Origin of the sequence: Nocardia sp. NBC_00403, assembly GCF_036046055.1 — a bacterium.
In the GTDB taxonomy this organism is placed as follows: domain Bacteria; phylum Actinomycetota; class Actinomycetes; order Mycobacteriales; family Mycobacteriaceae; genus Nocardia.
Window position 1 is genome coordinate 3,560,142 of the sequence record NZ_CP107939.1, and the last position, 55,904, is coordinate 3,616,045.

At 65.8% G+C, this 55,904-nt stretch carries 57 protein-coding genes (2 of these 57 cut by a window edge); 32 read left to right on the forward strand and 25 right to left on the reverse strand.

The window, feature by feature from the left end:
* A protein-coding gene (gene panB / locus OHQ90_RS15635; RefSeq protein ID WP_328412858.1) for a 3-methyl-2-oxobutanoate hydroxymethyltransferase crosses the window boundary here: on the reverse strand, positions 1–324 show its start. The gene continues 534 nt to the left of window position 1, outside the view; only the first 324 of its 858 coding nucleotides appear in the window; it begins with the start codon at positions 322–324; its stop codon lies off the left edge, out of view.
* Between the two features lie 193 nt (positions 325–517).
* Between panB and OHQ90_RS15640 the strand changes: the two genes are divergently transcribed.
* From OHQ90_RS15640 to OHQ90_RS15650, 3 genes are all read left to right on the forward strand, one after another.
* Positions 518–2,044: an alpha/beta hydrolase gene (locus OHQ90_RS15640; protein WP_442941471.1), complete on the forward strand. Its 1,527-nt coding sequence runs from the start codon at positions 518–520 to the stop codon at positions 2,042–2,044.
* Positions 2,045–2,190: 146 nt separating this feature from the next.
* On the forward strand, positions 2,191–3,528 hold the full coding sequence (gene glnA, locus OHQ90_RS15645) for a type I glutamate--ammonia ligase (RefSeq protein WP_328411205.1): 1,338 nt from the start codon (positions 2,191–2,193) through the stop codon (positions 3,526–3,528).
* Between the two features lie 93 nt (positions 3,529–3,621).
* A complete protein-coding gene (locus tag OHQ90_RS15650) occupies positions 3,622–6,633 on the forward strand; it encodes a bifunctional [glutamine synthetase] adenylyltransferase/[glutamine synthetase]-adenylyl-L-tyrosine phosphorylase (RefSeq protein ID WP_328411207.1) in 3,012 nt (1,003 codons plus the stop codon).
* Positions 6,634–6,658: 25 nt separating this feature from the next.
* On the opposite strand, the gene OHQ90_RS15655 is transcribed toward OHQ90_RS15650, so the two are convergent.
* Positions 6,659–6,997: a winged helix-turn-helix transcriptional regulator gene (locus OHQ90_RS15655; protein ID WP_328411209.1), complete on the reverse strand. Its 339-nt coding sequence runs from the start codon at positions 6,995–6,997 to the stop codon at positions 6,659–6,661.
* Positions 6,998–7,117: 120 nt separating this feature from the next.
* Here OHQ90_RS15655 and OHQ90_RS15660 point away from each other — a divergent pair, with 120 nt between their 5' ends.
* Both OHQ90_RS15660 and OHQ90_RS15665 read left to right on the forward strand, forming a co-directional pair.
* The gene (locus OHQ90_RS15660) at positions 7,118–7,444 is read left to right on the forward strand and encodes a hypothetical protein (RefSeq protein ID WP_328411211.1); all 327 of its coding nucleotides are present in this window, start codon (positions 7,118–7,120) and stop codon (positions 7,442–7,444) included.
* A 7-nt stretch (positions 7,445–7,451) separates the two neighbouring features.
* Positions 7,452–8,099 carry a cysteine hydrolase gene (locus tag OHQ90_RS15665; protein ID WP_328411213.1) on the forward strand — a complete coding sequence of 216 codons (648 nt, stop codon included), beginning with the start codon at positions 7,452–7,454 and terminating at the stop codon, positions 8,097–8,099.
* Between the two features lie 78 nt (positions 8,100–8,177).
* On the opposite strand, the gene OHQ90_RS15670 is transcribed toward OHQ90_RS15665, so the two are convergent.
* The gene (locus OHQ90_RS15670; RefSeq protein WP_328411214.1) at positions 8,178–8,483 is read right to left on the reverse strand and encodes a hypothetical protein; all 306 of its coding nucleotides are present in this window, start codon (positions 8,481–8,483) and stop codon (positions 8,178–8,180) included.
* Positions 8,484–8,541: 58 nt separating this feature from the next.
* Here OHQ90_RS15670 and OHQ90_RS15675 point away from each other — a divergent pair, with 58 nt between their 5' ends.
* Both OHQ90_RS15675 and OHQ90_RS15680 read left to right on the forward strand, forming a co-directional pair.
* Positions 8,542–9,486, forward strand: coding sequence for an endonuclease/exonuclease/phosphatase family protein (locus OHQ90_RS15675; RefSeq protein WP_328411215.1), 945 nt, complete (start codon positions 8,542–8,544; stop codon positions 9,484–9,486).
* Between the two features lie 145 nt (positions 9,487–9,631).
* Positions 9,632–11,077 (forward strand): metallopeptidase, encoded by a 1,446-nt coding sequence (locus OHQ90_RS15680; protein ID WP_328411217.1) that lies wholly within the window; start codon positions 9,632–9,634, stop codon positions 11,075–11,077.
* A gap of 14 nt (positions 11,078–11,091) precedes the next feature.
* On the opposite strand, the gene OHQ90_RS15685 is transcribed toward OHQ90_RS15680, so the two are convergent.
* The 5 genes from OHQ90_RS15685 to OHQ90_RS15705 all read right to left on the reverse strand — a co-directional run bounded on the left by OHQ90_RS15685 (position 11,092) and on the right by OHQ90_RS15705 (position 15,882).
* A complete protein-coding gene (locus OHQ90_RS15685; RefSeq protein ID WP_328411219.1) occupies positions 11,092–11,556 on the reverse strand; it encodes a 6,7-dimethyl-8-ribityllumazine synthase in 465 nt (154 codons plus the stop codon).
* A gap of 9 nt (positions 11,557–11,565) precedes the next feature.
* Positions 11,566–12,417, reverse strand: a complete 852-nt coding sequence (locus tag OHQ90_RS15690) for an alpha/beta hydrolase (protein ID WP_328411220.1) — start codon at positions 12,415–12,417, stop codon at positions 11,566–11,568.
* A complete protein-coding gene (locus OHQ90_RS15695; protein WP_328411221.1) occupies positions 12,414–13,814 on the reverse strand; it encodes a M20/M25/M40 family metallo-hydrolase in 1,401 nt (466 codons plus the stop codon). Before OHQ90_RS15695 ends, OHQ90_RS15690 begins: the two co-directional genes overlap by 4 nt.
* Positions 13,811–15,475 carry a CocE/NonD family hydrolase gene (locus tag OHQ90_RS15700; protein ID WP_328411222.1) on the reverse strand — a complete coding sequence of 555 codons (1,665 nt, stop codon included), beginning with the start codon at positions 15,473–15,475 and terminating at the stop codon, positions 13,811–13,813. The genes OHQ90_RS15695 and OHQ90_RS15700 overlap by 4 nt, the downstream gene beginning before the upstream one ends.
* 65 nt (positions 15,476–15,540) lie before the next feature.
* Entirely contained in the window at positions 15,541–15,882 is a 342-nt protein-coding gene (locus tag OHQ90_RS15705) for a VOC family protein (protein WP_328411224.1), read from the reverse strand.
* A gap of 89 nt (positions 15,883–15,971) precedes the next feature.
* Here OHQ90_RS15705 and OHQ90_RS15710 point away from each other — a divergent pair, with 89 nt between their 5' ends.
* Both OHQ90_RS15710 and OHQ90_RS15715 read left to right on the forward strand, forming a co-directional pair.
* A complete protein-coding gene (locus tag OHQ90_RS15710; RefSeq protein WP_328411226.1) occupies positions 15,972–16,814 on the forward strand; it encodes a sigma-70 family RNA polymerase sigma factor in 843 nt (280 codons plus the stop codon).
* A gap of 110 nt (positions 16,815–16,924) precedes the next feature.
* Positions 16,925–17,386, forward strand: a complete 462-nt coding sequence (locus OHQ90_RS15715; RefSeq protein ID WP_328411227.1) for a DoxX family protein — start codon at positions 16,925–16,927, stop codon at positions 17,384–17,386.
* A 282-nt stretch (positions 17,387–17,668) separates the two neighbouring features.
* On the opposite strand, the gene OHQ90_RS15720 is transcribed toward OHQ90_RS15715, so the two are convergent.
* Complete coding sequence (locus OHQ90_RS15720) at positions 17,669–18,553, reverse strand: hypothetical protein (RefSeq protein WP_328411229.1); 885 nt, start codon at positions 18,551–18,553, stop codon at positions 17,669–17,671.
* Between the two features lie 233 nt (positions 18,554–18,786).
* A complete protein-coding gene (locus tag OHQ90_RS15725) occupies positions 18,787–19,674 on the reverse strand; it encodes a tyrosine-protein phosphatase (protein WP_328411230.1) in 888 nt (295 codons plus the stop codon).
* 277 nt (positions 19,675–19,951) lie between these two features.
* Between OHQ90_RS15725 and OHQ90_RS15730 the strand changes: the two genes are divergently transcribed.
* Together OHQ90_RS15730 and OHQ90_RS15735 are read left to right on the forward strand one after the other, a co-directional pair.
* Complete coding sequence (locus OHQ90_RS15730; protein WP_328411231.1) at positions 19,952–20,347, forward strand: hypothetical protein; 396 nt, start codon at positions 19,952–19,954, stop codon at positions 20,345–20,347.
* A 43-nt stretch (positions 20,348–20,390) separates the two neighbouring features.
* Positions 20,391–20,585 carry a hypothetical protein gene (locus OHQ90_RS15735; protein ID WP_328411232.1) on the forward strand — a complete coding sequence of 65 codons (195 nt, stop codon included), beginning with the start codon at positions 20,391–20,393 and terminating at the stop codon, positions 20,583–20,585.
* A 1,716-nt stretch (positions 20,586–22,301) separates the two neighbouring features.
* Here the strand turns inward: OHQ90_RS15735 and OHQ90_RS15740 are convergent.
* A complete protein-coding gene (locus OHQ90_RS15740) occupies positions 22,302–23,573 on the reverse strand; it encodes a helix-turn-helix domain-containing protein (RefSeq protein ID WP_328411235.1) in 1,272 nt (423 codons plus the stop codon).
* A gap of 135 nt (positions 23,574–23,708) precedes the next feature.
* The gene (locus OHQ90_RS15745) at positions 23,709–24,062 is read right to left on the reverse strand and encodes a GntR family transcriptional regulator (protein WP_328411236.1); all 354 of its coding nucleotides are present in this window, start codon (positions 24,060–24,062) and stop codon (positions 23,709–23,711) included.
* 159 nt (positions 24,063–24,221) lie between these two features.
* Here OHQ90_RS15745 and OHQ90_RS15750 point away from each other — a divergent pair, with 159 nt between their 5' ends.
* The 12 genes from OHQ90_RS15750 (at position 24,222) to OHQ90_RS15805 (ending at position 31,642) form a co-directional block, all read left to right on the forward strand.
* A complete protein-coding gene (locus OHQ90_RS15750; protein ID WP_328411237.1) occupies positions 24,222–24,665 on the forward strand; it encodes a hypothetical protein in 444 nt (147 codons plus the stop codon).
* A gap of 14 nt (positions 24,666–24,679) precedes the next feature.
* Positions 24,680–24,934, forward strand: a complete 255-nt coding sequence (locus tag OHQ90_RS15755) for a hypothetical protein (protein WP_328411238.1) — start codon at positions 24,680–24,682, stop codon at positions 24,932–24,934.
* A gap of 2 nt (positions 24,935–24,936) precedes the next feature.
* Positions 24,937–25,602: a DUF2637 domain-containing protein gene (locus OHQ90_RS15760; RefSeq protein WP_328411240.1), complete on the forward strand. Its 666-nt coding sequence runs from the start codon at positions 24,937–24,939 to the stop codon at positions 25,600–25,602.
* 22 nt (positions 25,603–25,624) lie between these two features.
* Positions 25,625–25,837, forward strand: coding sequence for a hypothetical protein (locus OHQ90_RS15765; protein WP_328411242.1), 213 nt, complete (start codon positions 25,625–25,627; stop codon positions 25,835–25,837).
* Complete coding sequence (locus OHQ90_RS15770) at positions 25,837–27,111, forward strand: FtsK/SpoIIIE domain-containing protein (RefSeq protein ID WP_328411244.1); 1,275 nt, start codon at positions 25,837–25,839, stop codon at positions 27,109–27,111. The genes OHQ90_RS15765 and OHQ90_RS15770 overlap by 1 nt, the downstream gene beginning before the upstream one ends.
* Positions 27,108–27,431: a hypothetical protein gene (locus OHQ90_RS15775; RefSeq protein ID WP_328411246.1), complete on the forward strand. Its 324-nt coding sequence runs from the start codon at positions 27,108–27,110 to the stop codon at positions 27,429–27,431. Before OHQ90_RS15770 ends, OHQ90_RS15775 begins: the two co-directional genes overlap by 4 nt.
* Positions 27,428–27,604 carry a hypothetical protein gene (locus tag OHQ90_RS15780; RefSeq protein WP_328411248.1) on the forward strand — a complete coding sequence of 59 codons (177 nt, stop codon included), beginning with the start codon at positions 27,428–27,430 and terminating at the stop codon, positions 27,602–27,604. Before OHQ90_RS15775 ends, OHQ90_RS15780 begins: the two co-directional genes overlap by 4 nt.
* A gap of 44 nt (positions 27,605–27,648) precedes the next feature.
* On the forward strand, positions 27,649–27,900 hold the full coding sequence (locus OHQ90_RS15785) for a hypothetical protein (RefSeq protein WP_328411250.1): 252 nt from the start codon (positions 27,649–27,651) through the stop codon (positions 27,898–27,900).
* A gap of 163 nt (positions 27,901–28,063) precedes the next feature.
* Entirely contained in the window at positions 28,064–28,426 is a 363-nt protein-coding gene (locus tag OHQ90_RS15790; RefSeq protein ID WP_328411252.1) for a hypothetical protein, read from the forward strand.
* Between the two features lie 101 nt (positions 28,427–28,527).
* Positions 28,528–30,240 (forward strand): replication initiator, encoded by a 1,713-nt coding sequence (locus OHQ90_RS15795; RefSeq protein WP_328411253.1) that lies wholly within the window; start codon positions 28,528–28,530, stop codon positions 30,238–30,240.
* A 14-nt stretch (positions 30,241–30,254) separates the two neighbouring features.
* Positions 30,255–30,464 (forward strand): helix-turn-helix transcriptional regulator, encoded by a 210-nt coding sequence (locus OHQ90_RS15800; RefSeq protein ID WP_328411254.1) that lies wholly within the window; start codon positions 30,255–30,257, stop codon positions 30,462–30,464.
* Positions 30,465–30,538: 74 nt separating this feature from the next.
* Positions 30,539–31,642, forward strand: a complete 1,104-nt coding sequence (locus tag OHQ90_RS15805) for a tyrosine-type recombinase/integrase (RefSeq protein WP_328411255.1) — start codon at positions 30,539–30,541, stop codon at positions 31,640–31,642.
* 21 nt (positions 31,643–31,663) lie between these two features.
* Here OHQ90_RS15805 and glnA (OHQ90_RS15810) read toward each other — a convergent pair whose 3' ends face one another.
* Positions 31,664–33,100 (reverse strand): type I glutamate--ammonia ligase, encoded by a 1,437-nt coding sequence (gene glnA / locus OHQ90_RS15810; protein WP_328411257.1) that lies wholly within the window; start codon positions 33,098–33,100, stop codon positions 31,664–31,666.
* A gap of 251 nt (positions 33,101–33,351) precedes the next feature.
* Here glnA (OHQ90_RS15810) and OHQ90_RS15815 point away from each other — a divergent pair, with 251 nt between their 5' ends.
* Together OHQ90_RS15815 and OHQ90_RS15820 are read left to right on the forward strand one after the other, a co-directional pair.
* A complete protein-coding gene (locus tag OHQ90_RS15815) occupies positions 33,352–33,807 on the forward strand; it encodes an RDD family protein (protein WP_328411258.1) in 456 nt (151 codons plus the stop codon).
* A gap of 140 nt (positions 33,808–33,947) precedes the next feature.
* On the forward strand, positions 33,948–34,328 hold the full coding sequence (locus OHQ90_RS15820; RefSeq protein WP_328411259.1) for a YrdB family protein: 381 nt from the start codon (positions 33,948–33,950) through the stop codon (positions 34,326–34,328).
* Positions 34,329–34,401: 73 nt separating this feature from the next.
* Here OHQ90_RS15820 and OHQ90_RS15825 read toward each other — a convergent pair whose 3' ends face one another.
* Positions 34,402–35,145 carry a DUF4191 domain-containing protein gene (locus tag OHQ90_RS15825; RefSeq protein ID WP_328411261.1) on the reverse strand — a complete coding sequence of 248 codons (744 nt, stop codon included), beginning with the start codon at positions 35,143–35,145 and terminating at the stop codon, positions 34,402–34,404.
* Positions 35,146–35,716: 571 nt separating this feature from the next.
* Here OHQ90_RS15825 and OHQ90_RS15830 point away from each other — a divergent pair.
* Positions 35,717–37,552, forward strand: a complete 1,836-nt coding sequence (locus OHQ90_RS15830) for a hypothetical protein (protein WP_328411263.1) — start codon at positions 35,717–35,719, stop codon at positions 37,550–37,552.
* Between the two features lie 162 nt (positions 37,553–37,714).
* Here OHQ90_RS15830 and OHQ90_RS15835 read toward each other — a convergent pair whose 3' ends face one another.
* Positions 37,715–39,919: an elongation factor G-like protein EF-G2 gene (locus OHQ90_RS15835; RefSeq protein WP_442941406.1), complete on the reverse strand. Its 2,205-nt coding sequence runs from the start codon at positions 39,917–39,919 to the stop codon at positions 37,715–37,717.
* A 520-nt stretch (positions 39,920–40,439) separates the two neighbouring features.
* Between OHQ90_RS15835 and OHQ90_RS15840 the strand changes: the two genes are divergently transcribed.
* Positions 40,440–40,586 (forward strand): DUF397 domain-containing protein, encoded by a 147-nt coding sequence (locus tag OHQ90_RS15840; protein ID WP_328412864.1) that lies wholly within the window; start codon positions 40,440–40,442, stop codon positions 40,584–40,586.
* An 839-nt stretch (positions 40,587–41,425) separates the two neighbouring features.
* Positions 41,426–41,860 (forward strand): ester cyclase, encoded by a 435-nt coding sequence (locus OHQ90_RS15845; RefSeq protein WP_328411265.1) that lies wholly within the window; start codon positions 41,426–41,428, stop codon positions 41,858–41,860.
* Between the two features lie 168 nt (positions 41,861–42,028).
* Here OHQ90_RS15845 and lipA read toward each other — a convergent pair whose 3' ends face one another.
* The 5 genes from lipA to sucB all read right to left on the reverse strand — a co-directional run bounded on the left by lipA (position 42,029) and on the right by sucB (position 47,230).
* A complete protein-coding gene (gene lipA / locus OHQ90_RS15850) occupies positions 42,029–43,045 on the reverse strand; it encodes a lipoyl synthase (protein ID WP_328411267.1) in 1,017 nt (338 codons plus the stop codon).
* Between the two features lie 56 nt (positions 43,046–43,101).
* Complete coding sequence (lipB, locus tag OHQ90_RS15855) at positions 43,102–43,836, reverse strand: lipoyl(octanoyl) transferase LipB (protein ID WP_328411269.1); 735 nt, start codon at positions 43,834–43,836, stop codon at positions 43,102–43,104.
* A 152-nt stretch (positions 43,837–43,988) separates the two neighbouring features.
* Positions 43,989–44,522 (reverse strand): GNAT family N-acetyltransferase, encoded by a 534-nt coding sequence (locus OHQ90_RS15860; RefSeq protein ID WP_328411271.1) that lies wholly within the window; start codon positions 44,520–44,522, stop codon positions 43,989–43,991.
* Positions 44,519–45,427 (reverse strand): TIGR01777 family oxidoreductase, encoded by a 909-nt coding sequence (locus OHQ90_RS15865; RefSeq protein ID WP_328411273.1) that lies wholly within the window; start codon positions 45,425–45,427, stop codon positions 44,519–44,521. The genes OHQ90_RS15860 and OHQ90_RS15865 overlap by 4 nt, the downstream gene beginning before the upstream one ends.
* A 24-nt stretch (positions 45,428–45,451) precedes the next feature.
* Complete coding sequence (gene sucB / locus OHQ90_RS15870) at positions 45,452–47,230, reverse strand: 2-oxoglutarate dehydrogenase, E2 component, dihydrolipoamide succinyltransferase (protein ID WP_328411275.1); 1,779 nt, start codon at positions 47,228–47,230, stop codon at positions 45,452–45,454.
* A 259-nt stretch (positions 47,231–47,489) separates the two neighbouring features.
* On the opposite strand from sucB, the gene OHQ90_RS15875 reads away from it, so the two are divergent.
* A complete protein-coding gene (locus OHQ90_RS15875) occupies positions 47,490–47,852 on the forward strand; it encodes an oxidoreductase (protein ID WP_328411277.1) in 363 nt (120 codons plus the stop codon).
* Between the two features lie 108 nt (positions 47,853–47,960).
* Here the strand turns inward: OHQ90_RS15875 and OHQ90_RS15880 are convergent, their stop codons facing one another.
* On the reverse strand, positions 47,961–49,472 hold the full coding sequence (locus tag OHQ90_RS15880) for a leucyl aminopeptidase (protein ID WP_328411278.1): 1,512 nt from the start codon (positions 49,470–49,472) through the stop codon (positions 47,961–47,963).
* A 9-nt stretch (positions 49,473–49,481) separates the two neighbouring features.
* Entirely contained in the window at positions 49,482–50,291 is an 810-nt protein-coding gene (locus OHQ90_RS15885) for a TetR/AcrR family transcriptional regulator (RefSeq protein ID WP_328411279.1), read from the reverse strand.
* A gap of 109 nt (positions 50,292–50,400) precedes the next feature.
* Between OHQ90_RS15885 and OHQ90_RS15890 the strand changes: the two genes are divergently transcribed.
* The 3 genes from OHQ90_RS15890 (at position 50,401) to OHQ90_RS15900 (ending at position 53,632) form a co-directional block, all read left to right on the forward strand.
* Positions 50,401–51,012 (forward strand): GNAT family N-acetyltransferase, encoded by a 612-nt coding sequence (locus OHQ90_RS15890; RefSeq protein ID WP_328411280.1) that lies wholly within the window; start codon positions 50,401–50,403, stop codon positions 51,010–51,012.
* A 66-nt stretch (positions 51,013–51,078) separates the two neighbouring features.
* Complete coding sequence (gcvT, locus tag OHQ90_RS15895; RefSeq protein WP_328411281.1) at positions 51,079–52,179, forward strand: glycine cleavage system aminomethyltransferase GcvT; 1,101 nt, start codon at positions 51,079–51,081, stop codon at positions 52,177–52,179.
* Positions 52,180–52,531: 352 nt separating this feature from the next.
* Positions 52,532–53,632: a branched-chain amino acid aminotransferase gene (locus OHQ90_RS15900; RefSeq protein WP_328411283.1), complete on the forward strand. Its 1,101-nt coding sequence runs from the start codon at positions 52,532–52,534 to the stop codon at positions 53,630–53,632.
* A 397-nt stretch (positions 53,633–54,029) separates the two neighbouring features.
* On the opposite strand, the gene OHQ90_RS15905 is transcribed toward OHQ90_RS15900, so the two are convergent.
* The 3 genes from OHQ90_RS15905 to cobT all read right to left on the reverse strand — a co-directional run.
* A complete protein-coding gene (locus OHQ90_RS15905; protein ID WP_328411285.1) occupies positions 54,030–54,743 on the reverse strand; it encodes an MBL fold metallo-hydrolase in 714 nt (237 codons plus the stop codon).
* Positions 54,744–54,851: 108 nt separating this feature from the next.
* Positions 54,852–55,601, reverse strand: a complete 750-nt coding sequence (locus tag OHQ90_RS15910) for an adenosylcobinamide-GDP ribazoletransferase (RefSeq protein ID WP_328411287.1) — start codon at positions 55,599–55,601, stop codon at positions 54,852–54,854.
* 31 nt (positions 55,602–55,632) lie between these two features.
* Positions 55,633–55,904 carry the 3' end of a nicotinate-nucleotide--dimethylbenzimidazole phosphoribosyltransferase gene (cobT, locus tag OHQ90_RS15915; protein WP_328411289.1) on the reverse strand. Its footprint extends 928 nt past the window's final position, so only the last 272 of its 1,200 coding nucleotides appear in the window; its start codon lies beyond the right edge, outside the window; it ends in the stop codon at positions 55,633–55,635.

Below are 55,904 nucleotides of genomic sequence, written 5' to 3' on the forward strand. Positions count from 1 at the left end.
GAATGGTAGATCGGCGACGACGAGTGCGTGCGGTGCGCCGCGGACGACACCACGCACCAGCGGGATCAGCTCGTCGACGGTGATCGGCACGGTGGTGTCGTAGCCGTACACCACGTTCGCGGCGGAGTCGCCGACCAACAGCACCGGAATACCGGCCTCTTCGAACAAACGCGCCGAGGAATAGTCGTAGGCGGTGAGCATCGACCAGCGCTCACCCTCGGCCTTCATCTGCTGCAGGTGATGCACCCGCGTCTTGCGTTTCGCCGCCTTGGTTGCGGTCGGTGCTGCGCCGTACGCGGGGGTTTCCGAATCGGACACGGACATCATCGTCCCTTTCGTCGTGTCTCCTCGAGGCCCATGCGGGTCCCCGGGTTTGTCTGACGAGTCCAGTCTGCACCGACGCAACGATCGTATTAAGGCCTGTGACCGGTGCGATTGGTCACACCACCGACGCGGCGGTTTCCAGTGCGCCGCACAGGCGCGGCGGCGGCCCTGCCAGGATTTCACTATGGCGTGGATGCGGAGTTGGCGTGGTGTGCTCGTTGGAGCGGTGCTGGCGATGGTGGCGGCAGGATGCACCGTCGAGAAGGACGAGCCGAAGGCGCCATTACCCGCGCCGCCCGCCGGGTTGGAGAAGTTCTATTCGCAGGTGCCGCAGTGGGGTGGTTGCGAGGGCTTCGGCGACCCCGAGGACAACCTCGCACCGAAGACGCAGTGCACACGCATCACAGTGCCGATCGATTACGAGAAGCCGGACGGCCCGACCGCCCAGATAGCGCTGTCACGGCTGGAGGCGAGCGGCAAACGCATCGGTTCGCTGTTGCTGAACCCGGGTGGCCCGGGGGTGTCGGGCCTGTCGATGGCGAGCATCGCGGGCAAGACGCCGCTCGCCGAGCGCTTCGATCGGGTCGGCTTCGACCCACGCGGGGTCGGTTCCTCGTTGCCTGCCGTCGCCTGCCTGACCCCGCAGGAGTCCGATTCCGAGCGCGCCGAGCGGCCGACGGACAACACCCCGGAAGGCATCGCCGACTCGGAGGACGAGAACCGCCAATACGCGGGCCACTGCGTCGACCGCACCGGGGCGGAGCTACTCGCTCACCTCGGCACCCGCGAGGTGGTGCAAGACATGGATGTGATCCGCGCCGTGCTCGGCGACCACAAGCTCACCTATCTCGGCTACTCCTACGGCACCAAGCTCGGTTCGGCCTATGCCGAGAAGTTCCCCGCCAACGTGCGGGCGCTGGTGCTCGACGGCGCGGTCGACTCCGCGGCAGACCCCGTGCAGGAGTCGTTGCGGCAGGCTGCCGGCTTCCAGAAGGCATTCGACGGCTACAGCGCCGACTGTGCCAAGGAGCCGGACTGCCCGCTCGGCACCGACCCGGCGCAGTCCGTCGCACGGTTCCGGGCCCTGGTGAACCCGTTGCGCGACAAGCCCGCCGCGACCACCGACCCGCGTGGGCTCAGCTACAGCGATGCGATCACCGGCGTGCAGCAGGCGCTCTACACCGATGAATTCTGGCGTGTGCTCACCCTCGGCCTTTCGGAATTGCGCGACGGCCGCGGCGACACGTTGCTCCAGCTCGCCGACATCTACGACGGCCGCCGCGACGACGGCACCTACAACAACACCCAGGACGCGTTCAACGCGATCCGCTGTGTCGATGATCCGCGCATCGCCGATCCCGCGATCACGGGCAAGCAGGACACCGAGTACCGCAAGGCGGCACCGTTCCTCGACGACGGCCGCGGCACCGGGGCCGCGCCGCTCGAGGTGTGCAACGCCTGGCCGGTGCCGAACACGAGTGAACCGCACAAGATCTCGGTGACCGGGCTGCCGAAAACGGTCGTGGTGTCGACGACGGAGGATCCGGCGACGCCCTACCAGGCCGGTGTCGACCTCGCCGCGCAGCTGGGCTCAGCACTGATCACCTTCCGCGGCACCAGGCACACCGCGGCCCTTGTCGCAGGCGACGCCTGCCTCGATGATGCGGTCATCGCCTACCTCACCGAGCTGACCGTTCCGGAGCAAGGACTCACCTGCTGACCTCGTGCCGGCGGGTGGATCCGGCGCGCCACCGGGCGCTCACAGGTGCTGCGAACCGATAGTGCGATCTGTTCCAACTCACCGAATTGCAATCCCTCAGCGTGTATGTAACACGGATTTAACGCCAGGTGCTTACGCTCGCGTTCATGGATCGCCAGAAGGAATTCGTGCTGCGGACGCTCGAAGAGCGGGATATCCGCTTCGTACGTCTCTGGTTCACCGACGTGCTGGGTTATCTGAAGTCGGTCGCCATCGCGCCGGCCGAGCTGGAAGGCGCCTTCGAGGAGGGCATCGGCTTCGACGGCTCTGCCATCGAAGGCTTCGCGCGGGTCTCGGAAGCGGACATGGTCGCCCGCCCGGATCCGTCCACCTTCCAGGTCCTACCGTGGTCCACCAGCAAGGGCCACCAGCATTCGGCGCGCATGTTCTGCGACATCACCATGCCGGACGGTTCGCCGTCCTGGGCCGACCCGCGCCACGTACTGCGCCGTCAGCTCAACAAGGCCGGTGACGTCGGCTTCAGCTGCTATGTGCACCCGGAGATCGAGTTCTTCCTGCTGGAGAACGGACCGCAGGGCGCAGAGCCCCGCCCCGCCGACACCGGCGGCTTCTTCGACCAGGCCGTGCACGATTCGGCGCCGAACTTCCGCAGGCACGCGATCGATGCGCTCGAGTCGATGGGCATCTCGGTCGAGTTCAGCCACCACGAGGGCGCGCCGGGTCAGCAGGAGATCGACCTGCGTTACGCCGACGCGCTGTCCATGGCCGACAACGTGATGACCTTCCGCTACCTGATCAAGGAAGTGGCCATCGACGAGGGCGTGCGCGCGACGTTCATGCCCAAGCCGTTCGCTCAGTACCCGGGCTCGGCGATGCACACGCACATGAGCCTGTTCGAGGGCGAGGCGAACGCCTTCCACGATCCCGACGACCCGATCAACCTGTCGGAGACCGCGCGGGCGTTCATCGCGGGCATCCTCGAGCACGCACCGGAGATCAGCGCGATCACCAACCAATGGGTGAACTCCTACAAGCGGCTCATCCACGGCGGCGAGGCGCCGACCGCCGCCTCGTGGGGCCGGTCCAACCGCTCGGCGCTGGTGCGCGTCCCGATGTATACCCCGAACAAGTCCTCCTCGCGTCGCGTCGAGATCCGCAGCCCAGATTCGGCATGCAACCCGTACCTGACCTTCGCGGTGCTGCTCGCCGCCGGTCTGCGGGGTATCGAGAAGGGCTACACGCTGCCTCCGGAGGCCGAGGACGACGTCTGGTCACTCACCGCCGCCGAGCGGCGCGCGATGGGTTTCCGTGAACTGCCCGGCACCCTGGACGAGGCACTGCGGGCGATGGAGCGCTCCGAATTGGTCGCCGAGACGCTCGGCGAGCACGTGTTCGACTTCTTCCTGCGCAACAAGCGCAGGGAATGGGCGGACTACCGCAGCCAGGTGACGCCGTTCGAGCTGAAGGAATACCTCGGTTTGTGACCCCGTGTCGCGAATAGGCCGATAACGGCTACGTTTGCATGTCGTTCCACCCTCCCGTGTGGAAAGACATGGGCGGCGAACTAAGTTGGACATATGGTACGGCCGCCGACTGCTCGTTCAGCTGTTCCCGGTGTCGGTCGGCTCGGTTTGCTCGAGCCGACCGCTGCCCAGTCCTTGCGAGAGTTGGCGTGGGATAACGTCGACAGCATTCCGGTGCTGTGGGCCCTGTCGCGATCGCCGGATGCCGATCTGGCGTTGCTGACACTGATTCGGTTGCGCGCGGCGCTGGGTGCGGGCTGGGCGGAACTGGATTCGCAGTTGCGTGCCGACACTTCGTTGCGCGGCAGGCTGTTCGCGTTGATCGGTTCGTCGAGCGCGTTCGCCGATCACCTGGTCGCCGATCCGGCGGCGTGGCGGATCCTGCGGCGCGACAAGTTGCCGAGTCGCGAGGAACTGATCGCGGATCTGCTTGCTTCGGTCGAAGCTGTGCCTGCCGAAAGCCTTGAGGCCACCGCCGCGCTGTATCGGGCCGCCATCTCCGGTCCGGAGGCGATTGCCTTGCTGCGCAAGCGGTATCGCGATCAGCTGATGGTCCTCGCCGCGCTCGATCTCGCCGCGACGGTGGAGAACGAACCGGTCTTGCCGTATCAAGTTGTCGGTCGCCACCTCACCGACCTGGCCGACGCCGCGCTGACCGCTGCGCTGTCGGTAGCGGTGGCGCGGGTGTGTAAAGAAGGACCGGTGCCGGTGCGGCTCGCGGTCATTGCCATGGGCAAAAGCGGTGCGCGCGAACTGAATTACGTCAGCGACGTCGATGTGGTGTTCGTCGCCGAGCCCGCCGACGCCACCGCGACCCGGCTGGCGGCCGAGCTGATGAGCGTGGGCAGCGCGGCCTTCTTCGAGGTCGATGCGGCGTTGCGGCCGGAGGGCAAGGCCGGTGCCTTGGTGCGCACGCTGGAGTCGCATATCGCGTACTACAAGCGGTGGGCGCGGACCTGGGAGTTCCAGGCATTGCTCAAGGCCAGGCCGATGACCGGCGACCTGGAGCTGGGGGAGCAGTATCGCGCCGCACTGATGCCGATGGTCTGGACCGCGTCGGAGCGGCCGGATTTCGTGGCCGACGTGCAGGCAATGCGGCGTCGGGTGGAGGATCTGGTGCCCGCCGATCTGCGCGAACGTGAGCTGAAGCTCGGGCGCGGCAGTCTGCGCGACGTCGAATTCGCTGTGCAGCTCCTGCAATTGGTGCACGGCCGAGTGGATGAAACGCTGCATGTGCAGGGCACCGTCGAGGCGTTGACGGCACTGGCCGCGGGCGGCTATGTCGGTCGCGACGACGCGGCCAATCTCAATGCCTCCTACGAATTCCTGCGGTTGCTCGAGCATCGCCTGCAACTGCAGCGACTCAAGCGAACACACACCCTGCCCGCCGCCGACGACGAGGAAGGCATGCGCTGGCTGGCGCGCGCCGCGCATATCCGGCCCGACGGCAGGCAGGATGCGGTCGGCGTGCTGGGCAACGAAATTCGGCGTAATTCGGTGCGGGTGCGGCGATTACACGCCAAGCTCTTCTACCGCCCGCTGCTCGAATCGGTGGTCAAACTCGATCCCGACGCGCTGCGGTTGAGTCCGGACGCGGCGATTCGGCAGTTGGCCGCACTGGGTTACGTGGCGCCCGAACACGCGCTCGGACACCTGAAGGCACTGACCGGCGGGGTCTCGCGCAAGGGCCGCATCCAGGCGCTGCTGCTGCCGACTCTGCTCGAATGGCTCGGTGACACACCGAATCCCGATTCCGGACTGCTGGCCTATCGGCGGGTGTCGGAGGGTCTCGACGATCAGATCTGGTTCCTGCGCGAGTTGCGCGACGAAGGGGCGATCGCGCAACGGCTGATGATCGTGCTCGGTTCGTCGGAGTATCTGCCCGATCTGCTGATCAATGCGCCGGACACGATTCGGATGTACGCCGACGGTCCTGGTGGTCCGCTGCTGCTCAGTCCGCAACCGGAGGACGTCGCACGCGGAATCCTCACGGCGGCAGCACGTTACGACGATCCGAAACGGGCGGTGGCCGCGGCGCGTTCGCTGCGGCGGCACGAACTGGCCAGGGTGGCATCGGCGGACCTGCTCGGCATGCTCGACGTGCCGCAGGTGTGCCGCGCGCTGTCCTCGGTGTGGGTCGCGGTGCTGGAAGCCGCGCTGCGCGCGGTGATTCGGGCCAGCGAGGCCGAACTCGGCGAGCCCGCACCCGCCGATTTCGCGGTGATCGGCATGGGCAGGCTCGGCGGTATGGAGCTGGGCTACGGCTCCGACGCCGATGTGCTGTTCGTCTGTGATCCGCGTCCGGGCCAGGACGAGACCAAGGCCGTGAAGTGGGCGATCGGTATCGCCGAGCGGGTGCAGCGGATGCTCGGCGCGCCGAGCACCGATCCGCCGCTGCAGGTGGATGCCGGGCTGCGGCCGGAGGGCCGCAACGGTGCGCTGGTGCGCACCTTGGCCGCCTACGCCGCTTACTACGAGCAGTGGGCGCAGCCGTGGGAGGTGCAGGCGCTGCTGCGCGCGCACCAGGTGGCGGGGGACGAGGCGCTCGGGGTGCGGTTCCTGCACATCATCGACAAGGTGCGCTATCCCGATGGCGGGGTGTCCGCGGAGTCGGTGCGCGAGATCCGGCGGATCAAGGCGCGGGTGGATTCCGAGCGGCTGCCGCGCGGTGCCAACCCGGCCACCCACACCAAGCTCGGCCGCGGTGGACTGGCCGATATCGAATGGACAGTGCAGCTGATGCAGCTGCGCTACGCCCATGACGTGCTCGGTCTGCACAACACCTCTACGCTGCAATCGCTCGAGGTCATCGAGCAGACCAAGCTGCTCGACGCCGAGGATGTGGCGCTGCTGCGCGATGCCTGGCTCACCGCGACGAAGGCGCGCAACGCCCTTGTCCTGGTACGCGGCAAGCCTGCCGATCAGCTGCCCGGCCCGGGCCGCCTACTATCGGCCGTCGCGCGGGTCGCGGGTTGGCCGAACGATGATGGCAGTGAATTCCTGGACAATTACATGCGGGTCACGCGCCGCGCCAAGGCCGTCGCGGAGCGGGTGTTCGGCGGGTAGTTCCGCGGCGGCGAGAACGGTTCGCTCAGCCGGGCAGTTCGATGTGCACGCGATCGGCGCGCTTGCGGCCCCACTCGTACAGCGCCGTCAACACGGGCACCAGGCTCCAGCCTTCTTCGGTCAAGCGGTACTCGACCTGGGGCGGGACGGTGTCGAAGACGGTGCGCTCGACCAGATTGTCGGCCTCGAGCTCCCGCAGCTGCTGGATCAGCATTTTCTCACTGGTGGAAGGCATCAATCGGCGCAGCTCGCCGTAGCGGTGTACACCTTTCTTGAGCTGGGCGAGAATCACCGGCTTCCATTTGCCGCCGATCAGGTCGACGGTCACCTCCACCGCACAGTTGTAGCGCTTCTGCACACCCATCTCTCGCCTCCGGTACTCACTAAAAAGTGCGTTCTTGTAACACTGTAATCATCCGGCTTTCATAGATGTCGTCCCCGCGGCTCGCCGCATCAGCTACTGCAGACATGGAGTCCAAATCCTATGAAGGTCATCGTTTTCGACCGTTTCAAGCCCGGTGTGACGATGGAGACCATCAACCCGTACCTGCCCGAAGAGGTCGCCAATGTGTGGCGGCTGTGGAAGGCGGGCATCGTGCGGGAGAACTACGCGCGTGCCGACGAGCCGGGTGTGGTCATCGTGTTCGAGGTCGACAGCGTCGAGGAGGCACAGAAGTACGTCGCCGACTTCCCGCTGACCAAGGCGGGCTACCTGGAATGGACCTACGTTCCGGTGCAGGCGCCGCTGCCGCTCGAGGCACTGATGGACCCGAAGGTCGACGTTGCCGAGCCCTACGACCGGACGAACTGAGTCCGTCATGAGACACGCATTCGGTCTCGACATCCCGCACACCCTCGACGATGCCTGCGACCCCCGTCGCATGGCGTTGATCATCTACGACATGCAGGTCGGCATCGTCAGCCAGATTCCGGACGGCGACAAAATCGTCCAGACCTGCGTGCAGCTGCGAGATGCGGCGCGGGCCAACGGGTTCCGCGTGTTCTACACCCGGCACATGTCGCTGCCGTCGGCGGTGGCGGGCGTATCCCAGTTGCGTATGGCGATGGCATGGCAGCGGCTGGACGATCCGGCCGAAGTGCGTTCCAGCTTCCCGCAGGGCTCGCCCCAATTCCAGCTCGTGCCGGAGCTCACCCCCGGCCCCGACGAGATGGTCTTCGACAAGATCACCATGTCCGCCTTCGCCGCGACGCCGCTGGATATCGCGTTGCGCGACTGCGGAATCGACACCTACGCGATTGCCGGCATCGCCATGGAGGTCGGCATCGAACCCACCGTCCGGCACAGCCTGGACCTGGGTTACTTCCCGGTCGTCGTCACCGACGCCTGCGGTGCGGGACACCCCGACGCCGCCGAACGTTCGCACGCGACACTCGAATTCGCCGGAGGCTCGCTCAGCACCGACACCGCCACACTCACGGCGGCATTGAGTCGACCTCGCGATTGACGCCGGGCAGGGCGAGACGCCGCCGTGCTGGTTCGGCCATCTGTGGTCGCTCGGCACGGCAGCGTCGTGGCACGAGGGCTATCGCCGCGCGGTGCCCGAGGTCGGCGACCGGAAGCGGGAGACGAAATCGCGGAGGGCGCGGCGGTCTTCGAAGTCGGGCGGGCGGTAACCGCTGTCGGCGGTAACCGAGATGGTGGAGCCGGCGACTATTCGTAGGTCGGTCCAACAGTATGGCAGGACGAGGGCCTGGACAGTGTGGCCATTGCTGCTCACCGTGATTCGCGTGGTGTAGCGCCCCGCGAGCGCCGCGAGGTCTTCGGCGGTGTCGGCCGTCATGGCACCGGAGGCGACGAATTCTTCGACGTACACAGCTGCATTCTCCACACAAAACCTCCACAAGGTCGACACCGCGCCCGCACCGAGCGTGCGTAGGGTTCGAGGCATGCGTACATGGATGGATCGGGCGCTACTCGGTGTGGGGTGGTGCGCGGTGGCGGCGGGCGTCGTCGGGGTCGCTCTGTATTTCGGAACATGGCAGCGGCGGGCGGTTGTGCTCGTCGCTTCCGGCGCGTCGTATCTGATGATCGGGGCCGTCGTCGGGCTGGTGCTGTTCTTGATCGCGCGCGGCTGGCGCAGTGCCGCTGTTGCGGGGGTGCTCGTCGCCACGGTGGCGTGGACCCAGCTGCCGATCTTCGTGCCGGACGGCCGAGCGGCCAGTGGGCCGGAAGTCGTGGTGATGCAGTCGAATCTGATGCTCGGCGCGGCCGATGCCGCGACCGTGGTGCGGGCGGTGCGCGACAATCGGGTCGATGTGCTGACCGCCGAGGAGTTGACCGCGGACATGGTCGCGCGGCTCGCCGCGGCGGGACTCGCGCAGGCACTGCCGTATCAGTACCTCGAGCCGACCTCCGCTGCGGGCGGCACCGGGATCTACAGCCGATACCCGTTGCGCGACACCAAGAAATACGTCGGTTTCGTGCTCAACCAGGTGTCGGCGACGATGGATCATCCGCAGGCCGGAGCGGTCGCGGTGTTCGCGTTCCATCCGATTCCGCCGACGGTGGACTTTCCCGCATGGAGTTCGGAGCTGCACAGCATCCGCGACATTCTCGACGCACAGCAGGGTCCGGCGATCGTCGGCGCGGATTTCAATGCGACGCGCGATCATTCGGCCTTTCGCGATCTACTGCGCGGGCGCTTCGCCGCGGCCGCCGAGCAGGCCGGCGCGGGCCCGCTGCCCACTTATCCGACCGATTACCAGTGGGGCCCGGTGATCGGCATCGACCACGTCCTGGTCGCCGATGCGGCCGCCGACGAGGTGCACACACTCACCATGCCGGGCTCCGACCACCGGGCCATGATTGCCACGATCCGGCTGAACGGATAACGGTGCGTTGCGTTCTCGCCCGCGCGAGGTATACACACCGCGCGCCTGCGGCGATTAGCATATGAACGCTCGATGGCCGTGCGTCTGCGACACCGGCCGGAGGGGCGGGCTCGGAGACGAGTCCCGGGATTCGGGGAGGAACCTGATGAAGACAACACGGCTGCGTTTCGGGGCGGTCGCCGTGCTGATGGTGCTCGGCGTCGAGCTGACCGGATGCGGGAGCGACACGGTAGGCGGCGCGGATATTGCGGCGAGCAGCGCCGACAACCCATGGGAGCTGGCCGGGTCGGCCTCTTCCTCGGGACCGAACGGACCGCGCGTCGGTGTGCCGGACGCGCCACTGACCGCGGTGAACGGCGACGGAGGAGCCGTCGACAAGCTTGCTCTCAACACCATCGCCGACCTGCAGGACTACTGGAAGACCGAGTACGGCAAGACCTTTCCCGGCACCTTCGAACCGGTGACCCGCTATCTCTCGTGGGATGCCAAGGCGCCCGAGGAGCAGGCGATCACGTTCTGCAAGTCCAGTACCTTTCACGTGGTCAACGCCGCCTACTGCGGCCTCGACCACACCATCGGCTGGGACCGCGGCGTGCTGCTGCCGAAGCTGAAGGAGAAGTTCAGTGAGATGGCGGTGGTGATGGTGCTCGCGCACGAGTACGGCCACGCCATCCAGGGACAGGCCAAGATCGCGGGCTTCCTCACCTCGGCCATCGTCAAGGAGCAGCAGGCGGACTGCTTGGCGGGAGTCTTCCTACGCCATGTGGCGGAAGGTAATTCGGCACACTTCACGCTGAACACGACCGATGGGCTCAACGCAGTGCTCGGCGCGACGGTCGCGGTGCGCGACCAGGATCCGGATAATCCGAAGAACGTGCACGGTTCCGCGTTCGAGCGCGTGACCGCCGTGCAGATCGGATACACCGACGGGGCGTCGGCCTGCAAAAAGATCAATAAGGGTGAGATCAACAAGCGTCGCGGAAATCTGCCGAAGTCCTTCGAGCAGGACGAAGAGAACCATCAGCTTCCGGTCGACGTGGATTCGCTGACCAGCCTCGGTCAGGCGCTCGGCAAGATCTTCCCGCTGCCGAAGCCGCCCCAATTCGACTACGCCGGCGTGGTGCGCACCTGCTCGAAGGTCACCACCACCGAGCCGGTGTCCTATTGCCCGAGCTCCGGGAAGATCGGCACCGATGTGTCCGCTCTCGCCGCGCGCGGCGGGCCGATGACGGGGGCAGGCGAACCGCTCTCGGCGGTCGTGGACGGCGACTACAACGCCTTCGCGATGTTCATCTCCCGCTATGTCCTTGCGGTGCAACAGGATCGCAAGCTCACGCTGACCGGCGCCGGCACGGCCGGACTGCGCACCGCGTGCTTGACCGGCGTGGTGACAACCGAGCTGAGCGAGCCGAGCAGCGATCCGCACCTGTCGGCCAACGACCTCGACGAGGCGGTCTCCGGTCTGCTGGCCGACGGCTTGGTCGCCGCCGACGTGGACGGCAAGGTGGTGGCAGGCGGCTTCCAGCGGCTCGAAGCGTTCCGGATGGGTGTTCTCGACGGTGAGTCCGCCTGCCTGACGCACTACAGGTAGGTCCTATCCGGAGGTCAGTGCGCAGCGGCAGGCAGCGCACGCAGGGAGCTGAGGGTGTTCGCCATCGCGCGAGCGGCCTCGGCTCCCTTCGTCACGAAATGCACGGTGAAGTAGGTGACGTGCTCGCTGTGCTCGTGGAAGTGGTGCGGGGTGAGCACCACCGAGAAGACCGGCACGTCGGTGTCGAGCTGCACCCGCATCAGCCCGTCGATTACCGAGGAGGCAACGAAATCGTGCCGGTAGATGCCGCCGTCGACGACCAGCGCCGCCGCCACGATCGCCGCGTACTTGCCGCTCTGTGCCAAGCGCTTGGCGTGCAGTGGGATCTCGAACGCGCCGGGGACCTCGAAGACGTCGATGGTGGCGGGATCGAAGCCGAGGTCGGCGTACTCGGCGGCGAAGCCCTCGTACGCCTTGCCGACGATCGAGCTGTGCCACATGGCGCGAATGAACGCGACGGATCCGGTGCTAGTGCCCATAGTCGGATCCTACTTCCCGGTAACGTGCGCTTCCAGCCAGTCCACGACATCGCCGAGCACCTTGTCCTGCTCGGGCTCGTTGAAGATTTCGTGATACAGCCCGTCATAGCGGATCACCGTGAGATCCTTCGAACCCGCGCCGTCCTCGATGAGGGTGGAGCTGGACGGCGCGGCGATGGCGTCCGCGGTGCCGTGCAGGACCAGCAGCGGCACGGTGAGCTTGTCCAACCGCCCCTTGACCAGCGTCGTCGTGGTCAGGATCTCGGTGCCGGTGCGGGCGGGGAGTTTGCCTCGGAACACCAGCGGATCATTGTCATAGGCTCGGATCACCTCGGGGTCACGGCTGATCATCGACGAATCCAGCTTCAGCACACCGAGATTCGGCGTCAGCCGGGACAACACCGGTGCGAGCAGACGCTGTAGCGGATTGCCGATCGGGATGTCCAGTGGTGGTGCCGACAGCACGATGCCCGCGACATCGATCGGTGCGCGGGTGGCCAGGTGCAGCACGATGAGGCTGCCCATCGAATGGCCGATCAGGAAGCGCGGTAGGTCGGGATGCTCGCGCCCGGCGAGGTCGAGCATGAAGGCGACATTGTCGGCGGAGCCGTCCATCGAGCCGATGTTCGCATTGCTGCCCGCGGACTTGCCGTGCCCGATGTGGTCGAGCGCGTAGACGGCGAAACCGGAGGCCGCGAGCCGCTTTCCGACATGCGCGTAGCGGCCGGAGTGTTCGGCGACCCCGTGCACGAGCACGATCACGGCCTGCGTGACGGTGTCGGGCAACCAGGCGCGCCACGCGACCCGGCTGCCGCGTCCTTCGAATTCGCCGGTGGCGGACTCGAGGCTGTCGGATGTCATACGTCGGCTCCTGACGTCTGCGGCGGCGCGGTGGTCGACACGTGTGCGAAATGGTCGATCAGCCGCCGATTGAACTCGATGAGCCGAGCGTAGTTCACCAGGGAGATGCGTTCGTCGGTTCCATGGATCGTCGCGAGGTCGGCCTTGGTCAGCACAATGGGCGCGAAATTACAGCGCGCGGTGGCGAGATCGTTGTAGTGCCTGGCGTCGGTGGCGCCGGGGACGATGCCGGTGGTCACCGCGATGCCGGGCACCACGTCCTCGGCCAGTCGGGCAATCAGTTCGAACCCCGCGCCGGGTCGGGCAGGCCTGGTCGGCTCCGAGGTCATGCCGACCAGATCGATGCGGACCCCCGCGTCACGCACCACCTTCCGGCAGTGTTCGAGCACCGACGCGACCGAATCACCGGGCAGGATACGGAAATTCACCAGGGCCTCGGCCTGTTGCGGCAGCACATTGGCCTTCACTCCGCCGCTGATCACCGTGGGCGCGGTGGTGGTGCGCACCAGCGCCTCGGTCTGCGGCGTCGCCGCCATCACCCGGGTGATCAACGGCGTGGCCAACCCGGCGAGGCCGAGCAGGCGGCGTCGGGAATCGGGCATGACATGCCGCAGCCTGGCCAGCATGTCGGACACCAACGGAATCAGGCGCAACGGCATCGGATGGTCCTGGACGCGGCTCACCGCGCGAGCGATGCGGCCGACCGCGGTCTGGCGGCCCGGCATGGACGAATGCCCGCCTACCTCCGACACCGACAACCGGATGGTGGCATAGCCCTTCTCGCCCAACATGATCGAGGCGACCGGACGATCCACGCCATCGGCAACGCCATCGGTGATCACGCCGCCCTCGTCGAGCAGCAGGTCCGCGCGCACACCCGCGTCACGCAGCCGCTGCGCCATCCGCACCGCGCCCTGGTCGCCGAACACCTCCTCGTCGTGCCCGAAGGCCAGATATACGGTGTGTTCGGGCCGGATGCCCGCCGCGAGCGCGGCTTCGACGGCCTCCAGGATGGCCATCAGGCGGCTCTTGTCGTCGATGGCGCCGCGGCCCCAGATGAACTCGTCGTCGACAACGCCCGCGAATGGTGGATGAGTCCAGCGCGCCGGGTCGTCGACGGGCACCACGTCCTGGTGGGCGAGCAGGATCGCCGCCACGGTGTCCGGTGCCGTACCCGCCCACCGGTAGAGCCTGCTGTGGCCGAACCGCTCCAGCTCGAGCTCGTCGTGCACGAGCGGGAAGGACCGCTCCAGATGCTCGCCCAGTCGGGTGAACTCCGGGGCGTCGGCAGCGGGTTCTTCAGCGGACACCGTCACGCAACGCAGTGCTTGCGCCAATCGCTCGGCGACCAGCGCATCGACCGCGGTCGGGTTGATAGACGCGGCATCTTCGGTCATCGATCACCGGTCTCGTACGGCGGCAGATTCATGGGCACCGTTGCATTGTTCAACAGAACGGGGCCGAGCGTGATCGTCTTCTCGGCGCGCCATTTGACCAGGGCCTCGCTGACCCCGCCCGTCAGGTCGGGTTGCCGAGGCGCACCGAGCAGCGGCAGGTCGAGCCGGGCCGCCGTCACGGTGACCGCGGTGTTCGCCGGGGTGTGCGACCACACATCGTCGATGACATCGGTGATCATCGCCCCGATTCGATGGCCCGCGGACAGCGGCCAATCCTGGGCCAACATCCTGACCTCGGCGGTCTCCGACACCGGCGCGATACCGCGGGTGATGATGGTGGCACGCCCGTCCGGGGCAATGTCGTACAGCTCGACCGTGACAGTGGCCGTCGGCGGACCGACCAGCCGCAACGACGCCGTCGGCGCGCCGGCCAGGTGCTGGTCCTGGGCGAGCGGTTCGGAGACCGACCAGATCTCTCGATCGGGCCCGGGAACAATGCCGCGGTCGGTGTAGACGCCGGGCCGCAGATCGACCGAGATCCGTCGCATGTCCTTCGGCGGCCACGCGGATTCCGAGCGCCAACCCCCGTCGTACTGACCGACCCTGACGCGCGGACCCGGTACCTCTACGTCGCGGCCCGCGACATGCCTGTCGAAGAACGCGAGCAGTTCGGCGTCGAAATTCGGGGTGCCGCACTTCTCGTGGCAATCGCTGTGACTCCACTGGCCGAACCAGGCCCGGTGCTCGCCGGGGCCGAGCGCATCCCACACATCGAACACGCGGTAGGCCCTGGTGTTGTAGTCGAGGAACCCTTGGGCGAGAAATAGCGGAATCGTGTTACCGCGCAACTTGTCGACCAGATTGCGGTCGCGCCAGAACTCGGAGTTCACATTGTGGTCGGCGGTGTTCGCGGCGTACGGCGCGTAGCATTGCGGCGACATCTGCACGGCGTTGGCTCGATATTCGGGGGAGTCGTCCCACCGACCCGGAGTGGAGGCGATGAGCAGGTGTTCCAGGCCCACCTGGTCGGCCGGGCGGATACCTCTGTCGATGACCGGCTTACCGCTGAACTTCCACGACACGCCCTGCATGTACAGGTAGGTGTACGGATCGACCGCAGACGCGAACGAGCCCACCGCGGCAAGGCCCTTCGGCTTGCCGGCGAGACCCATCATCGCGGTCCACCCCTCATAGGAGACGCCGACCATGCCGACCTTGCCGGTCGACCACGGCTGGCTCGCCGCCCACTCCACCGCGCTGGTGACATCCGAACGTTCCCCCGGCCCACCGTAATCCGGGCATCCCGACGACCCGCCGAACCCGCGCAGATCGACGATCACATAGGTGTAACCGGCCCGCAGGAACATGTCGACAGGGAGGAAGTCGATCGAAGGACCGTCCGCCAGGTGCGGGATGCTCAGATAGGCCAGGTGCGAACGATACGGGCTCACGGTGAGCACCACCGGAGTACGCGTGTCCTCCGAGATCCCGCGCGGGCGCATGATGTCCGCGTGCAACCGGGTGCCGTCCGGCGCGGTGATATAGCTCTGCGACCACGTGAACGGCAACCCGGCCGGATCGGCGGCGGACACCGGCGCCACCACCCCGAGTAGCAGCAGCACCCCGACCAACACCCGCGACAACGCGGCACCCACATTCACCTGAGCACTATCGACCGCTCCCGGGCGGCTGTCCAGCCCCCGGAAGCGGGGTGTCGGTCACCCGGTCACGGCTGCAGCAGGCCGAGGACATTGCCGTCGGCATCGGTGACCGTGGCGATCAGCTTCCCGCCCCCTACGTCCGTGGGCTTCTGCCCTGCCTCGGCGCCCGCCTCGACCAGGGCCGCGAGGTGCTTGTGGATGTCCTCGACGTGCCAGTAGCCGATCGGTCCCGTCATGCCCTTCTGCGCGCCGTTCGGGTCGAGGCCGATGTCCTGGCCTGCCACGCGGTAGCCGACGTAGTACGCAGTGTCGGCGATCGGCTCCGCGCCGAACAGCGCATTGAACAAGCTCTTCGCCTTGACGAGGTCGGTGACGGGGTACACGATGGTCTGCAGTCCTGCGGTCATGATCGACTCCTTGTGTTCGCTTGCCAGCGGATTTCCCCGGTGTTCGCTCCGGTTCGTCTACTTGACCGACCGAATCGGGAGAATGTGACATGGACGAGGATTTTCTTGCCGAGCGCTTCGAAGAGCATCGGACGCACCTGCTCGCGGTGGCGTACCGGATGCTCGGCACCGGAAGCGAAGCCGACGACGCGCTCCAGGAAGCGTGGCTACGGCTGAGTCGTTCGGACACCGACGAGATCGACAATCTGGGTGGCTGGCTGACCACCGTGGTGGCGCGGGTCTGCCTGAACATGCTCCAGTCCCGCAAGACGCGGCGCGAGGAACCACTCGACGAGCTCGAGCCGCTGCCGTCCGCCGACGGTCCGGAACAGCAAGCGGTGCTCGGTGATTCGATCGGACTGGCGTTGCTGGTGGTGCTCGACACGCTGGCACCCCCGGAGCGGTTGTCCTTTGTCCTGCACGACATGTTCGCAGTGCCGTTCGATGAGATCGCCCCGATCGTCGGCAAGAGTCCGGCGGCGGCACGACAACTGGCGAGCCGGGCGCGGCGGCGGGTCCAGGGTGCGCGTGCGACTGTCGACCGCGATCGGCAGCGTGAGGTTGTCGACGCGTTTCTGGCGGCGTCGCGCAGCGGCGAGTTCGAGCGGTTGCTGACACTGCTCGACCCGGATGTGGTGCTGCGCGTGGATGCCGCCGCCATGGCCACGGGTGCGGTGGGCGCGCTCGGTGCGGGCGCGGTGGCCGAAACCTTCTCCGGCCGGGCCAAGGCGGCGCGACTGGCGCTCATCGACGGCCGAGCGGGCGCGGTGTGGACCGTGGGCGGGACACCGCGGGTGGTCTTCGACTTCACCGTGTCCGACGGCCGGATCGTCGCTATCGACCTGCTGGCCGACGCGGAGACGCTCGGACTGATGGAGCTCGAAGTCCAGTAGGGCTGGACTTGGCTGCGCCCTGCGCTGTCACATCTGGGCTGTGCGAACGGTCAGGGGTGTGACGGCGCAGCACCCACTCGCGCCGGAGGAGCGAGGCTAGGAGAGCCGCCATGAGCAATGCACGATCGATCGGATACTGGACCACGACCGCGGTGACAGTGTTCATTCTGGCGTCGGGTGGTGTCGCCGACCTGGTGCACCGTGCCGACACCGCGAGCGGCATGACCGAACTGGGGTACCCGACCTACGTCATGACCATTCTGGGTGTGTGGAAAGTGCTCGGTGCCTTGACAATTGCCGCGCCGCGATTCCCGCTGGTGAAGGAATGGGCGTACGCGGGCACATTCTTCGATCTGACCGGAGCGTTCGCCTCGCACATTGCGCACGGCTCCGGCGCGAACCACCTGTACTACACCGGCTTCTTCGCGTTGTGCGCAGTGGCGTCGTGGGGGCTGCGGCCCGCGAGTCGCAAGCTCGCGGTGCCGGTCTTCCGTGGATTCGGGCGGGTTGCCGAGCCGCAGGCAAAGGACGCGCGGGCAGTGGCGACCGGACGGATGCCCGCGGTCGCTTAGCGAAGAGCTCGTCCGTGCGCCGAAAATGGCCCGCCGTTCGGTAGGACGGCGGGCCATTTTCTTTTGCTACAACATATAGCCGGAATTCGCTCGGGCCCATCCGCCGAAACGGATGGACCCGAACGAATTTCATGAATATCAGCCGACGAGGTTCTGATCGACCTGCTCGCCGACGCGGAGACGATCGAGATGATGGAGCTCGAGCTCAGGGCCGGCTGACTGGGCGTCTGCGATCGGGTGCGGAATTGCGTGGCCGAGACGGCGAGACGGCGAGACGGCCGGTCAATACTGTTTGGGGAGGTCGGAGCGTCCGGCCGACCATGGTGACCCCCAGTACGATTCGAACGTCGGCAGCTGACGACCCGTACGGTCGAACAATGCCTCCGAACCCAGCCAAGACCATCCGACGTCTTCGTCCCACGGGAGGGTGAGGAGGGACTTGGCGGTGTGGATGTCTCGGTCCATCTCGGCTTCGTTGATCAGATACTCGGCCGATAATTGTGCTGTCGCGCTTCCCGTCTGGGCCGGGCTGCACGATACGAGCACGACCGGGCTTTCGGGATTGTCTTCGACCGCTTCCAAGGTGTGCTCATTACCGGCGACGGCGGGCCCGTAGCTGTTTCCGTCGACGAACACCCGACGACGTTCGCCATTGATATCGACCTGGACAACGTGGGACTCCGGGTAGGCGTGGGAGAGGATGTACAACGGAGGGCGGCCGGTCCGTTGTACCTCCCTTTGCCACGGTGCGTCTCGGCGCTCGCTGTACTGCCAGAGTGGAGGCGAATGCTGCGTTGCGGGCCTTATCTGGTAGGTGTCGCGGTAGTAGAGGTCGCTGTCGCGGTTGCGCGCGCTCGCCCAGCTAGGAATATTCGCGATGTCGCGGTCGGTCTCGGGGAACAGTACGCCGAGCGGGCGTCCATCGGCATCGTGCAGCCCGACACTGTAGATATCCTCCGGTCGAAACGACAGAGACGTGCCGGTCTGCGTATCGATGCCGAAGATGGGTCCGCCCGCGGAACTATGCGGCGAATTGTCTGGTAGACCAAGCGAATTCGGACTCATCAGCCAGTCCCCGCCCAGTGTCAAGTTTCGGTCGCCCTGGACGATCGTGTTCGTGCCCGGGCCGCTGACGTCGGCGAACCGGGTAATCCGCTCGCTCACCACCCGTGCGAGATCCGTGGTGTCGGTCGCGAGTCGTCCTGTCAGACCCTCCAGCACATAGGTGGCGCTGCGCATATCTGGATGTCCCTTGTCCGTGAAACTTCTGCGAAGCAGTATAGGGCCACTGCCGCACGACACGCCTGTGATGCTTGCCTGTTCGCTGCGGCGCGGACCTTCGGACGCGGTCGTTCGGGTCCAGCGTCGAAAATACCTGGACCCGAACGAATTCCGAGTGTTCAGCCGACGAGGTTCTTACGCAGTTGCAGGATGGTGGTGGCGTCGAGGCCGAGCCCCTGGGTCAGGAACTTTCCGAAGTCTCCGTAATCCGCTTCCAGTTTGTCGACCGCCGTTTCCAGATAGGCGGCACGGACTTCCTGCAACGGAATCAGCAGATCGGGGTTCTGCATCAGGCCTGCTCGTTTCACGTCCTCGCGCAGCTTCGCGTCGGCCGCGGCCCGGAACTGATTCGACAGCAAATAGTCCTGGCGCGCAGTCTGTTCCGGCACGCCGACCGCCCGCAGGACCACGTAGGTCACCCAGCCGGTTCGATCCTTGCCCGCGGTGCAGTGATAGAGCGTGGCCTTGTCGGTTGCCGCGAGATCCTTGATCGTCTGCCCGAATTCAGCCAGCGAGTCCGTGTTGAAGAAGCTCCGGTAGACCCCCGCCATGATCTCCTCGGCCCGTCCGTTACCGAGCAATTCCTCCTGCCGCTGCGGATCGCGAGACTGAATCGCCTGCAGCATCTGCTGGAACAGCCCGGTGTCATCGATCGGCCGCGAGACCTGTTGCACACCCGCGGGCAGCTTGTCGGGCCCCGAGAACTGGACCTCCGCGGGCGTCCGTAGATCGATGGCCGCCTTCAGGTTCAGACTGCCCAGCTTCTGTACATCCGCAGCGGTCAGCTTGTCCAAGGAATCGGCTCGAATAGCCTTGCCGGACTTGACCTTCGCCCCGTCATAGGTCCGATATCCACCGATATCCCGAACATTCACCGCCCCCTGCAACTCGATCCGCGCCGCCGCCTCGACGGTGGGATCGGCAATCGCGGTAGGCGGCGAACCGGTCGCGGTAAGTGCGAATGTCGCAAGGGCGGCGGTAATGAAAGAAATAACAGAAATCTTCATGGCGGGGGACAGTAGGACCAAGGCCGAGGTGTCTGCAGCTGTTCTCTCCGCTTTCGCCGCAACGGCCCCGCTCACCGGGATTCTCTTCCTGTTCAACAGGATTCCAGTTCCATCCAACGGGATTCACCCTGCCGCAGGAAGATTCAGTGTATGAACGCGGAATATCCTTCATTTCTGCGCACCCGACAGCTGCAGGCCACAGGCTAAGATCTCACTGCAGATCTCGTGACGCGAGGCCGCCCTCAGCGGCGTGGGTGGCGTCCTGGATGATGCGGGCATGCTGGTGCGCACGGAGAAGATGCCGCAGGCCCCGCAGTGGCCGATGAAAGTTCGGGTTCACACGCCCGTCGGAGTCGCCGAGGTGCTCTGGCGCGGTGATCCGCAAGAAGCCGACGGCCACCACCTCATCGAGTGGACCGTCGATGACGACATCTTCTGGGGCCAGAACACGCAGCCGGCCCCACTTGCCGAGGCGGGACTCCGGCAGGAAGGCGACAGAGTAGTCGTGCGCGGGCGGCTCCAGCTGACCGAGGACGGCGCTGTGTACCTTCAGATGGGCGACTCACTGATTCTGTTCGATCTTGCATCACCAATCCCCGCCAGCACCGACGGCGCCTGGGTGGAGATCAGCGTCGAAGTGAACAGCGTCGCTATCTACCCCTACCAGATCTGAAAGAACATCTGGGGACTCAGGTGTCTCCGACTACCTCGCGTCGATGCTCATCGCGAGCGGCGCGAACATCAAAGTCGTGCAAGCGCGAACACGGCACGCGAACGCGAAAACCACGCTCGACACCTACGGTCATCTGTGGCCGGAAACAGACAAGTCCACCCGCCAGGCGATCGCCGGAGTGATTGCCCAACGGGTGGACTCTAATTCTGCTGCTACCGAGAGCCCGAATCAGGCGTAAAAGCCCTGGTCAGGCTTACACGTCGAAGTAGAGCTCGGACTAGGAACTGGGCGTTTGGTTCGTTGGTGGCCGTTGGTCTCGATGGCTGTGAGCTGGGGGTTTGCAGTCATAACGTTGGTCGGAATCGGCTCTCGGTGGGGCCGCTGCGTATGAACTGCGTATGACGAAGGCGGTCGGACGGCCTACTCGTCGTTCTGTGTGGGCGTCATCGGCCGCCGAGTCCCATGCCGGCCATGATGACAGCCGTTAGAGCGTATTCAAAGATAAGGTCCGGGTCCTGTGTGGCCTCACGTAGGAGCTTGTCTGCGGTAGTTCGGTCTTCGTTGAGTTGGGCGCCTATCAGTCGTAGCGACCATCGTTCTCTCTGCTCCATGTCCGCTGGCCAGATGTCGGGGACCGGATAGGGACCTGTGTGGGTACCTTCCGGTGATGCTTCGATCAGGCAGTCGACCCAAAACAAGATGGCCTCGGCTATTCCCTCGCTGTCGACCGATTCGTCTTCGATGAGCTGTCGGACCTTCATCCCGGCTGATGGATCCTCTGATATCGCTGCTCTGAGTGCCACGCGTGCGTGCTGAAGCCAAACTGGATCTGCCATCGGATCCCCCAATGCCGCTGAAATCGTTCCTGGACCGAGCCTTTCGGTCGGTCACCAGTTTAGGACGCGGTTCTGACGAGCCGACGGTTTCGTCAGCTCGGTGACTTCCCTTCCCCTGCTTCCTCATACTGGCCATCCCTGAGCGGAGGGAGGGCGTGTCAAGGGCGCTCTTTCCCTTGACTCGTCCGAGTGAGGTCAGACAATTGGGCCATGAGGAGGCAGGGATCTACGCAACCATAGCCAGTCACCCTGTCCGCGGATTCCGTTCAGCAATTCACTTGCACCTGGTGAGCGGCTTGGTGATCGGGCAAAAGGCCGGCCTTTTCGGCTGATCGGTGACGGCTCGGTGACCTCCTACGCGGGCTCGGCAGGCTGGGTCTTATGAGGCAAGCGAGCGAAGCTCGTGCGGCAGCACCGTATGAGAGTCAGTGCGCTGGGGGCCGTCGATCGGGCAGAGTGGCGGCCGGTTCGGGTCGGCGATCCGTTCAGCAATTCGCTGCCGGGCACACGTCCACAGCTCGGATCGGTGCTGTAGTGAGCAATCAGGAGTCTGGGTGCACGCTGTTGGCGTATGCGTGCTGCCGACGCGCCCGGTGGGCCGCCAGCGCAGCCAGGCACGCCGGTTGCGTGGCGGCGGCGCGCATGCGCCGTCGCGCGCTCTTGACTCTATATAGCGAAATTCAGCAACAACTTCGTGAAGTGACAGGCGCTCTGCAACTGGGGGCGTCGGACACGGGGCCTCGTCGTGGAATCGGTTGCCGTTCTTGCGATTCCGCTCGGACTGCTCAAGTACGCTGGGATCACCTCCAGCTCAGGGGCGGTGTGGCAGCTGGTCCAGGCCGCATCGCGCCGAGGAAGGAGGTGGTGGGAGATGGCGAAACATCGCCGGAGCAAAACAAAGGCCCCGGTCGACTACGGCATCGTCTTGATCGGTGCTGCCGTGATCGCCGGGGCGCTCATGTTGGTCCGCCGAGTCTGGCTGGCTAGCTAAACCCACCAGGGCAGGGCGTCGGTAGCAACGGCGTCCTGCCCGCTCGGCATCACTCACGTGACTGCTTAAGGATACTTGACTTTGTACGGCACATGCCATGCTATGGCATGGCTCGTATGCCCCACGTCTAGCGGACAGTGCGCGCGAGTGCTTGCAACTGGAGGCGGTATTCATCGGCCTCGGGTTCGCCTGCGTACCGGTCGGTGAGCACGGCAGTGAGATCGCGCGAGACCATGAGCAATGACGGAACCGATTTTCGGTCGGTCGATATCGCTCGCCGTCCGTAGTGGATGGCTTCGGATAGCTCGCCTTCGCGGGCTGCGGCTACGGCCAACGTTATGCGTGCCTCAGCGCTCCGCATGGGGGTGTGGTCTGTGCCGTCGAAGTCGGAGCGTCCGTTGCGTAGGACTTCTTCGGCGAGAGTTCGCGCGATGCGATCGTTCCCGGTATGGCGGTAGCAATCCATCGCATAGAAGTCGAACTTTGCGGGATCAACTACAAAGTGATTGTGGATATTGTCGGGATAGGGCATGCGGTCAAGTACTTGGCGACCTCTTTCGAGTGCTACTTCCATCTCGTCGGCATGTCCCATTCTCGCGAGGGCTTTCGCCTCCTGGGCTATGAGTTGGACCTGGACACCATGGCTGCCGGCCGCGGCTTGACCTGCCTCGGCTGCGGCGATCACTCCCCGGTAGTTGCCACTTGTAAGGGCGAACCACGCTTGCAGCTCGTGCGACCAACCGAGGATGCCTGGATTCTCGATCTCGGTTCCCAGTTTCAACGCCATCTTTCTGGTGGCGTCCGCTGCTCGTCTATCGCCGAGGTCATATTCGAGGCAGCCAACGAGAAGTGCAAGCCATCCAGCGAGTTCGAGCGTACGACGGCGCTGCCGGAACGTGAGATGGCGTTCTTGCATGTCAACGATGCGCCGGAGCCACTGCCGACCTTCGATTATGAGGTCTTGGGGTGGCGTGTAGGAGTATTCGGAGCAGAGTTTGTCGACTGTGATGTGCAAAGCCTCGATCGTGGCGTCTGTGACGTCCGAGGCGTGCAAGCGACCGATGATTTCGAGTGTGTCCATGCCAGTAGCCGAGAGCAACGACAGGTCGAGTTCGCGGGATTGTGGCGGAAACAGGGAATCGGTGACCGTGCCGAGAGTGGCGGCGATCAAGCTCGCATACTCGCGGCTCGGCTTGTTCTCGCCCAGTTCCCATGCTTTCCATCGCCGGATTAGGTGCTCTGCATCCGGCAATGTGCGATCTGCGTGAGTGCGCATGACCGCCGCGGCTTCGGACTGCGAGTAGCCTCGGGCCTCTCGCAATGCTCGAATACGCCGTGCCCAGTCGGGTTGTTCAGCCATCGCGCGTCTGCTCCTGCTTAAGGGATCGGTACACCACAAGTGTCCTGGCGCCGATAGGTGTTGGCGAGGTGTTGCCGGGGTGATACACGCCCATCACCCTTGTCACCAAGTCCACACCCCGAGTGACACTGTTTCGCGGACTGGCCTGGCGGCAGAGTAGTTGACATGCAGAAACTACTGATGAGCTTGATCAACGGATTGACTGGCTTCGATTCGCTCGACTCGTTCCGCGAGGTCGCTGATCCGTGATCTGAGGTCCCGAACTTCGTCGGCAAGTGAGTGATCTTGCTCAGCTGGTATGGAGTCGCTGACAAAGACACCCAGGGACGGAGTGGAAAACGTCCAGCCTTCGTCACACAACGTGCGTACGGCTTTTGCCGCGGTCATGGGCGCAATGTCGTATTCGTCCGCGAGGGCTCTCTGGGATGAGATCCGGTCACCGGGCTTTAGTTCTCCGGACTTGATCTTCTTCTGGATATCCCCCACGACCTGCCGGTATGGGGCTCGCCCGGTGTTGGTGTCACTCATAAGGCCAGCATACCGACAGCTGCCATAGGTCGGTATGGACACGATCCGGCAACAGGCATTGCTAACCGCACTAGGGTGCACTAGGGTGGTATATATCAGTTAAGTGGCATGGAACTAACCGAGGCCACGAAAAGGCAAACAACACAAGGAGATACGACCATGGCACTCAAGGGCTACCGCTTCCCCATCTCCCACGCCGAAGCCTTCCCTCAGGGCTTGGTTTTGGTCGGCCAGATCGAGGCGCTGACCAAGTACAACCCGGATCGCAATGCAGTGCCTGAGCAGCGTCGTGATTTCGACGTGAAGACAGGCGAGGGCACGGGCCTGCTGATGTGGAAGGCCACGGTCACCGATCCGTCGGAGACGAATTCCAGGCGCGCTAGCTTCCAGTTGATCTTCGTGGCCGAGAACGTCCCGGTGCCCTCGACACCGGAGGTGTTGCCGGGTATGCGTCAGATCGAGCTGGAGGGTCTGCTCGCCGAGCCGAAGGTCATGGGTCAGGGCGAGTTCAAGTACCAGGGCTTCAACTTCTATGCCGGTGGCATCAAGGGCGACAACTCCGGCGCGAAGGTCAACCAGCCTGCCGCGGCGAAGGCTGCGTGATCGTCATGTCGTACATGAGTGTTCGGTCGGTCCGCTCCACGGGCATCGAGCTGCACTACGAGGCTGCCCGCGCAACCGAGTTCGGCTTGGAGGTTCCGGCCTGTGTGTACGTCTACCTCGACGAGGCGGGCTACGCGACGCTTCAACTGACGATGGACGACGCTCGGGTCCTGGCCGAGATGCTGCCGGGGCTGGTGATGGCTCACGACGCCACCGAGCATGCCGCAGCAGAGCACGCCGCGGCTGTGGCTGAGTCCAAGGCGGCGTGACCGTGAGCGCGGCGGATCAGCAGTCCAAGGGGATGGCGTGGGCTCGCTGGTCCGCCGTTCTCGTTGTCGTGGTCATCGGTGTTGCCGCGTTCGTGTTGTCGTTCGCGGCGTTAGAGGACCTCGCGAAGAAGGCCCATACACCCGAACGGTTGGCGTGGCTGTTCCCGGTCATCGTGGACGGCACCATCATTCAGGCCACCATCGCTGTGTTGGCGTTGGCCGACAGTGACGGCCGTAAGTGGTTCGAACGTGTCCTGGTCGCTGGGGCGGCGGTCTCGATCGGCGGCAACATCGCTCACGCTCTGGTGTCCGGTCACGGTGTCGGTGCTGCCGTGCTCGCGGTGATCGCCCCGGCTGCTCTGCTGATCGACACACACGGCCTGGCGGTGCTGTTGCGCACCCACCGACCCGTTCCGAGCGAACCGGCTGAGCCCGTAAGGGATTCCGCGCCCGTCGAATCCTCGACCCCCGAACCACTCACCGCGGAACCTCCGGTCGCCGAACCCCTGGCCCCGGAACCCGTCCCGGTGTCCGTGCCGGTGAGTTCCCCGATTCCGCCGGCACCTGTCCGGCTCATCGCTCCACCGAGGCATGTGGCTCAACCCTTCCAACCCCCGCGTCCGATACCAGTCCGGCCGGTCGCGGTTCCTGTCAACGGAGGCAACTGACATGGCAGAACACAGTTCGTTCATGACGATTCACCACAGTGACTACAGCCTGAACTCCCAGGCTATCGGCACTGACCTCGCCGCCGCCTACATCCCCGCGATCGGCATGGTGATGGTCTGTGTCGGCAACGGATCGCTGTGCATGTTCCCCGACCAGGCCGCCGAGCTGATCGAGATGGTCACCGCGGCTCTCGACTCCCACACCTCAACGACGCAGGCCAAGGCGGTGGCGTGATGAGTTTGGCAACCACGTTGCCCCCACTGGCCGCGATAGCCGGTGGTGTGGGCATGGCGGCTCGGATGGCGTACTGGTCGCGGCAGAAACCTGCGGCTCGTAAGGAAACGGTCGCCGATTGGGTGGCTGCGGCACCGGTCGAGTTGAAGGCTTCGATCCTGGTGTTCTGCGATCGCCAGCAAGAGCTGATGCTGTGGCGTGAGCTGGATCTCGGCTCGGAGGATGACGGGTTCCCCACGGTCCTGGATGTCGAGTACACCGCCTACGGGCTGGATGTGGACGTGCAGATGCGCGGTGGCCACAAACTGTCCGACTGGACCGATCAGAACACCCTCGACGCGTTCGCCCAGTACCTCGGCGTTCCCGAAGTCACCGCGGCCTCGTCGTCTCCCGGATTCATCCGTATCCAGGTCAGAGTCCACGACACCCTCGCTGCTGATGTGCCGGTGCCGACCGAAGTGCCTGATCACGTGGATTTGGAAGCGGTCACCGCAGGAGTGTTCGAGGACGGCCAGAGCTGGACTGTTCCGATCCAGGGCCGTCACGTCCTGATAGCCGGCGGAACGGGTTCGGGTAAGTCGAGCGTGTTGTGGTCGCTGGTCAACGGCATGGGTCCGGCGATCCGTTCCGGTCGGGTGGAGTTGCGGGTGATCGACCCGAAGGGCGGCATGGAGCTGGGGTACCTGGAACCACTGTGCACCCGGTTCGCCTGCACCGGCGAAGAGGAAATGGTCGGACTGCTCGAGGAGACCGTCACCGATCTTCAAGAAGCCACGCAACGCTACCGCGGCAAGGTCCGCAAACCCGTTCCTACACCGCAGAACCCCTTGGTTGTCACGATCATCGATGAGGCGGCGACGCTCTCGGCGTTCTCGGACCCGAAGAAGCAGGCGCGGTTCGAACGCGCTCATGGTCTGCTGCTGTCGCAGGGACGCGCACCGTTGTATTCGGTGATCGAGACGGTGATCGATCCGTCGAAAGAGAATGTGCCGCAACGGCAGTTGCTTCCGTACCGGGTCGGTATGCGGATGGACGAAGCCGCCCAGGTCGCCATGATCCACGGCCAGGGCGCCCGTAACCGCGGCTCGTACTGTGACCGGATCCCGCATACGACACCGGGCGTTTGCTATGTGCAGGAGGACGGTAAGGCTGGTTTCCAGCGGGCTCGGGCGTTCATGGTCACCGACGCCGATGTGGACCGGATCGTGGCGCAGTACAAGCCGATCCCTCGCCCGGTCGACCTGGACGCGTTCGCCCAGGGGCGTGCGGCATGAGGACAGGGTTTGTCATGGAGTGCCATGTGGTCATCTACTGCGACGGCTGCGGCGACACCTACACCGAGAACACCGGTGAGGGTATCTGTTTCGACACGGTCAATCAGGCTGTCGGCTACCTCAACGCCCGATCCGCTGGTGTCGGCTGGGCCTATGACGGCGACAAGGTTCTCTGCGACGGCTGCCAAGCATTGGCCCGCTGCACCGAACACGGTCACACCTTCCCCGAACGCCGTATCTCCCTGCGGCGGCTCACCAAAACCACCCATTCCCGCACCTGCACCGTGTGCGGCATCTCCGAAACCGAGGTCCTGTCATGAACACCAGCAGCCGTTACGACGACAACGTCATCGACCTGCAAGCCCGTCGCCGCTGCCAGCTGCAAGCCCGTGGCCTCGATCCCGTCACGGTCGCGGTTCACGTGCTCGCCGAAACCGGGACACTGCCGGCTTGGGGCAGCGATGACTACGACGGTGGGGACTGGGCGGCATGAACAGCCACGGGTCTTCACACGGCTATTGGAAACCGGAGCGGGGTATGGACTTTCACCGGGTGCTGGTCTCCGCCGATCGTGGGCATCTGCGCGAATCGTGCGAGGTATTCGCCAACTACCTTCCCGACGCCACCCAGCAGCGACAGATCCAGGTGACCCTGCACAAGGAACACAACTTTGCCGCCGTGCTGCATCTGGCCATGACCGTAGACGACGCCATCGCGGTAGTTGGTGTGCTGCAAGCCGCAATCCGACAGGCGACAGGCGGCGAGCACGACTGGGAAGACCTGTCATGAGCGGCACTGCGAAACCTGTTTCGCAACAACGGAATTCAACGAATCGGATCGTTGCGAAGGCAGCAGCGTCGATCCGGAAGCCGCGTCCCAAACGCAAGAACCTGCACGAACCCTGCCCAGGACAGCTGACCCTGTTCGCACCACCCGAGAGAGGGACACCGAAATGACCCGGTCGATCGTTTCCCCGGTTCGTGCCCGCTACCTCGCCTGGTACCGCTACCGGCGCCGTTGGACCCGTCTCATGACCACCGCCCGCCTCACCCGCACGACTGACGACGGCGCCATCCGTGTTCCGCGGTTGTTGTCGGTTCGTATCGGTGAGGCCACCGACCGGGTTCGGGTGCGGATGCTCGACGGACACTGCCCCGCCGACTACGAAAACCGCACCATCCAGCTCGCCGGCACCTTCGGCGCACGTGGCTGTGACGCCGCCTTGATCGGCCCTGGAACGGTGGAAATCATTCTCCACCAACAAGATTCACCAGCAATTGCCGCACTATCGAACGACTTGGACGACGTGGCATGACCGACATGGTCGACGGAGGCCGGACCGGGGACACCAACCCCTGATCCGGCCTCCGGGCACTGATCAGTCGAATTCCGAAACACGAAGGGGGACAACACGTTATGGCTGCACCGATCATCGGTATCGCCCCCAACCGGGAAACCGCCGCCGACCGACGCGCGATGCCCGACATCAACGACATCGCCGAATCAGCCGCCGAAAAAGAAGGCGTGTGCGCTCGGGTCGTGCCGATGCGGGCGTTCGATCCGATCACCTCCCGCACCTCTTATGTCGGCGCCCCCTGCAAGTCCACGAACGCCACGACCTGTCCGGCCTGCGCGAAAGCCAACCGGTATCTGCGCATGACCCAGCTGCGCGAAGGCTGGTGCACCGAACACGAACCCGTCGACACCACAACCGAACCGACCCAAGCCCAGCAAGACGTATTAGCCGGTCGCGCAATGTTTTTCACCGACTATCACGATGCTCGCCGCGACGGTGATGACGAACTCGCCGATGCGATCAAAGCGTTGGTGGCCGATATGGATGTCGAGCTGCGTGCACTCGGTGTCCGGGGCAAGCTCCCACCGCTGGACGCCAAGCCCCGCCGTAAAGCGAAGTCCACGCGCCGCCGTGACGACGTGCCGGACCTGCCACGCAAGAAGGTCAACAAGGCCCTGACCGTGGGCGCCGCGTACGCGGACGGTAAGTATCGGCCCTCGACGTTCTTCACTATCACCCTGGACTCGTACGGGCACATCAACAAGGTCCGCGACCCCAAGACCGGGAAGATGGTCTCCGATGGTTCCCCGCGTGACCCGGAGTCCTACGACTACACCCGTCAGGCCCGCGACACCATCCACTTCGCCCGGTTGTTCGACCGGTTCATGCAGAACCTGCGCCGGGCGGTCGGCTGGAACGTCCAATACTTCGCGACCGTGGAACCACAGAAACGTGGTGCCCCGCACCTGCATATCGCTATCCGGGGTTCGATCCCCTCGCAGTTGCTGTATCAGGTCACCGCGGCGACTTACGTCAACATTTGGTGGCCGCACTTCGACAAGCCCGTGTACAGCGATGCGAATATGCCGCAGTGGGACTACAAGGCCGGCACTTTCACCGACCCCCGCACCCACAAGCCGCTCACCTATTGGGATGACGCGCTGGAAACGATGGATTCGGTCGGTGACCTCGAACCGGCCCACACGCTGAAGTTCGGTGGTCAGTCCAAGGCGGTGCAGATCCTCGGCGGCACGGAAGAGATGGACATCAAGGTCCGGTATCTGACCAAATACCTGACCAAGTCCATCGGGGAAGTCCTGGAGACCGACTCGACTCGCGTTGCGGTGCATTACGACCGGCTCCACGCCGAGCTGCAGCAGACTCCGTGCTCGCCTCGGTGTGGTGTGTGGTTGCGCTACGGCATCGTCCCGAAAGGCGCCACCGAGAAGACCCAGCCGGGCAAGTGCAAAGGCCGTGCGCACCGCCGCGACACCCTCGGCCTGCCCGGTCGACGTTGCTTGAACTCGGGCAAGTGGTCGGGCAAAACGATTCCCGATCACAAAGCTGATCGCCTCGACTTCGTCCGCCAGCAACTCGCCGCTGTCGGCATCTACCCGCCGGATACCTCGCATCTGCGGATCACACCGGTTGGGCCTGGCGACAAGGACGCGCCACCGCGGTCGCATCTGGTCATGGCGCTGGTGGCTGCCCGGATCAACCAACGCGCCGACTACACCAAAGCGCGGCTCGCCAGGACCGAGGGGCCACCAGGAGATACCTGGGGAACCGTTGTGTCGCAAGAGTTTTCGACTGTTCAGCAATCAGCAGCATAGGAAGGTATCCAGCGATGATCGAGAATGACGTGTTCCTCCGGGCCAAGCAGTGTGAGGAACTGACCGGGATTCCAGAAGCAACGTGGCGGTGGTGGGCGCACGTCGGCCGTGGCCCGGAATCGTTCAAGCTGGGTCCGCGTCGACGGGTCTGGCGAAAGTCCGTCGTGCTGGCCTGGATCGCCGAACAGGAGCAGGCCACCGGTAGCAACCCGGCAGCGGCATAGTGGCTACTCGACGTAATCGCCGCTCCGGTATCGAAGACCTCTGGACCAAGGAGAAACGTCTACCGGATGGCTCGATGCAGCGAGTGCCTTCCGCGATCCATGGCAAGTGGAAGCGTTGGCGTGCGAGGTATGTGGATGACACCGGTCAGGAGCATTCGAAGACCTTCGCCCGCAAGACTGATGCAAAGACATGGCTGAATGGTCAGATGTCCTCGCTGGTGCAGGGCACGCACGTTGCGCCGAAGGACATGCGGCGCACGGTTTCGGAATGGTGTGAGGAGTGGCTCCGCGGCTACGCCAACAACCGGGACGGAACTGTGCGCCAGGCCCGCGTCCACATTGCCCAGATCAACGCGGAGTTCGGTGGTGTGCAGCTGGCAGCCATCCGGCCGTCCGCAATCAAGACGTGGACGGCCAAGCTCAAGGCCCGCGGTCACGAGCCCAGCTATATCTACGCGTTGCACGGTCGGCTGTCTCAGATCCTCAGTGATGCTGTGCTGGACGGCATCCTGGCGCGCAATCCGTGCTCGAAACGGACGACTCCGCCGATGGGCAAGCAGAAGGTCTATTGCGCTACCACCGAACAGGTTTGGGCGCTCCACGACCTGATGCCAGCGCATTTGCGGCCCGCGATCCTGCTCGGGGCTTTCGCTGGACTCCGCATCTCCGAAGCGTGCGGACTGCGGGTGCTGGATGTTGATTTCGTGCGGGGTGTCGTCCACCCGAAACAACAGTGGCCCGCCAGGGAGCTGAAGACGGATGGCTCCGAAGCTCCTATCCCGATACCGCGTGAACTCGCTCTTTTGCTGTCGTCAGCTGTTCAGCAACGTCCGGGGGAGCGTGTACTCACCGATGACGACGGCAAGTCGGTCCCGCCCTGGCAGATCGATCGTGCGCTACGGGCGGTGCGCGGGGATGTAGTCGGCCTTCCCGAGGAGTTCGGGTTTCAGGACCTGCGTCACTACCTGGCGTCGCTGCTGATTGCGAACGGGGCGAACATCAAGGTGGTTCAGGCCAGAATGCGGCACGCGACGGCGAAGACGACTCTCGACACGTACGGGCATCTGTGGCCGGATACGGACGAGTCCACCCGCCGCGTGATCTCGTCTGTGATCACGGAACGGATGGACTCGATGCCGTCTACTGCGTATGAACTGCGTACGAAACGGGCCAAGTAGGCCTATTCGTGCAGGTCAGGCTTACACGTCGAAGTAGAGCTCGAACTCGTACGGGTGCGGGCGGAGGTTCACCGGGGCGATTTCCTGCTCGCGCTTGATGGAGATCCAGGTCTCGATCAGGTCCTCGGTGAAGACGTTGCCTTCGGTGAGGTAGTCGTGGTCCTGCTCGAGCTTGTCGATGACCGACGCCAGGCTGGTGGGGGCCTGGGGGATGTTCTTGGCCTCCTCCGGCGGGAGCTCGTAGAGGTCCTTGTCGACCGGGGCCATCGGCTCGAGCTTGCGCTTGATGCCGTCCAGGCCCGCCATCATCATGGCGGCGAAGGCCAGGTACGGGTTGCCCGAGGAGTCCGGCGCGCGGAACTCGATGCGCTTGGCCTTCGGGTTGTTGCCGGTGACCGGGATACGCACGGCAGCCGAGCGGTTGCGCTGCGAGTACACCAGGTTGATGGGGGCCTCGTAGCCGGGAACCAGACGGTGGTAGGAGTTCACGGTCGGGTTGGTGAACGCCAGCAACGACGGGGCATGGTGCAGGATGCCCCCGATGTAGTGACGCGCCAGATCCGACAGACCCGCGTAACCGGCCTCGTCGTGGAACAGCGGCTTGCCGTCCTTCCACAGCGACTGGTGCACGTGCATGCCCGAGCCGTTGTCACCGAAGAGCGGCTTCGGCATGAAGGTGACGGTCTTGCCTTCCTGCCATGCGGTGTTCTTCACGATGTACTTGAACAGCTGCAGGTCGTCGGCGGCCGAAAGCAGGGTGCCGAACTTGTAGTTGATCTCGGCCTGACCGGCGGTGCCGACCTCGTGGTGGCCGCGCTCCAGCTCGAAGCCCGCTTCCTGCAGGTTGGTCGAGATCTTGTCGCGCAGGTCGACGTAGTGGTCGTACGGAGCGACCGGGAAGTAACCGCCCTTGTTGCGAACCTTGTAACCGCGGTTGCGGGTGCCGTCCGGGTTGAACTCCGCGCCGGTGTTCCACGAACCCGAGATCGAGTCGATCTCGTAGAACGCGCCGTTCATCCCCGATTCGTAGCGCACCGAGTCGAAGATATAGAACTCCGCCTCGGCGCCGAAGTAGGCGGTGTCGGCGATACCGGTCGAACGCAGGTACTCCTCGGCCTTGCGCGCGATGTTGCGCGGGTCGCGGCTGTAGGCCTCGCGGGTGAACGGGTCGTGCACGAAGAAGTTGAGGTTCAGGGTCTTCGCGGCGCGGAACGGGTCCAGTCGCGCGGTGCTGAAGTCGGGGAGTAGGAGCATGTCCGACTCGTCGATCGACTGGAAGCCACGGACGGAGGAGCCGTCGAACGCGAGCCCTTCCTCTGCGAGGTCGGTGGTGAACGCCTTCGCGGGAATCGAGAAGTGCTGTTGTACACCAGGAAGATCGCTGAAGCGGATGTCGACATACTCGACTTCCTCGTCAGCGAGGAATTTGATGACCTCGTCGGCCGTGCTGAACGTCACTTGTACTCCTTACGGATCGGTTCCCAGCCCGTGTCGATTGCATGGGTTCGTCGCGACCAGACGCTATGGATGCGGTGTTTCCCGGCAGTCAAGGCTGTGTTTCGCCAGTGTTACACGTGCGGCTGGCCGGGTGGCGCTGACCACCCGGGCTCGAACAGCATGGTAATCCTCCCATCCCTGGCAACACCCACCGACCTGAACTCTGCTTATGCGGTGCCAGACGGCCGGTTGGGCGCGCTTATTGTGGGGGTATGGCACGCAGCACCGGATCATGGCTCTCGGGACCCCCGACGGACCCGGATGACCCGGAAACCCCTGAGTTCCCCGGTCAGTACCTCGGTCTGCCGCAGTCGGGTCCCGGGTCGTTGCCCGGCATTGGACGCCGGATCGCCGCGCTGTTCGTGGACTGGATGATCGCGGTCGGGATCTCGCTGTTGATCGTGCGCGGCGGCTCGGCCTCCAGCTCGACCCTGCTGATCTGGTTCGTGATCGGTGTGGGTGCGGTCACGTTGTTCGGTTACACACCGGGGCAGTACTTCCTTCGGCTGCGGGTGATCCGGGTCGATGCGCCGGTAGGTGTCGGTTTCGTGCGTGCGCTGGCTCGGCAGGCGCTGCTGGTATTCGTGGTGCCCGCGCTGTTCACCGATGCCGACGGTCGCGGCATGCACGACCGGGCCACCGGGACCGCGGTCGCCCGCGCGCGCTGACGCGGCGTCACGTTACGGCCCAAACGCGGGTTCGAGACCGTCCGACCGCGAGGCGATCGAGAGGCTGCATCATTCGCTGTGGACTGCAGATGTCCGAAAACGGCCGGGCAATGGCGACCCCGCGTCGGTAGGCTCTGCGGGTGTCATTGAATCCGGCGTTGCTCGCCGTTCGCTTACTCCTCGAACTCACCGCAATCGCTTCCTTCGGGGTGTACGGCTGGCGGGTCTTCGAATCGCCCTGGCGGTTCATCCTGGTGGTGGCGCTGCCGATCGTGGCCGCCGCGCTGTGGGGCACGTTCGCCGTTCCTGGTGACCCGAGCCGAAGCGGTGCGGCGCCGGTCGCGGTGGCCGGTCCGGTCCGCCTCGCGGTCGAGGTTGGCGTGCTGTTCGGCGGAGCCGCCCTCCTGTGGGCCGCGGGGCTGCCGCGGTGGGCACTGGTGTCGGGGGCGGCGCTCGTGGTCTATCACCTGCTCGCCTACGACCGGATCACTTGGCTGCTCACCAGGGAAAAGTCGGCGTAACGGCACCGAACAACCGAAGGCCCGCGTCCGGATTCCCGGGACGCGGGCCTTTCGAAATTCTTACCGCGCTTGGTCAGCGCCTGCGGATGCTGCGCTGCACGCCGCGCATCTTGGCGCCCGCGGGCATCGGGCCCTTCGGCAGAGCCGGGCCGCTGCGCGCGTTGAGGGCGCTGAGCCTGCCCTCGATGAGGTCCATGCGCTTGACGTCGATATTGCGGGGCAGCTTGGTGAGGTGGCGCTGCAGCTCCTTCAGCGATACCTGGCCCTCGTCGTTACCGATGATGATGTCGTAGATCGGGGTGTCGCCGATGAGTCGCGCGGTGCGCTTCTTCTCCTGCGCAATCAGCGATTTCAACCGCTGCGGGGAACCCTCGCCGATCAGGATCACCCCGGGCAGGCCGATCACCCGGTGCACGGCGTCCAGCTGGGTGGTCGCCGCGATGCCGTTGCTGACCCGCCACTTGCCCTGCAGGTTCTCCAGCACCCACGCCCCGGCGCCCGCCTGGCCCTCGGCCTTGGCGTAGACGTTCTTCTGTACGCGCCGCCCGAAGATGATGAACGCCACGAGCACACCGAGCAGCAGGCCGAGCGGCAGCAGGAACCACTGCAATCCGAAGATCAGGCCGACCACCACGAATACGGCCGTGATGCCGACCACGGCGCCGATCATCAAGGGCAGCAGCAGCTTGTCTTCCTTGCGCTGCATCTGGAACGCCTGCCACAACTGCTGGCGGCGTTCTTTCGACTGCTGCTTGCGCGCCGCTTTCGCCGCGGCCTTCGCTTCCTTCGACGGGGTGCCGCCCTTGCCTACTGCCATGTCTCTCAGGATAGTGGCTGCGTATAGCCCGGTCGGCGGCGGGACGGGCGTGGTTCGAGTGATCGCGATGCGGCCTGCTCGCCGATACGAGATGATCGCGATCACACACGCTCGACCACCAGGCCTTGCTCGTGCGGTACGGCGACGCACACGGTAGCGCCTTCGCTACCGTGGCCGCGGCGGCCACCGAGGCGCGGATCGGGCGAACAGTCCACCGGGTTCGAATGCGATACACGAGGGTCGTTCCAGATCCGCGCCTGAACGGCGACGGACAGGCAGTGATCGAATTCGTCCGACGCGCTGGCCTATGACCGCCCTTGTGCCGCCAATGCCCTGCTCTTGCAGTGCCTTTCGGATTTCCAACTGGCCCTCGCATCGAATATCTTTGAGCGGTCGATAGCGTGGACGCGATGAAGGGTGGCCGTCGATGCGGGTCATCAACGAGCGAACGGCGATACCGGGATTCGAGCAGCGAGTGCTCGACTGGATGCGGACATGGACCGGGCAAAGCATCATTGTGGGATTGGCGATTCCTGGGTGTTCTATCCCAGGGCCTGGCCGCGCGGACCATGTGACAGAAACCGATCTGGTGGTGATCACGCCGCAGGCAGTGGTCGTGATCGGAGCGAAAGCGGCCGTTCCGGTGGCCGCCACCGGTGGCTTGCCGGTGTGGGCCGATGGGCGACAGCCCAGGTTCGAGGGTGATCAGAGCCAGGTGCCTGACGACAGCAGCCTGTTCGATCAGATGACGAATGCTGTCTCCAGGCTGAAAGAACTGGTTCGTGAGCGCCATGTCGACGCCCATGTCGACGGGCTGATGGTCGTGGTGCCGCCCGCGGAAGCGGGGATCATGTCGAATGTCGAATCGCCGCACGACGAATTCCCGGTGGTGTTGGGGTCGACTCCCGGTCAGCTGCGTGCCTGGTTCATCCGCACCGCGAACCGACGGCTGATCTGGTCCGCCGAGGACGTGCACGCGTTGCTCGGTGACTTGCACATGTCCGATCTGGTCACCCGTGAAGACCTGGTCGCGGAGGGCTTTCCGTCGCAGACACGCCCGGATGCGGGTTCGAGCGGGCCGCCGTGCCCGACCGATCTGGATCACTCGCCGACCTCGTCGCTGCTCGCAGTGGCCGCGGCCCCATCCGGCTCGGTGCGCTCGGCCGAACTCGACTGTCCGCCGGACGAAGATCAGTCGATGCCTGCGTCGGACCAATCGGAGTTGCCGCAGGCGGCGACTCTCCTGCGGGTGCAACCGGACGAGTCGGAACAGGTAACGCGGTTCGGGCCTCCGGTGCGACCACTGGATGATCAGAGCCCGCGCCGCTCCCTGTCCACCCGCGTGGATCATCGCCGGACCGACGATGTATCCGACGCCGCCGGGGCGGCGTCGATGTCGCATTCCGGTGCGAGTGCTACCGCCGGAAGCTGCACAGACACGCAACTCGTCACAGACGCACCCGGCGCGTGGTCGACCGTGGAGGGGCGAAGTGCTCCGGACTCGAGCGGGCAGCAACGGGGGGCGCCCGCGGTGGTCCCGCCACCATGGATCACACCTGACACCGAGATGGAGCCGCCAGGAAGATCGTCGTTTCTGGATGGTCAGTCGCCGTTGATCGTGCCGGATTCCGAGGTCGAGCCGCCGTCGCCGAGCACTTTCCATGCAGATCATCACGTGTCGTCGACCATCCACGATCTCGATGTGGATCCGGCGCAGTCGTACCGAACCCCGGCACCATACCGGGGCCGGCAGTACGAGACCGAAGTCGATGCGAGTGATGTGGAGCCGGCGGAATCCGACGGTCCGGAGTCGTCCTTCACCGGCCAATGGTCGTCGTGGATCGATGCCGATGCCGATGCCGATGCCGATGCCGATGCCGATGCCGATGCCGATAGCTACGACTACGACTACGACTACGACTACGACGAGGACTATGACGACATGCTGTCGCGCCCGGTCAGCGCGCAGCCACCCGCCGAGAGCTGGTTACCGTCACAAACCGCACCGAGACTGTTGCCGGGCCGAACCAAGCCGGTCGTCAACGAACGTCGGCTCCGCATGCCATCGCTTCGACCTGCGCTGTCCATTCGTCAGCTTTTCCCAGCTCAGGCGACTCGACCTGCGCTGTCCATCCGTCAGCTTCTCCCAGCCCAGGCCACCGGCCCGGTGCAGGTCAACCGGCATCTTCCGCAGCAGCTGGCGGCGGTGGCTGTCATCGTGGGCGCCTTTGTCGCGCTGTGGTTGCTGGCCGCCGCTTGCTCGTCGTCGCACCAGGACGCAGTAGTGCCGCCCCAGCCCACACCGACCACCGAGGCCGCCGTACCGCCCGGACCTGTCGCTGAAACGGCGGAACCAGCACCTATGCTCATGCCGCCGCTGTGCTTTCCGTACCCACCAGAATGTTGACGCTGCCACCCGAGTCGAGCAGGCGAGCATCGTGGTCGGACTCGGTGGGGCCGTTGAGTCTGCTGTTGGTGGCCCGTCGACGGAGATCGGCTGATTGCAAACCTGAGCGCGTGGCCACAGCACACGACGGATGGCCGCAGGGAGAAGTCGCAGCGGTGGCGGCTAGGTCCGGACCGTGGCCTGCCCGCGGACAGCGGTGGCAATCGACTGGGGCATTTGCTCGTGCCGGGTGTAGGTGCGGCTGAAGTCACCCGTGCCGTGTGAGAGGGAACGCAGGTCGATGGCGTAGCGGCTGAGTTCGAGTTCGGGGACCTCGGCGTGGATGCGGGTGCGGCCGATGCCGTGCGGTTCGGTGCCAAGGACACGACCGCGGCGGCTGGACAAATCGGTGAGGACCGGGCCGACGTAGTCGTCGGAGACGACGACCCAGACCTCGTCGAGCGGTTCGAGCAGCGCGATGCCCGCCGCGGTCGCGGCCTCGCGCAGGGCGAGCGCACCCGCGGTTTGGAAGGCAGCATCGGAGGAATCGACCGAGTGCGCCTTGCCGTCGAAGAGCGTGACCCGCACATCGGTAAGGGGATAACCTGCCGCCACACCGCGCAGCGCCTGCGCACGGATGCCCTTCTCCACCGACGGAATGAATTGGCGCGGAACGACGCCGCCGACCACCTTGTCGACGAACTCGATGCCGGACCCGCCGGGCAGTGGCTCCACCTCGATCTCGCAGACGGCGTATTGCCCGTGGCCGCCGGACTGTTTGACGTGCCTGCCGCGCGCGGTTGCCTTGCCCGCGAACGTCTCCCGCAGCGCGACCTGGTGATCGATAACGTCGACCTGAACCCCGAATCGGGTGCGCAACCGCTCCAGCGCGACATCGCGGTGCGCCTCGCCGAGGCACCACAGCACGATCTGGTGAGTGTCGCCGTTCTGCTCCAACCGCACCGCGGGATCCTCGGCGACCAGACGCGCGAGGCCGGAGGAGAGCTTGTCCTCATCGGCCTTGCTGCGGGCCCGAATGGCAATGGGGAGCAGCGGATCCGGCATCGGCCACGGTTCGATGAGCAGCGGCGCCGCAGTGCCGGACAGGGTGTCGCCGGTCTCGGCGCTGGTGAGTTTGGTGACGTAGGCGATGTCGCCCGCGATCGCCTGCCCGAGCGGGCGCTGTTGTTTGCCGAACGGTGCGGTGACCCCGCCGATCCGTTCATCCACATCGTGGTTCTCGTGGCCGCGGTCCTCGTGCCCGTGACCGCATACGTGCACGGTGTCGTCGGCGTGCAGGGTGCCGGAGAAGACCCGAACCAGCGACACCCGGCCGACGTAGGGGTCAGATGCCGTCCGGATCACCTCGGCGGCCAGCACGCCCGCCGGGTCGCAGTGCAGCGGCTGCCGCGCGGCGCCATTGGTGGTGGTGATCGCGGAGACGGTGTGCTCCGCCGGGGTCGGGAAGCCGCCGGTGATCAGGTCGAGCAGTTCGACGGTGCCGAGGCCTTGTTTCGCGCCCTCCGGCGCTTGCGCGCCGAACAGCACGGGATGGAAGCTGCCGCGGGCGACCGCGCGTTCGAGGTCGGTGACGAGCGTGGCGAGATCGATCTCCTCGCCGCCGAGGTAGCGCTCCATGAGCGATTCGTCCTCGCTCTCGGCGATGATGCCCTCGATGAGGCGGTTGCGCGCTTCCTCCAACGCCGTCACCTGATCGACGGAGGGTTCGATCTGCGTGCATTCACCGGAGGAGTAGTCGACCACGCAGTGCGGCAGCAGCTCGACCAGCCCCGTGACCGGTCGATGACCGTCGAGGCTTTTCGGCCCGTACACCGGAAGATGCAGCGGCAGAATGTTTTCCGACGAACCGTCACCGAGAACGGCGCGACAGGTCTCGGTCATCTCGTCGAAATCGGCGCGTGCGGTGTCCAGGTGGGTGATCACGATCGCGCGCGGCATCCCGACCGCTGCGCATTCCTCCCACAGCGCGCGGGTCGCACCACTGACCGCCTCGGCACCCTCCGCCGCGGAAACGACGAACAGCGCCGCGTCCGCCGCCCGCAGGCCCGCACGCAGCTCACCGACGAAATCGGCATAGCCGGGCGTGTCCACCAGATTGATCTTGATCCCCGCCCAGGAGATCGGCACCACCGACAACTGCACCGACCGATGCTGACGATGCTCGATCTCGTCGTAATCCGACAGCGAGGTGCCGTCCTCGACCCGCCCCGCCCGGTTCACCGCCCCGGTCGTCAGCGCCAACGCCTCGACCAGCGTCGTTTTCCCCGACCCGCTGTGCCCGACCAGCACCACATTCCGGATGTCCTCCGGCCGCCCCGCGCTCACCACTCTGCCGTTGCCCCCGGCAGCTGCACTCGCCTTGTCCACTGTGTGTCTCGCTTCCTCGCCGACACCTGCCGTACATCGAGCTTCCCACCACCGGTCGCGCCGCGTCCACGCTTCGCGAGATCCGGTCGGATCGGCGTGCTCGATACTCGCGTCGCCCGGTGCACCGCGACGGTGGCCCGTGAAGGTGGACGATGACGTAAGGCGGCCTGGCAACTCGCGGTTTTGCTCATTCCGCAGTTTCGGTCGCCGGATCGCTGAGGTCCGGCAGTCGTCGCAGCCCGGCGGGTACCTCGAATGCCATGTCGCAATAACCGAGGGACAGTTCTCTTCGAAAGAGCCTGGAGTCCTATCCATTTCAGATTCGCCTGCCGATTGCGAATCCCCAACGGCGTTTCGGCTGTACGTCGAAGCGGGAGCTGGCAGCGCACTGTATTTCGAGAAGCCCGACCAAGGTGGCACGGTATCGTCGGTTGTGGGTCGATATAGAGCGGTCCACGCTCAGCGTGGCCAAGACCCGCGCTTAACTGTCCAAGATCGCCAAGGGGTTACCTCGGTGAGCATGCCGAACGCCGAGTGGTTCAAGAGCGGCTACAGCAGTCAGGGTGGGGAGTGTGTCGAGGTCGCATTCCTTGGCGGCGGCACGGTCGGGGTGCGCGACAGCAAAGATCCGACTGGTCCTGTGCTGGTCTTCAAACCAGTCGAGTGAGATGGGTTTGTCAGCGGGGTTGTCGACGGAGAGTTCACGCGTCGTTGAATCGTGGTGTCTGAATCTCGCCGGATCAAGCCTCCACCGCTCGAAGCGATTCCCGCGAACGGATCGTTGAGCGGCAGCCGCCTACGCCGATGGGCCACCAGCTTGATTGCCAGTCGGCGTAATTCCCGTAAGCGGATCGTTGACCGGTCATATGTTGAATCCGGAAACTGCCGGTTGAGTAGCGAATAAGCGCCATTCCCGCAGAAGATACCTCTGAGGTGCCGATTCCTCGGTTGGCGCGTACCGGCAGCATCGCCGGTCCGATTACCCGGCTGGGAGCATTTGACTCGCTCGCCAGGCCGACAGTCAGATCTTCTGCGACGACTCGGCCAAGAATGGGTTAACCAAATATTAGCCAAGACTGCTCATGCTGCACGATCCATGCACCAACCCGCGCCGACGCCACCATGGTGTTCCCGTCCGAGGCCCCTCGCAGTCGACCCCGAACCATCTTGTTGAACTATTAATCCGCAGGTAGGCGTCGCGCGAGTGTGAGACAGGCCCGCAGCGGCCTCCGTTGCCCTCTTACCTCGCGTACGAAAGAGGCGCACAATGATTGCGATACACCGGCTGCATGGTTTGTGATTGGCGGGTAGCTGGATGCCTGCCGACCACATTCGGACGGGTATCCGCCGTGATGACAGCGTCCACATACTGGGTCGCGGAGCCTGGATCCACTGTCGGCATCGCGGCCGCGCTCCACACCACACTCAGCGCCGGGCACCGCGATTTGGCTGTAGCGACTACGGCCGCCCCCGCCAGTTCGGCACCATCAATCGAAAGGAAGCGCCATGTCAGAGCAGAACAAGGCCGCCGCCAAGCGGGTCCTCGATGCATGGAACACGCGAGACCTCGATGTATTCGACGAGGTAATTGCGGCCGACTACATCGACCACGATCCACAGAACCCGTTCGCCGATGTCCATGGCCCCGAAGGCATCAAACGGCTCGCGCAGATGTATCTCGCCGCATTCTCGGATCAACGGTTCTTGGTCAATGAACAGATCGCCGAAGGCGACTTCGTCACTACCCGATGGACGGGGACAGGAACCAACGACGGCGAGATGATGGGCATGCCGGCGACAGGCAAATCAGCGGTCGTTCAGGGAATCACAATCAATCGCTTCCAGGACGGCAAGATCGTCGAAGGCTGGGAATGCTGGGACACGCTCGGGATGATGCAGCAGCTCGGCGTCGTCCAGTCGGCGCACTCTGCAACAACCTGACTCACACCGTGGATGCGCACTGTATCGCAGTGAGGCCCGCGAGAACATCTACGATTCGCGCGTAAACGGTAGGCCGAGCGAGATGCGTGGGGCAAGATCGCCCGTTGCCCCACACGCACAAGTCCCCACACACCTCGAGGTATGCGGGGACCTGGGCTTCTGTAGGTGTCAGCTGCCGAAGCGGGCGAGTACCGCGCTCGCTTCCTGCGACGCTGTACCTCCCTGTGTCAAGTGCGTCATAGCCGTAGGGATTTCACGGCCGTGGTGGGCCATGGCCTGGGTGTAGAGGCGGCCCGCGCGGTAGGAGGATCGGACCAGGGGGCCCGCCATGACGCCCGCGAAGCCGATTTCCTCGGCCATCTTCGAGTGCTCCACGAACTCCTCCGGCTTCACCCAGCGGTCGACCGGGTGGTGCCGGGGGGACGGGCGCAGATACTGGGTGATGGTGAGAATATCGCAGCCCGCCTCGTGCAGATCGCGCATCGCCTGGGTGACCTCTTCCGGGGTCTCTCCCATACCAAGGATCAGGTTGGACTTGGTGACGAGGCCCGCTTCGCGCGCCGCGGTCAGCACCGAGAGCGAACGCTCATAGCGGAAGGCGGGGCGGATCCGCTTGAAGATGCGCGGCACGGTTTCCAGGTTGTGCGCGAGCACCTCGGGGCGCGAGGAGAACACCTCGGCCAGCTGATCGGGATCGGCGTTGAAGTCGGGGATGAGCAGTTCGACGCCCGTGTTCGGGTTGAGTTGCTTGATGGCGCGGACGGTTTCGGCGTAGAGCCACGCGCCGCCGTCTTCCAGGTCGTCACGGGCGACGCCGGTGATGGTCGAATAGCGCAGACCCATCGCCTGCACGCTCTCGGCGACCCGGCGGGGCTCGTCGCGGTCGAGTGCGGCCGGCTTGCCGGTGTCGATCTGGCAGAAGTCGCAGCGCCTCGTGCACTGCTCGCCGCCGATGAGGAAGGTGGCTTCGCGATCTTCCCAGCACTCGAAGATGTTGGGACAGCCCGCTTCCTCGCACACCGTGTGCAGGCCCTCGCGTTTGACCAGTCCCTTGAGTTCGGTGTACTCCGGGCCCATCTTGGCCTTGGTGCGAATCCATTGAGGTTTGCGCTCGATCGGGGTTTCCGCGTTGCGCGCCTCGATGCGTAGCAGTTTGCGTCCTGCTGGTGCTGAAGCTGAGGTCACCGAACCGATGCTACGCCCGGTGTTTTCCCCCGCCGCCGCGCCATCGGTCACCGCGGTCACGCGCCGACGCCCGGTGCGGGCTGCGGTGTGACGCGCACGATGTCGTGCGTGGTCACCGGAAGTTCGCCGTCGAGCGCGCGGATGATCGCGTCGGTAACCGCCGGCTTGACCTCGGCCACCGTCACTTCGCGGCCGAGCTCGCGGGTCAGCGTGGTGACGCCCGCGTCACGGATGCCGCACGGCACGATCGCCTGGAAGCCGTCGAGCGCGGAATTGCAGTTCAGCGAAATGCCGTGCAGGGCAACGCCACGCTGCACACGCACACCGATGGCGGCGATCTTGCGTTCGGCGAAGAGCTCGGTCGCGGGCAGCCATACACCCGATCGGCCCTCGATGCGGCCGCAGGTCAGGCCGAGCTGGGTGCACACGGTGATCAGCGCCTCTTCCAGCCTGCGCACGTACTGCACCACGTCCACCGGTTCCGCGAGCCGCACGATCGGATAGCCGACGAGCTGGCCCGGCCCGTGCCAGGTGATCTTGCCGCCGCGATCGACCTCGACCACCGGACTGCCGTCGATCGGCAGATCCTCGGCCTCGGTGCGCCGGCCCGCCGTGTACACCGACGGGTGCTCGAGCAGCAGCAGGTGATCGTTTCCGACGCCGTCGGCCCGCTCGGCGGCGATGTTGCGCTGCAGGTCCCAGGCACTGTGGTAGTCGATGAGTCCGAGATCCTTGACCACGATCGGGGTCGTGTCGAATCTGGCGGACCACGTGGTGCGCGTGTCGTTCACGTCCTCGACGGTACGCTCAGCCGGATCACAGGTTCTACCGATGTGGTGTGGGGGATGCCACACGGTAACCGGCTCGATCACCGGCTCTCGCACGGCAGCTGCCCGAGACGGCTGGACGCCGCTCGGGTCGATAGCTCGGGGTTGGCAGGCCGCTAGTGCGGATCGATAGGCAACGTCAATTGCATCAGCGTCAGGTCCATCCAGCGCTCGAACTTCCAGCCCACCTGCGGGAGTTCGCCGACGGTGTGGAAGTCGAAGCGTTCGTGCAATGCGATCGACCCGGTGTTGCTCGATTCGATCGCGGCGATCATCGCGTGCACGGTGCCGCTGGCGCGCGCCCGCGCGACCAACTCGGTGAGCAGTGCGGTGGCGACCCCGCGCCGCTGGAATCGGTCTGCGACGTACACCGAGTTCTCCACCGAGAACCGGTAGCCGGACTTGGGCCGCCACGGGCCGTAGCTGGCATAACCGGCGACTTCGCCGTCGATGTCGGCAACGAGAATCGGCATTCCGGCGGCGGTGCGGGTCCGGAACCAGGCTTGCCGCTCGTCGAGGACGACCTGCTCCTCGTCCCAAATGGCCGTGGAGGTGGCGATATTCGCGTTGTGGATCTCCAGCACCGACGGCAGATCGCCTTCGTGTGCGTCGCGGACAACCAGCACCGGTCGCGTTTGCAGTTCGGTCATCGCTCATCTCCCTCGCGACCCAACGTCGCCGCGAGCGCGGCGCCGATGGTGTGGTGCTGGAACGGATAGCCCGCTTCCTCGAGTGCGGTGGGGATGGCTCGTGGTCCGTGCAGGATCGCCTCCTGCGCGAACTCACCGATCAGCGCGCGCAGCGCGAACGCGGGCACCACCATGGGGGTCGGACGGTGCAGTGCCCGGCCGAGCGCGCGGTTGAATTCGGCGTTGGTGACCGGCGCCGGTCCGACCGCGTTGATCGGACCGGAGATCGTGTCGTCGATGAGCGCGAAGATGATTGCGCCGATCTCGTCGTCCATCGAGATCCACGGCGTGTACTGCCTGCCGTTGCCGAGTCGGCCGCCGAGGCCGAGCGAATACAGCGGCTGCAGCATGCCGAGCATGCCACCACTGTGCGACAACACCACGGCACTACGCAGTAACACCGTGCGCACGCCTGCGGCGGTGGCGGGTTCGGTCGCGGCCTCCCAATCGCGGCACAGGGTGGCGAGGAAACCCGCACCGACGGGCGAGGTTTCGTCGACGACGCGGTCGCCGGTCTCGCCGCCGTAGTAGTGCACGCCGCTGCCGTTGACCAGCACCGGAACGCCTGCTGCGGCGACAGCGTTGGCGAGCACATCGGTCGGAGTGATTCGGCTGTCGCGCAGTTCCTGCTTGTAACTGCCGTTCCAGCGCCGGCGCCCGATGCTCGCGCCGCACAGATTGACCACCGCGTCCGCGCCGCGCAGGGCCCGCTCGTCCAATTCGGCGCGAGCGGGATCCCACACGTACTCGTCCGGGGCCGCGGCCGGACGCCTGACGAGGCGGGCGACGTCATGCCCGTCGCGGCGAAGTGCCACGACGAGCGCCGTCCCGATCAGTCCGGACGAACCGGCGATCACCACCTTCATGCGTGACAGTCCGACCTTCCCGAATTACAGGCCGAGATCAGCTTCGAACGCCGCTTCCTCGAGCCGGTGCCGGATCGTGGTCAGGAACCGACCCGCGTCGGCGCCATCGATGAGGCGGTGATCGTAGGTGAGCGGCAGATAGCACATCGAACGGACGCCGATGGATTCGTTGCCCGTCTCGTCGGTGACGACCACAGGGCGCTTGACGATGGCACCCGTGCCGAGCATGCCCGCCTGCGGCGGCACCAGGATCGGGGTGTCGAACAGTGCGCCCTGGCTGCCGATATTGGTGATGGTGAAGGTGCCACCGGCCAACTCGTCGGGCTTGAGGCCGCCGTTGCGCGCGCGGTTGGCGATGTCCGCGATGGCACGCGCCAGCCCGGCCAGCGACAGGTCGCTCGCGTTGTGGATCACCGGGGAGAGCAGACCCTGCTCGGTGTCGACGGCAATGCCGAGGTGCACCGAAGCGTGGTAGGTGATCTCCTTGGTGCCCTCGTCGTAGCTGGCGTTGACGTTCGGGTGCACGCCGAGCGCCTCGACGACCGCCTTGGCGAAGAACGGCAGGAACGTCAGGTTGACACCCTCACGCTCCTTGAACGACGCCTTCGCGAGGCTGCGCAGCGCGGCGATCTTGGTGACATCCGCCTCGTGCACCTGGGTCAGCTGCGCGGTGGTCTGCAGCGATTCCCTGGTCTTGGTCGCGGTGATCTGCCGGATGCGGCTGGCCTTCTGCACAGTGCCACGCAGGTGCGCGAGCTGTGACTGCGCCGCGGCCGGTGCGGGTGCGGGCGCCTTGACGGCCGGTGCGGGCGCCGACGGCGCGGCGGCCGGTGCCTTCTTGGCTTCCGCGGCGGCGAGCACATCCTGCTTGCGGATGCGTCCGCCGACACCGGAACCGGTCAGTGCCGTCAGGTCGACGGCGTTCTCCTCGGCCAGCTTGCGGACCAGGGGAGTGACATACGGGGTTGCGCCGTTGCCGGAGGAGTCCGCGGCCGGCGCAGCGGCCACAGCGGCCGGAACCGGAGCGGGCTTGGGTGCCGCAGGTGCGGGTGCCGGAGCGGCGGCTGCGGGAGCAGGCGCAGGTGCCGGAGCCGGAGGAGCCGGCGCCGGGGCGGGTGCAGGTGCCGCAGGTGCGGGCGCTGGTGCCGGTGCAGCCGGGGCTGCGGCGGCCGGAGACCCGGTGCCGACGACGCCGAGCTGTCCACCGACCGCGACAACGTCGTCTTCCTGCGCGGTGATCTCCAGCAGGGTGCCTGCGACGGGCGACGGGATCTCGGTGTCCACCTTGTCGGTGGAGACCTCGAGCAGCGGCTCGTCGACGGCGATCTGGTCACCGACGGCCTTCAGCCAGCGGGTGACGGTGCCCTCGGTGACCGATTCGCCGAGTTCCGGCATCTTGACCGGGGTACCCGATCCGGCGGCCGCCGCGGGCGCGGCAGGTGCCGCAGGTGCGGGTGCCGCTGCGGCGACCGGCGTGGGAGCCGGTTCGGGCGCGGGAGCCGGTGCCGGGGCGGGTGCTTGCGCGGCTTCGGGGGCAGGAGCTGCGGCGGGCGCGGGGGCTTCACCGGCTTCGCTGATCACGCCGAGTTCACCGCCGACCTCGACCACATCATCTTCTTGGGCGACGATCTTCGACAACACGCCCGCAGTTGGCGACGGGATCTCGGTGTCGACCTTGTCGGTGGAGACCTCGAGCAGTGGCTCGTCGACCTCGACCGTGTCTCCTTCCTGCTTCAGCCACCTTGTCACCGTTCCCTCGGTGACGCTCTCACCAAGAGCCGGCATCTGGACGGAGAAGGCCATGTCCGTTGACTCCTCTGACTGCTCGACGGGTTCTACAACAGTTGATCTCTCTGCGAGCACGCATCGCGGGTCGCGATGAATGCTCGAAAGCCACCGATCATTGTGCGTGGCACCGGAGATCCGTGTGGTTCTTGTACCGCGTTCCATCCTTGCACCCGTCCGCTTCTCAGGTAGCACAGGGCAGCGAACTGCACAGAGCTGGCAAGATGGGAAGACCGGTGACGAACGATTCCCGGTGTCGGACAGGAGGTCGACTGCGGTGGGTTTGCTGGATCGTTTTCGTGGTGTCGCAGCCCGGGGCAGCGGCGTTCTACGTGCGGGTTCCTCGCATAGCGACGATGCCCGCTATCTGGCTCAGTGGGTGCGCGCCCACGCCGGGGTCGAGGGGTACATCGAACCGAAAACCACAGTGACCGACGTCACTGTCGTGCTTATTGCCGTTGATGGGGAATGGACCCGGCGGGTGGTCGGCGAGCGCGGCGCGCAGCGGCTTGCCGGAGATTTGCACATCCCGGTCTACGACGTGCGCAAAACCGGCTATCCGCAACGGATGCGCGATTACGACGCCAGGAAGCGCACCGAGCGACAGCGCGCGATGGAGCGGGATCTGCGCGATCTGTAGGTTCCGGCCCGCAGTTTCGTTCAATATGTTCACCCGCACGGCCCGGCCGAAGGTCGCCCGGTGCCGGAATGCGGCGGATCGGGCGACCTTCGGACGGCGTCGGGATGACTACTCGGCGGCGATGTCCTCGATCACCGCGATGAGGGTGCGAACCGGGACACCGGTGCCACCCTTGCCGATGTAGCCGAACGGGCCGCCGGTGTTGTAAGCCGGGCCCGCGACATCCAGGTGCGCCCACTGCACGCCCTCGGGCACGAACTCCTTGAGGAACAGCGCTGCCGAAAGCATGCCGCCCCAGCGGTGCGGCGCGACATTGGCGAGGTCGGCGATCTTGGAGTTCAGGTCCGCGCGCAGTTCCGTGGGAAGCGGCATGGCCCAGCCGTTTTCGCCGACCTCGCGGGAGATCTTCGCGACCCGGTCACGGAACTCGTCGGTACCCATCACGCCGGGGGTCCTGGTGCCGAGCGCGACCATCTGGGCGCCGGTCAGGGTCGCCACGTCGATGAGGTAGTCGGGTTCGTCCTCGCCGGCCCGCACGATCGCGTCGGCGAGGATGAGACGGCCCTCGGCATCGGTATTGATCACCTCGACGGTGGTGCCGCCGTACTGGGTGAGCACATCGCCGGGGCGCTGTGCGGTGGCCGACGGCATGTTCTCGGCCATCGGGACGGTCGCGGTGACGGTGACCGGCAGACCGAGGCGGGCGGCCAGCAGTGTGGTGGCGACGACCGCGGCGGCGCCCGCCATGTCCGAGGTCATGTTCTCCATGTTCTGCGCGGGCTTGATGGAGATGCCGCCGGTGTCGAAGGTAATGCCCTTACCGATCAGCGCGACCTTCTTGGGACCGCCCGCGTAGGTGATCCGTACCAGGCGCGGCGGGCGCGATGAACCCTTGCCGACGCCGAGCACGCCACCGAACCCCCCTGCCTCCAAGGCCTGTTCGTCGAGCACCTCGACCTCGAGCCCGGCCGCCTCGGCCAATACCTGCGCACGCGCGGCGAATTCGGCGGGGAAGAGATGGCTCGGCGGGGTGTTGACGAAATCCCGGGCGGTGGCGACGGCCTCGGCGACCAGTTGCGCCTTGATCAGCGCCGCCTCGCCGAATTCCGGCTCCGGCACCAGCAGTTCGACCCTGGCCACCGGGCGCTCGTCGGGCTTCGGCGCGGACTTGCCCGACTTGAACGGCGTGAACGCGTACGCGCCGAGGTAGAAGCCCTCGGCGGCGGCGCCGAGGTCGAGGCCCGAGAGGGTGGTCGCCACCAGCTCGGTCCCCGACAGCGCACGCGCCGCGACACCGGCCGAGCGGCGGATCTGCTCGGCGTCGACCTTGTCGGGCGCGCCGAGGCCGACCGCGAGCACGCTGGTCACCCCGTCCAGCCCGGCGGGCGCGGGCACCCTGGACAATTCCTCGGCCTTGCCCTTCGCGCCGACCGCGCCGAGCTGGTCCAGCAACTCCGCGCGGATGTCGGCGTCGAGCACGTCACTGAACAGGTCATCGGGCGCGATCGCCGGGCCGTTCTCCGAGGAGGTCAATCCGATGACGAGCACATCGGTGTCGGGCCCGACGGTCTGTGTGCGAGCCAATTCCGGTCCTAGTGAACGATCTGCAACAGCGGTCATGGGCCCAGGCTATTGGGTGAGCGGCAGGTGGCGCATCGCGACGCCGTCGAGCAGCAATTCGAGTCCGATCTCCAGCAGGGCGTCGAAATTGAGATCCAGGCCGGTGGGAGCGTTGGTGAAGAGTCGGTGCAGCACTGGTCGGGTGGTGGGGTCCAGGAGTTCCGGGAGCTCGCCGCGCAGCGCATCCGACCAGGCGCGTGGTTCCACACCGCCGATCCGGTCTGCCCGCTCGGAGCTCCACAGCAGTGCGAGGCCCTGGACCAGACCGGAGACCGACAGATAGATCGCGAGCATCTGCTCGGGCGGCAGACCTGGGCGATCCAGGGCCGAGAGGGAGCGTTCCACGATGTCGAACAGGGCGGGCCCCAGTGGTGGGCGGGTGCGCGCGAGGACCGTCAGCATCCACGGGTGCCCGCGGTAGAGCCGCCACTCTTCGCGTGCCTCGTGCGTGAGCCGGGCCCGCCAGTCCGTCGAATGTGCCGGGGGTGGCGGGATTTCGGCGAGCACGAGTTCGGCCATCGCGGCAAGCAGTGCCTCACGGTCGGGAAAGTGGCGGTACAGGCTCGCTGTCGCGATACCGAGGTCGCCTGCCAAACGACGCATCGAGAGCCCATCGATGCCGTCATTGTCGGCTACCTCGACGGCGGCGCGCACGATGCCGACGGTGGTGAGGCGGGCGGGCCGCACGGTGCGCCGCGGCGCGATCACCGCATCGCGGCGTGACCGGTAGGCGCGGGCCTGACACGACCGCGAGCAATAGCGGCGGCGGCGACCCTTCATCGGCTGCAGGAGTTGCCCGCCGCAGGTCGCACACCTCATCACGTTTCCCATTTCGACACACGAATCAGTGTGACGAAATGCTAGCAAAACCCATGTGCTGTCCATACCTTGGCGAAAGCACACACTGTTCCGAGCGTGAGGACAACAGATGGAAACAACGTTGACGGTCCGGCGCGGCGATGTCGGCCGGCGCGATGCGCTGATCGAGGCCTTCGCCGCGGGCGGCGTGGACGAGGCGGTGAGTGCATGGGTGCTGGAAGGGTATTCGGTCGAGCAGTTCCAGGCCGGCTACGTGCCTGCCCTGATCGACAGCGCATTGCGCGAGGACGAGGTGTGGACCGCGGGGCTCGACGATGAGATATGGGCGGTGTCGGTCTGGCAGGCTGTCACGTCGGTGTCACGATTCGAGTCCGAAGCCACCGAAGCCAGGGAACGCGCCGGCGCTCTGCCCGACCTGCGCCCGCTACAGCGCGCAGCCACCGTGATGGAACTGCTCTCGAGCGAACATCCCCGAGAGTTCCCGCACCGCTATCTCCAGGTGATCCTGACGGTGCCACAGCACCGCGGCAAAGGCGCAGGCGCCGCGATTCTCGGCGAGCGGTTGAAAGCCGCCTCCGATGCGGGCGTCCCGGCATTCCTGGAAGCCAGTACCGAACGTTCGGCCCGTCTGTACACCCGCTGCGGTTTCGTGCGTGACAGCGTGACGCATACGCTGCCCGAGGGTGGACCGACGTTGATCCCGATGTGGTTTCGAGGCTGACGACGCAACCCGGATCAACAGCAGGTACGGGCCGGAGGGCGAATCCGCCGGGGTTAAGCTCCCGTGGTGACCGATACGAACCTGCTGCAAGGCCCGATCCATGGTGTTCACGTCGAGCTCGGGGCGAGTTTCGCGCCGTTCGGCGGGTGGGAAATGCCGGTGTCGTATGCGGGCACGGTTGCCGAGCATCAGGCCGTCCGCACGACGGTCGGATTATTCGATGTCAGCCACCTCGGCAAGGCGACCGTGCGCGGTGCAGGCGCTGCCGAGTTCGTGAATTCGGCGCTCACCAACGACCTCGGCCGGATCCGTCCGGGCAAGGCGCAGTACACCCTGTGCTGTGCGCCCGACGGCGGTGTGATCGACGATCTGATCGCCTACTACGTCAGCGATGACGAGATCTTCCTCGTCCCCAACGCCGCCAACACCGCCGCGGTGGTCGCCGAGCTGCAGAAGGTGGCACCCGAAGGCATCACGGTGACCGACGAGCATCGCGAATATGGGGTGTTCGCGGTGCAGGGACCGCGTTCGACCGAGGTGCTCGCCGCGCTCGGGCTGCCCACCGACATGGAGTACATGGCCTACGCCGAAGCCGAGTGGGATGGTCGACCGGTTCGGGTGTGCCGCACCGGCTACACCGGCGAGCACGGCTTCGAACTGCTGCCCCGCTGGGCCGATGCCGAGCCGCTGTTCCGTGCTCTCGTCGAGCAGGTGCGTGCCGCCGATGGTCAGCCCGCCGGTCTCGGCGCCCGCGACACCCTGCGCACCGAAATGGGTTATCCGCTGCACGGACACGAACTGTCACTCGAGATCTCGCCGGTACAGGCGCGCACCGGCTGGGCCGTCGGCTGGAAAAAGCCCGAGTTCTGGGGCAAAACCGCACTGGAGCAGGAGAAGTCGGCGGGCCCACGCCGAATCCTGTTGGGCCTGAAGGCACTCGACCGCGGCGTGCTGCGCCAGGGCCAGACGGTGCTGCGCGACGGCGAACCGGTCGGCGAAACCACCTCGGGCACCTTCTCACCCACCTTGAAGATCGGCATCGCCCTCGCGCTCCTCGACACCGAAGCCGACCTGCAGCCCGGCACCGAGGTAGAGGTCGACGTCCGCGGTCGTCGGCTCCGCTGCGAAATCATCCGCCCGCCCTTCGTCGAAACCAACACCAAGTAGGTCCGCGTGGGCGGCGATCGGGTCGTCGACCCGGCGCCCGGTATGTCGAGGCCCGCGCGAGCCATCGTCGAAACCAGCGCGTCACCTGTGTCCGTACTGCGCAAGCGCAGGCCGGATGATCGGCCCGCCGGCTCCTGCTCGGCGCGCACCGGGGCCGGATCGGGTGGTTCGGATGTGCGTTGTCCGGGATGGGGCTGCCGGGACGCATTGCGGCAGGATCGGGCGTTCACACACCGGGTGCACGGCGTGTCGGGTGACAAGTTGCTATGTGATCGAGCCGAAAACGGGATGTCTGTGCAGGCTTGCGGAACAGGCGTACACCGGGGAATCGACGCCCGATAGGATCAGGCTCATGACCGTTGCCGCACAGTTCACCCGTGTTCCGCATCCCGCGCTCACCCCGGCGCAGCGGGTACAGGAGATCCTCGCGGCACCCGGGTTCGGGCGCTTCTTCACCGACCACATGGTGTCGATCGACTACACCGAGGCCGAAGGCTGGGGCAACGCCCGCATCGAGCCGTACGGTCCACTACCCCTGGACCCGGCGACGATGGTGTTCCACTACGGCCAAGCCATCTTCGAGGGTCTGAAGGCCTACCGTCAGAACGACGGCAGCATCTCCTGCTTCCGCATCGACGCGAACGCCGCACGGTTCCGCAAGTCCGCGCGCCGCATGGCGATGGCGGAATTGCCGGAGGAGCTGTTCATCGAATCGGTGCGGCAGCTGCTGGAGCTCGACGGCGGCTGGGTGCCCGCGGCGGGCGGCGAGGAGTCGCTCTACCTGCGCCCGTTCATGTTTGCCACCGAGGCAGGTCTCGGTGTGAAGCCCGCGACGGCCTACAAGTACCTGCTGCTCGGTTCGCCTGCGGGCGCGTACTTCCCGCGCGGCGTCAAGCCGGTGCGGGTGTGGCTGTCCACCGAATACGTGCGCGCCGCGCCCGGCGGAACCGGTGAGGCCAAGGTCGCGGGCAACTACGCAGCCTCGCTGCTCGCCCAGGCGCAGGCCTCCGAAAAGGGCTGCGACCAGGTGGTCTGGCTGGACGCCTGCGAACGCCGCTACGTCGAGGAGATGGGCACCAACAACCTGTTCTTCGTCTTCGGCTCCGGCTCGGACGCGCGCCTGGTGACCCCGGAACTGTCCGGTTCGCTGCTGCCGGGCATCACCCGTGACTCCCTGCTCACCCTGGCCGCCGATGCGGGCTACCCGGTCGAGGAGCGCAAGGTCTCGGTCGAGGAATGGCGTAAGGGCGCCGAGTCCGGTGAGATCACCGAGGTTTTCGCCTGCGGCACCGCCGCCGTGATCACCCCTGTCGGCTGGGTCCGCTCCGCCGACGACGAATTCGCCATCGGCGGAGGCGAACCCGGCGAGGTCACCATGGCTCTGCGCGACACCCTCACCGGCATCCAACGCGGCACATTCGCCGACATCCACGGTTGGATGCGTGGCATGTAACAAGCCGACCCACCCGGGTCCGCAACCCAGGACGGCCCCATCGCGCCGCCCCACCATCTCCGCCTCTGTGGCCTCCGTGCCGCAGCGGAAACCAGCGGCGCTATGTCTCGGCGACAGTGGAGTCCGCCGGTCACTTGCGGGCCGCATTGTCCCCGCTTCCCGTGGTGAGGTCGGTGAGTGGCACACCACGGCGGTTGCCGCACGCGGTGTGCCGCGTCCATGCGCCACTCACCGTTCACCGGGCTTCCTTCCTGCCCTCTGTCGATGAAACAGGACATGACGGAACCGTCTCCCGCTGTCTACCGCAGCCATGTCCCGTTGGTCGCGAGCACTGGTCTGTGGGTGGCGCACCGTGGTGCTCGCGTCGTCGCGACCGTGTGCCGCTCGAGGTCTGAGGTCAGCTGGGCATGAACATGTGCCATTCGTCGAGGGTTTTGGGGCGCATGACGTAGTTGGTGTCTTTGACCGACGCGAGGGGAGCCGAGGGTTCTTGGGAGTACCAGTGGCCCGGGTAGACGATGGGGTTGCCGGGGAGGTCGGCGAGGTAGCGCAGGCTGCGGAACATTTCGTCCGAGTCGCCGCCGGGGAAGTCGGTGCGGCCGCAGCCGTCGACGAAGAGGGTGTCGCCTGCGATGAGGCGGTCGTCGAACAGGAAGCACTGGCTGCCGGGAGTGTGGCCGGGGGTGTGCAGGAGTTCGATGTCGAAGGCGCCGACGGTGACCTTGTCGCCGTGCTGGTGGCCGGTGAGCTCGCTGGGCGCAATGCCGGTGACGTTGGCGACCCAGGACAGTTCCTCGGCATTGACATGCACTGGGATACTCGTCTTTTCGAGCAGCTCACGCACGCCGCGCAGGGTGAACCCGAGCATGGTGCCGCCCACGTGGTCGGGGTGGTGGTGGGTGGCGAGCACGCCGGTCATTCGCAGCCCGTCGCCTTCGACGATGTCGACCAGGTCGCCCGCCGCATACGCCGGATCAACCACCAGGCATTCCCCGGTCTCGCGATCGCCGATCAGATATGCGAAATTCCGCATCTGCGTCGCGATCGGATCACCTACGGCGAAGTCCCGCCCGGACAACAACTGACGAAAATACAGGCGCTCGGAAGACATACCGCACACCTTATTGCCCGGCCCAGACGATTCGTCCGGCGCGGCCGGAAAATTCCAGTGACCCAGACTGTATTGTCCGACACCCGGCCCTTGGTCCAACGCGAGCGGTCAAGCGCGGAATGCGAGAGCTGCCGCGGTCAGGGCGACCGAGATCTCCAGGGTGGCACCGAGGATGTCGCCGGAGAGGCCGCCGAATCGGCGGACACAGTGTCCGACCAGCAGGGCCGAGACGGTCAGTGTGAGGAAGACGGCGAGTGGGCCGAGCCACCGATGGTGGGGGACGACCGACAGACCTGCGGTGATCGCGGCTGCTGCCCACACTACGACGATGAGCCTGGATTGGGTTCCCGCGACGAGGGCCCCGAATCCGGCGTCGGGTGCGGCGTCGATGCCCTGCCTGCACGCGAGCACCACCACGATCCGGCCCACGACCACCGCGAGAATCACCGCAAACCAGCGCTCGGCCTGGGCCAGCGCAGCGAACGAAAATGCCTGGATGCCAATGGAAAACACGACGGCCGCGACTCCGAAGGGCCCGACGCCGCCGGATTTCATGATCTGCCTTGCGCGTTCGGGCGGTCCGTAACTGCCCAGTCCGTCCATGGTGTCGGCGAGGCCGTCCAGGTGCATGCCACGGGTGAGCAACGCCAACGCCGCGACCACGAGCAGCCCGGCCAGCGGCGCGGCCACTCCCGCCCAGATCAGTACCCACAACAGCCCGGCGGCCGCGGCGCCGAGCACGCCACCGACCAACGGCGCCAACGCAATTGCCTGGCCGGCCGTCGCACGGTCCACGGTGTCCGGCCCTCGGACCGGCACCACCGTCAGCCAGGAAACCGCCAGCCGCAACTCGTTCATGCGCACCGACCCAGCCGCGGTTGCCGGCCGTTCATTTCGTCAGATCCGGCTTCGTGTCCGGTGATTCGTGCACCGTGCCGTCGGCGGAGACGCCCGTACTGCTGTCGGATGCGCTGGACGGAACTGCCGTGCCCGAGGATCCTCCCTCATCGTCGGCGTTCGCGCCGGACACGCTGTCCTCCGCCGCTGGTTCGGCCGTGCTGACGCCCGCTTCGGCGAACGTTGCCATGTCGGCGAGGGTGGCGACGGCGGCGCGCAGGATGGGGAGGGCAGTCAGTGCACCGGAACCTTCGCCGAGGCGCA

Coding starts and splice junctions, on each gene's coding strand:
- OHQ90_RS15640 (WP_442941471.1), top strand. CDS start 518: ATGCGGAGTTGGCGTGGTGTGCTCGTTGGAGCGGTGCTGGCGATGGTG.
- glnA (WP_328411205.1), top strand. CDS start 2,191: ATGGATCGCCAGAAGGAATTCGTGCTGCGGACGCTCGAAGAGCGGGAT.
- OHQ90_RS15650 (WP_328411207.1), top strand. CDS start 3,622: ATGGTACGGCCGCCGACTGCTCGTTCAGCTGTTCCCGGTGTCGGTCGG.
- OHQ90_RS15655 (WP_328411209.1), bottom strand. CDS start 6,997: ATGGGTGTGCAGAAGCGCTACAACTGTGCGGTGGAGGTGACCGTCGAC.
- OHQ90_RS15660 (WP_328411211.1), top strand. CDS start 7,118: ATGAAGGTCATCGTTTTCGACCGTTTCAAGCCCGGTGTGACGATGGAG.
- OHQ90_RS15665 (WP_328411213.1), top strand. CDS start 7,452: ATGAGACACGCATTCGGTCTCGACATCCCGCACACCCTCGACGATGCC.
- OHQ90_RS15675 (WP_328411215.1), top strand. CDS start 8,542: ATGCGTACATGGATGGATCGGGCGCTACTCGGTGTGGGGTGGTGCGCG.
- OHQ90_RS15680 (WP_328411217.1), top strand. CDS start 9,632: ATGAAGACAACACGGCTGCGTTTCGGGGCGGTCGCCGTGCTGATGGTG.
- OHQ90_RS15685 (WP_328411219.1), bottom strand. CDS start 11,556: ATGGGCACTAGCACCGGATCCGTCGCGTTCATTCGCGCCATGTGGCAC.
- OHQ90_RS15690 (WP_328411220.1), bottom strand. CDS start 12,417: ATGACATCCGACAGCCTCGAGTCCGCCACCGGCGAATTCGAAGGACGC.
- OHQ90_RS15695 (WP_328411221.1), bottom strand. CDS start 13,814: ATGACCGAAGATGCCGCGTCTATCAACCCGACCGCGGTCGATGCGCTG.
- OHQ90_RS15705 (WP_328411224.1), bottom strand. CDS start 15,882: ATGACCGCAGGACTGCAGACCATCGTGTACCCCGTCACCGACCTCGTC.
- OHQ90_RS15710 (WP_328411226.1), top strand. CDS start 15,972: ATGGACGAGGATTTTCTTGCCGAGCGCTTCGAAGAGCATCGGACGCAC.
- OHQ90_RS15715 (WP_328411227.1), top strand. CDS start 16,925: ATGAGCAATGCACGATCGATCGGATACTGGACCACGACCGCGGTGACA.
- OHQ90_RS15725 (WP_328411230.1), bottom strand. CDS start 19,674: ATGAAGATTTCTGTTATTTCTTTCATTACCGCCGCCCTTGCGACATTC.
- OHQ90_RS15730 (WP_328411231.1), top strand. CDS start 19,952: ATGCTGGTGCGCACGGAGAAGATGCCGCAGGCCCCGCAGTGGCCGATG.
- OHQ90_RS15735 (WP_328411232.1), top strand. CDS start 20,391: ATGCTCATCGCGAGCGGCGCGAACATCAAAGTCGTGCAAGCGCGAACA.
- OHQ90_RS15745 (WP_328411236.1), bottom strand. CDS start 24,062: ATGAGTGACACCAACACCGGGCGAGCCCCATACCGGCAGGTCGTGGGG.
- OHQ90_RS15750 (WP_328411237.1), top strand. CDS start 24,222: ATGGCACTCAAGGGCTACCGCTTCCCCATCTCCCACGCCGAAGCCTTC.
- OHQ90_RS15755 (WP_328411238.1), top strand. CDS start 24,680: ATGAGTGTTCGGTCGGTCCGCTCCACGGGCATCGAGCTGCACTACGAG.
- OHQ90_RS15765 (WP_328411242.1), top strand. CDS start 25,625: ATGACGATTCACCACAGTGACTACAGCCTGAACTCCCAGGCTATCGGC.
- OHQ90_RS15770 (WP_328411244.1), top strand. CDS start 25,837: ATGAGTTTGGCAACCACGTTGCCCCCACTGGCCGCGATAGCCGGTGGT.
- OHQ90_RS15775 (WP_328411246.1), top strand. CDS start 27,108: ATGAGGACAGGGTTTGTCATGGAGTGCCATGTGGTCATCTACTGCGAC.
- OHQ90_RS15780 (WP_328411248.1), top strand. CDS start 27,428: ATGAACACCAGCAGCCGTTACGACGACAACGTCATCGACCTGCAAGCC.
- OHQ90_RS15785 (WP_328411250.1), top strand. CDS start 27,649: ATGGACTTTCACCGGGTGCTGGTCTCCGCCGATCGTGGGCATCTGCGC.
- OHQ90_RS15790 (WP_328411252.1), top strand. CDS start 28,064: ATGACCCGGTCGATCGTTTCCCCGGTTCGTGCCCGCTACCTCGCCTGG.
- OHQ90_RS15795 (WP_328411253.1), top strand. CDS start 28,528: ATGGCTGCACCGATCATCGGTATCGCCCCCAACCGGGAAACCGCCGCC.
- OHQ90_RS15800 (WP_328411254.1), top strand. CDS start 30,255: ATGATCGAGAATGACGTGTTCCTCCGGGCCAAGCAGTGTGAGGAACTG.
- OHQ90_RS15805 (WP_328411255.1), top strand. CDS start 30,539: ATGCAGCGAGTGCCTTCCGCGATCCATGGCAAGTGGAAGCGTTGGCGT.
- OHQ90_RS15815 (WP_328411258.1), top strand. CDS start 33,352: ATGGCACGCAGCACCGGATCATGGCTCTCGGGACCCCCGACGGACCCG.
- OHQ90_RS15825 (WP_328411261.1), bottom strand. CDS start 35,145: ATGGCAGTAGGCAAGGGCGGCACCCCGTCGAAGGAAGCGAAGGCCGCG.
- OHQ90_RS15840 (WP_328412864.1), top strand. CDS start 40,440: ATGCCGAACGCCGAGTGGTTCAAGAGCGGCTACAGCAGTCAGGGTGGG.
- OHQ90_RS15845 (WP_328411265.1), top strand. CDS start 41,426: ATGTCAGAGCAGAACAAGGCCGCCGCCAAGCGGGTCCTCGATGCATGG.
- OHQ90_RS15860 (WP_328411271.1), bottom strand. CDS start 44,522: ATGACCGAACTGCAAACGCGACCGGTGCTGGTTGTCCGCGACGCACAC.
- OHQ90_RS15865 (WP_328411273.1), bottom strand. CDS start 45,427: ATGAAGGTGGTGATCGCCGGTTCGTCCGGACTGATCGGGACGGCGCTC.
- sucB (WP_328411275.1), bottom strand. CDS start 47,230: ATGGCCTTCTCCGTCCAGATGCCGGCTCTTGGTGAGAGCGTCACCGAG.
- OHQ90_RS15880 (WP_328411278.1), bottom strand. CDS start 49,472: ATGACCGCTGTTGCAGATCGTTCACTAGGACCGGAATTGGCTCGCACA.
- OHQ90_RS15885 (WP_328411279.1), bottom strand. CDS start 50,291: ATGAGGTGTGCGACCTGCGGCGGGCAACTCCTGCAGCCGATGAAGGGT.
- OHQ90_RS15890 (WP_328411280.1), top strand. CDS start 50,401: ATGGAAACAACGTTGACGGTCCGGCGCGGCGATGTCGGCCGGCGCGAT.
- OHQ90_RS15900 (WP_328411283.1), top strand. CDS start 52,532: ATGACCGTTGCCGCACAGTTCACCCGTGTTCCGCATCCCGCGCTCACC.
- OHQ90_RS15905 (WP_328411285.1), bottom strand. CDS start 54,743: ATGTCTTCCGAGCGCCTGTATTTTCGTCAGTTGTTGTCCGGGCGGGAC.
- OHQ90_RS15910 (WP_328411287.1), bottom strand. CDS start 55,601: ATGAACGAGTTGCGGCTGGCGGTTTCCTGGCTGACGGTGGTGCCGGTC.